The sequence below is a fragment of the Paenibacillus doosanensis genome, assembly GCF_025060755.1.
GTDB classification, from domain to species: domain Bacteria; phylum Bacillota; class Bacilli; order Paenibacillales; family NBRC-103111; genus Paenibacillus_S; species Paenibacillus_S doosanensis.
In genome coordinates, this window is sequence record NZ_JANYUY010000035.1 from 1 (window position 1) to 57,671 (window position 57,671).

The window sequence follows — 57,671 nt, forward strand, 5'->3', positions numbered from 1 at the left end:
CGGTGTGGTAGACTTCACCTAAAAGGTGCTCCTCTCTTTGGGTGATGTTGTCCTGGACAAACACCATTCTACCAAAGATTTGGAGCCCTTTTTATGTTTTTAATGCGCAGTACTTTCGAAATTCAGGGTAAACTAAATGTTTTGGTTTTAATCGACCAGAAAGTTTTTCTCCCCAAACACCGATTGTGTAAGCAACTAATGCTAAGTTAATAAAAATTACTGCTAATGCCAACATTGTATAATTCCTCCCAATTATTTTTTATATTCATTGGTAACTTAGCGATAAGATTATTGTTACATAAAGAATCACCTCTTTATTTATCTTCATTTATTAATTCTTGATTAGTCATGAATGATTAATATGTCCTTGATTATAGATCATCAATTCAGATTAGTCAATTATGATTATAAGGTAATATTAGGCTTGTTTCTTTACAAAAAAACCGGGTATTGCGCAAAACCTCGCAAACCCGGTAAAGTAAGGCTAAATTTCGTTTTTTAATTTTTCAATGACAAGAAGTAACCAGTTCCTTTCGGCTTGTTTACAGACGAGATGGTGTTCTATTGATAAGTCTATCCCTTGGGAAAATGAATGTTTAGGAGCCTTTTGCAATTCCTCGATTTGTTCGGTTAAGCCATTTAAGCGAAACATAAGGCAATCAATCGTCTCCTCTTTGGGCAGATGATCTAAAAACATAAGTCCAATATCGCCCTTAAAGGGGGTGTTATCTTGTTCAGACAAGTTCTCACGAAGAAGCCTCTCAAATTCCTGGTCTCCACGCGGTGTAATGGAATAAACTTTTCGTGGAGGACGATTGCCTTCTTGTTCCTCGTGCACACTAATAAATCCGGCTGCCTTTAGCCTGTCTAATATGGCATAAGCCGTTGCTTTTTTCATAGTGGTAATACGACTCAAGTTTTTATCAATAAATTCATTAATTTGATAACCATGCAGGCTTTGCGACTTTAATATTCCAAGTAATAGCAGCGCTCTTTCGTCCATATGTTACTACTCCTTAACATGTTCATTTTTACGATAGTTTAACCAATCCGTACCAGATTAGTCAATATAGATTATTCATATATTAAACGATGAACAACAAATAAATGGAATGTTACAAAAGTCTAGAGTCCTTCTCGGACTAGCAAGAGTAGAACGAGGCCATAAACAATTTCCCATTTTCACTGGTACTACCCCTATATCATATTTTGGTATACTATTCTAGAGGTGAACATATGTCTCGAGCAGTAGACAGCAATAAATAATGCGGTGTTCGAATATCATGTTGTGTTCTGCCCCAAGTTTCGGCTACACGAATTTGAAGCCAATCAGCATAAGGAACTCGTTGAACCAAGAAGCCCCTGGCTTTAGTCAAATCATTAGGAGAGAACCGTCCATGGAACAGGATCAAATTCATAAAAAAATCGGCCGCAACCTGCAAAGCATCCGTAAAGCGAGATCGCTCAGTTTGGATCAGGTCGCCGAGCTGACGGGAGTCAGCAAAGCGATGATCGGCCAAATCGAGCGCGGCGATTCCAATCCGACCATTTCAATACTGTGGAAAATCGTAAACGGACTCCACATTTCGTTCACTTCCCTGATCGAGGAAGAGGAGACCAAGGTCACTCATATCCGTTTCGAAGAGCTGGAGCCGTTCTCGGAGGACGACGGACGATACCGCGCCTTCCCGCTCATCCCGTTCGACCAGCACAAGCAGTTCGAAATATACACCGTTGAGCTGGATGCGGGATGCGGACACGAATCCGAGCCGCATAACGAAGGCGTCGAGGAATATATTCTGATGTCCCAAGGGGAGCTTCGGCTCGATATCCAGCAGGATACGTACCGGCTCCAGGCGGGGGACGCGCTCCACTTTACGGCCGATAAGCCGCATACGTATACGAATCTCTCGGACGGCAAGACGGTGTATCACACGATCATTTTTTATCCGAAGTCTTAAAAGCCTGGTGAAAAAAGAGCGGAGGGGCCATTTGAATCTGGAAAAGCGTAAGCGTTCGCCTTTGAAACCACATCGCGATCAAGAAAAAAGCCGCAGGCCGGCTCCCGTGTTTCGAGCCTGCCCGCAGCTTCTTTCCCTCTTAAGCGGAGGAGGATGCAGTTATATACAATAAAGGAGAGTGAAGCACTCCCATGGATGAAACCAGCACAAGCAAGCGAGTGTCAGCCCCTCTGCTGCTCGATACGGCCAAGGCGCTCTCCAGCGAGCTGCGTCTGCGGATATTGCAAGCGCTTAGCGAAAAGCCGATGAGCGTCTCCGAGCTGACGAAAGTGCTTGGCGTCGCCCAGCCGACGATATCGATCAACGTGCAGATGCTGGAGGAGGTCGGGCTGATCGAAACCGCTCAAAAGCTGGGAAGAGGCAAAATCTGCTTGCGAACCTGCGATTCGTTGGTCCTCGATTTGCCTGTAGTGCCGAGCGAATCGCTGAAGGTGAAGGAAGTTCATATGCCGGTGGGCATGTACACCTCGTTTCGGGTGAAAGCTCCGTGCGGTCTGGTCAATAACGAAGGCGTCATCGGCAATGTGGACGAGCCTACCTCGTTCTATATGCCCGAACGCGCCGAAGCGCTCCTGATCTGGTTCAGCGAGGCCGGCTATGTCGAATATTCGTTTCCGAACGCGGCCTCCAACGATCCTCTGATCCGCGAATTGAAGGTAAGCGCGGAGGTATGCTCGGAGACGTACGGCTACAATGAAGACTGGCCCTCCGACATTACCGTATCGATCAACGGGATGGAGCTAGGCACCTTCACCAGTCCCGGCGATTTCGGCGGTACGAAGGGCCGTCTGACGCCGGTCTGGTGGAAGGGCGGCACTCAATACGGGCTGCTTGCAGAATGGAGCGTCAATGAGACCGCAGCTTATGTCAACGGCGTTCCCAGCGCTCCGTTAACGGTAAACGATCTTCAATTACATCCGGACCGGCCGATTGTCGTCAGATTTGAAGTCAAGGCGGAGGCCCGTCACCGCGGCGGACTGAACTTGTTCGGCAAGCGCTTCGGCAACGTGCCGCAGGACATTAAGCTCGTGTTTTCGCGGTAATGCGAATCCGCTCCGGCCGCAGCGCAAGCTCCCCTGCTTGCCTGCTTGCCCGCTTCCCCGAGCTTAAGCGAGCAGCTTCTTCATCAGCGCATTGGCGGCTTCCTTGCGCAGCTCCGCCAGCACGGCCGCATATTCGGGACGATCGGCCACATTGTCGAATTCGTTCGGGTCCGTTATGAGATCGAACAATTCGTAATGCTCCCGTCCGTGCTTCACGACGTGAATGTATTTGCATCTCCCGTCGCTGACCGCCAGGAAGCCTTCCCCCTCGCTCATAATATAGCGGTACCCGCCGAGCGCTTCGGATTCTTTGAAACCGCGGCCGTCCGTCGGGATCGGCGGAGCGCCGGCCGCCTTCAGGCAGGTTGCCATAATGTCGGTGAGCATGACCATGGAACGGCTCGCAAGATGGCTGCGTTCGCCGGGGTACTGCACCAGCAGCGGCACGTTCAGTACATCCTCGTATCCGCAATCGCCCTTCCCCCATAAGCCGTGATTGCCCAGCATCTCGCCGTGGTCGGCCGTGAAAATAATTAGAACATCATCCCCCCATCTTCGTCGCGCCGCTTCCATGACGCGTCCGACCTGATCGTCGATGAGGGCGACGTTGGCATAATAGCTTTTGCGCAGCTGCCGCCAATAGTCCGCGGAGTAGTTTTTTTGCGCATGCCCCGGCGCCGGGCCCGAGCCGTCGCAAATGCCGCGGCCGTCCCCATGGAAGCTTAGATGATGAATCCGGGACGGGTCGTCGAATTCCCCGGCCTTGCCGACCATCGCTTTATCCTTGCTCATATCGACTCTATCGAAGTAGGAGGCCGGAGGATCGAACGGATAGTGAGGGCCGCTGAACGATACCCAGCAAAACAGCGGTTCTTCCTCCGCATATCCGCCAATATATTCCGCCGCTTTGCGGCCGACCCAGCTGTCGGGATGCCACTCTGCGGGACCCGGGAAAGGAAATACTTTCGCTTTGCTCCGGTCCCACGTATCCCTCCGGTACGCTTCCAAGTAACCCGCCGCATCCAATTCTTTGGCGTAATCGTCATAAAACCATACGGACACCTGCTTATCGTCCTGCAGATCCAGATGATCGATGCCCAGGGACACGTAATAATCCCGGAACTGCTCGTAGGGAAGCGTCAGCTCCGCCCTCGTTTCGTTATAAGGCACCGGTGAAAAATGGCATTTGCCGTGAACGGACGTTGCGTAGCCGCTTCTTTTCAGCTCTTGAAACAGATTCGGGATGCCTGCGCTCAGCTCGCATTTGCGGAAGTTGCTGTAGGCGCCGCTATTATGCGGCAATTGTCCGGTCAATATGGCGCAGCGCGACGGCAAGCACCAAGGGCTCGCCGCATAGGCCCGCTGGAACTGGATAGATTCCCCGGCCAGCGCGTCCAGATGCGGAGTCGCCACCGCTTCGCCGCCGTAGCAGCCGAGCGCGTCTTTCCTTAGCTCGTCGGCGGTAATTAACAAAATATGAGGCCGTTTCGAAGACATCGTTTTTCATCTCCATCATTCCGTAGTCATTGCATTGGCATTCCTTTCATCCAGCCTGCCGGCGATCAGCCGCCCGAGGAAAGGATGAGAGTCCGCCAGTTCCCGCCGAAGCAGCTCGCGCATATGCGCGATCTCCCCGGTTCTCGCCCGGTCCCCGGCGATATTCACATTCTCGTAAGGGTCTTCCGTCAGATCGTACAGCTCTTCCTCGTCCATGTACCGGAAGATGTACTTATGCGTATCGGTCCGCACGGAGACGTTCACGCTGTCCTTCCCGATCCTGAACTGCCGGGGGCTGACCCGCTCTCCGCCGACGATAGCTCCTTCGTCTCCCCCCAGCTTGAAGGTTTCCGCCACTACATAGTCGCGGTGGCGATCGGTCTTCCCTTGCAGCACAGGCTCGAACGATCGGCCTTCATGCCGCTGCTTGACGGCGACCCCGGAGAGATCGGCCAAGGTAGGGAGCAGGTCGATGAGAGAGACGAGCGCGGCGCTTTCTGAAGGTGCCGAAGCTTCGGAAGCTCCGGCGTTCGCTATGATCAACGGCACGCGCAGCGCCTCCTCATAATGCAGCGGGAAGCCTTTTTTCACGATGCCGTGCGCGCCCATCATATCGCCGTGATCGGATACGAACACGATGATGGTATTGTCAAACAAGCCGTTACGCTTCAGGTAGCCGACAATCTCCCCGACCTGCTTGTCGATCAAGGCGCACAGTCCCCAATAGTGAGCGATGAATCCGCGCCACTCGCTTTCGTCCAGCCCTTGCATTTCTTTGAAATAAGGCGAGTTCAGCACTTCCTGCGGTTTCCCCTCGATGCCCTTGAGAAAGTTTTCCGGCAGCGTCACGTCTTCCGGTCTAACCAGCTTATCGTACGGGGACGGAACGATCATTGGAAAATGCGGCGCATTATACGAGCATACCGCCAAAAAAGGCTGCTCCTCCGGCCGGCGGTCCATTGCTTGCAGAAACTGCCGGGTTTGCCACGTTTCCAGAAAATGCTCCTCCTTGATTTCCGCCGTGCCGTAAGGCGCGCGTCCGGGCCGGTTCAGCTTCTCCAGATCGGCGTGAGTCAAATTCTCGATATGCGTGTCATGAAGAACGTAGCCTTCGCTGCGGGCATATTCCCGGTATTCCTCGATAAACCTGCCGCGATCCCGTCCCTCGATCACCGCCGGAATGGCGCTGATATCGTCAAAGTGAAACCGGTCCGGCGTCGTCCCGGGCACATGCCATTTCCCGGTATAGATCGTGTGGAAGCCGGCTTCCTTGAAGTTTTTCACCAAGCCCTCGTCCCGCAAGTCTTCGCGAATGCTCCGCCAATTCCCGGTCACCTCGTGCCCGTGAGGCATGAGGCCGGTCCATAAGCTGGCTCTTGCCGGGCAGCATAGCGGATACGCGGTATAACAGCGGTCGAGGGACGTTCCCCGCGCGGCCAGCGCATCGATATTCGGGGTGACCGACGCGGCGTTGCCGTGGCACCCCAGCGTATCCCAGCTTTGCTCGTCGCTCATAATGATGACTATATTTTTGCGGCTTCCCGTCATGAATGGCACCTCCCCCTTATTTTTAAAACGTTCTCGGCGAGAGTTTCCCTGCAATAATGTCCCGCATCTGCTCCAGCGGCACCTTCGGCTTGCGGTCATAAGTGAGCAGTCCGTTAATTTCCTGCTCCACATCCGTCAGCTGCGTGTAGCAAAAGCCCTGCACGACAGGGGAAGCCAGCATCGGCTCGACCACGGCCTTCAGCTTGCCGACGAAATCCTCGTCGCTGTTCGCGCCGGAGTATCCCCAGCCTTCCCATTCGCTTTTTTTGAACGAAATGCCGCCGAACTCGCTCACCAGGATCGGCTGCCCCTCATAGGCCATACCGCCGGCAAACGTCCGCTTGCTGTGATTGCGCACCCCGTTCACAGCCGATTCAGCGGTGCTGTAGCGTTCCTCAAGAACTTGCCGGGACGGCTCGTAATCATGAATGGTGCATAGATCCGTCTTCATATGCTCCCAGCCGTCGTTCGATACAACGAGACGGGTCCGGTCGAGCGACCGCGTCAAATGATACATGGCCAAGGCGTGCTGCTGCTGAGATTCGTTGTCTTTAATATTCCAGACTCCCCAGCTTTCGTTCAGAGGAACCCAGGCGACGATGCAGGGATGGTTATAATCCCGCTCTATCGCCTCCTGCCATTCGCGGGTAAACCGCCTGACGTATGGTTCCGAATATTGATACGCGTTGGCAGCTTCTCCCCATACGAGCAGGCCGAGCCGGTCGCACCAGTAATGATAGCGGGGGTCCTCCATCTTCTGATGCTTGCGCGCGCCGTTAAAGCCCATTTCCTTCGTCAGCTCGACATCGCGCCGAATCGCTTCATCGGACGGCGGCGTCAAATTTCCGTCGGGAAAATACCCCTGATCGAGCACCAGTCTCATATAATAAAATCGGTTGTTCAGCATCAGCTTGCCGTTCTCGACCGAAATTTTGCGCATGCCGAAGTAGCTGGTCACCTCGTCCACCGGCCGCTCGTTCTTAAGCAGCGTGAACTTAATATCGTACAGATTCGGAGTTTCCGGGGTCCACAGATGGCAGCGCCGGAAGCCTTGGTAATGCGGCAGCACGAGCGAACGGGTTTCTTCCGCTTCCTTAAGCGAATAAACATCTTCGGCGACCGGCTCGCCCTTGAAGCTGATTTCGACTTTAAGCTTGAGGTCGTCCTGCACGTTATGCCCTGCCACGATCGGGCGGATTTGGAGCAGGCCGTTATCGATATCCGGCGTCATCCGCACTTGGGCCAAATGCACGGCATCGACCGCTTCCATCCATACCGTCTGCCATATGCCCGTCGTGCGGGTGTAAAAGATGCCTTTCGACTTCGGCTCCCAGTACTGCTTACCCCGCGGCAGCGACAAGTTGCGGCTGTAATCCTCGGCCAGCACGACGACCGTGTTCGTTCCGTCCGGATGCAGGGAATCGGTAATATCGGCCGAAAACGGCGTATGCCCGCCTTCGTGCACGGCGGCGTGCTCGCCGTTAACCCATACGTTCGCCCGGTAGTCTACGGCGCCAAAATGAAGCAGCACCCTCCGGCCGGTCCATTCCGCCGGAACCTGGAACGTTCGCCGATACCAGACGGTATCGTGAAAGCCGGGCTCGCCGATGCCGCTCAGCTTGCTTTCAAACGAAAACGGCACCTGTATCGTTCGTGAGAAAGCGGCGGCGCCCAGATGCCATTTCTGCTTCCGTCCGATCCTTTCGTCGTCGAATTCAAATTCCCATTGCCCGTTTAAGTGGGCCCAGTCGCTGCGAATAAACTGCGGCCTGGGATGCTCGGTTCTCATCGGTTGTGACAATTTAACTCTCTCCCTTGGATATGAATGTCTTATGCGCTTCCTTATACTTGTTGTCGATGAGCTCGGCGGCTTCGCTGAGCCTGCGCTCGTTGTCCTCTCCGCTCAGCTGCAGCGTATGCGGGGCTATGCGCCGGGCAACGGGTCCGCCTCCCCCGGTCGATTCCGTCAAATATTGAAGGTCGCTCAGATTGGAACGCCAGGCGAGCAGCGCTTCCAGCAATTCGTCCTTGATTTCCCGGTATGCGGGGTGGCCGAACAGATCGCTGCGTTCAGAAGGATCATTCAGCCGATCGTACAATCGTCCTTCCCGCTCATCGAAGTAATATTCCAATTTCCAATATTTGGTTGATATTGCCGCCGAGCGGTACAGTGTGCCGACCCCGCAGCGGCGCGGCGACGGCTTCCCGTCGCTTAACGGCCGGAACAAATCATGGCCCTGAACGTACCGGCTGGAAGCGCCGGCCGCCCCCAATACGGTCGCCGTAATGTCCGTCCATACGGCAAAGTCTCTCGTTTCCCCCGTCGGCAGCGTGCCCGGCATGCTCATGATGAAGGGGACGCGCCAGCTCGCGTCATAATAATTATGCTTGTCGCTGAACCCGTGATCGTACAGCTGCTCCCCGTGATCGGAGGTGAAGATAATGAGCGTCGACCGGCGAAGCCCGCTGGCGTCGAGATAATCGAGCAGTCTGCCGATTTGCGCGTCCGTATATGCAGCCAAGCCGTAATATAACCGGCGCTCTTCGTCGATATGCTTCTGCGTTTCCGGGGACTGCAGCGCAGCCTCCATCTCCCGTTCCCGGCCCAGAAATCCCAGAAGACGTTTCGTCTGGGCCGGCAGCGCCTCAATATCTCCGGGCCGGTAGTCGATAGGCGGCAGCGGCTTGTCGCGGTACAGATGCGCCCATGCTCCCGGAGGGTCCAGCGGCGAATGGGGGCTTAGCAGCGAGCAGAAGGCGAAGAACGGCCCCCCGCCCTCTTGCCTGACTTTTTCCAGCTCTTCGATCGTCCGGTCGACCAAAAACGCCTCCATATGCAGCTCCTCGGGTCTGGATTGGGGGCCGTCGCTTTTTCTGGGGATGCCGTGCGGTTCCAAGAACCGGGCATAGCTGTCCGAGCCGGAGCCGGAGTTTTTCTCGCCTTCGACCGTATGGACGATATCGAAGGAGCTTGGCAGCGTCCCGAAATGGGTTTTGCCGATCATCAGGTTCGTATAGCCTTCCTGCTTCAGCGCATCCGGCAGCGTTTGGAACGTTTCCCGGCGCTTGATTCCGTTCTCGATGCATCCGTGCACCGGCGTATGCAGCCCCGTGATCAAGCTGCTGCGCGCCGGCGAGCATACCGGAGACGCCGTATAAGCTTCTTCGAACAGCACGCCCTCTTGCGCCAACCTGTCCAAGTGCGGCGACACGGCGTAAGGACTGCCCATGCAGCCCAGCGTATCGCAGCGCTGCGTATCCGTCATAATGAGTAAAATATTAGGCTTCTCAGCCGTTTGCCGGTTCATCGTGCATCCCCCCCTGGCCTACAAATGACAAATTGCCGTACGCTTCGGTTTAATCCCATGTAATTTCTTGCGTGCGCAGCAAATACTCCGTTTTGGTTACTTCCATATACTCCGTCCAAGGAATGACGCCCGTACGCCGGGCCCACTGCTCATGCCGGTCCGCAAGCTCCCGAACCTTCTCGGGGTATTGATCGGACAGATCGTTTAACTCGATCCGGTCTTCTTCGATATTGTACAGCTCCCACTTTTCCTCGTGCGGCCCCCGATCGCCGCGGAAGCCCCAGGCCGCCGTAAATTGCCAATCCATTTTGCAGCGGGACAGCAGCTTCCATTTCCCTTGGCGCACGGCCCTATTCCCTTCATGCTCCCAGAACATATACTCGTGGCCTTCCCGTTCGTTCCCTTCGAGAATCGGCAGCAGGCTTTTTCCTTCGATCGGAATGATCTCGTTGCCGTTATAGGTTTCGGGATATGAAATTCCCGCCGCATCCAGACATGTGGCCATAATATCCATCAAATGCCCGAATTGATGCGTAATCGCGCCCTGCTGCCTGATTTTTTCCGGCCATCTGGCGATAAACGGCGTCGAAATGCCCCCTTCGTTGACCATATGCTTGTATAGGCGGAAAGGCGTCGTGCTGACGTTGGCCCACGGGAGATGATAAGCGATGAACGAATCGGCCGTGCCGGGCGTCTTGTCGCTTTGAAGACCGATCCCTTCCGCGCAGGCGCCGTTGTCCGACAAAAACATCACCAGCGTATTGTCCTCAATATGCAGCTCCTTGAGCTTCTCCAGCACTTTGCCGACCCCTTGATCCATCCGGTCGATCATGGCGGCGTACACGGCCATTTTCAGATCCCAAGCCTCTTTATTCTCCACCGTATCCCAAGCGGGGGCTCCGCTGTCGCGTTCGGTCAGCGGGCTGCTTTTCTCATCCAGCATGCCCATGCCGATCAGGCGATCGTATCGTTCCTTGCGGAGCTGATCCCAGCCTTTCATGTAAGCGCCCTTGTACTTGGCAATATCCTCTTCGGGAGCCTGCAACGGCCAATGCGGAGCCGTATACGCCAGATATAGGAAGAACGGCTTCTCCTGTTGCCCGTATTCGTCAATATAGTCGACGGCGCTGTCGCTAAACCAGTCCGTCGTGTAAAAATCGTCATCCGGAGGCTGAAACGGAAGATTGCGCTTAATCAAGGTTTTTATAGGCTCCGGCTTGAAGTAATTGCTGGCGCCGTCAAGCAGCCCCGTATAGCTGTCAAACCCTCGATTATAAGGTCTTTGCTGCTCTTGCTTGCCGAGATGCCACTTGCCGACCATGAGGGAGTTGTATTGATCCCCCAAAGCTTCCGCTATCGTGACGCATTGCCTGTGAATCGTTCCCGTATACGCCGGATTGCCGATATCTTCTTCCATAAATCCGAGTCCCGCCTGATGCGGGAAAAGTCCGGTCATGATGGACGCTCGCGTAGGGCAGCAGCGGGGCGTATTGTAAAATTGCGAAAAGCGCACGCCTTCCCCGGCCAGTCGATCGAGATTCGGCGTATGGATCTCCGAGCCGTAGCATCCTATATCGGAGAATCCCATATCATCGACCAGAATCAAAATGATGTTCGGCTGCTTAGTCATTGGATCGCCTCCATTGTTGGCTTATTTTTTGTTCAAATACCGGTCGTAAGCGGCTTGGGAGATGTTCACCGCTTCGTCGATTCCCAGCTTTTTGAGCTGATTGACGTAATTGTCGAAGTTGCCGAGTGGTTCCGCGCCGAGGATGAATTTCAATACCATCTCGTCGCTGTACGTGTTCACCTCGGTCATTATTTTGGATCGCTTGTCGTTCTCCTCCGCGGTCAGGCGAATCGGCGGCAGCTGCAGCGCGCTGTCGACGTCGGGATCGTCGGCCCATTTTTGCCGGATCGCCGCCGAGTCCGGACTTTTGGCCAAATTCGGATTGGCCGCAACATCGGTGAACATCAGTTTGGGTGCAAAATGAACACGAAGAATATAATTGGCGTTTTCCGTGCCGAACTTCGGATTGTTCAGAATATAATCCGTATACTTCGGCTTGCCGTCTACCATCGTATAGGTTTTGCCTTCAATCCCATAGTTGTACAGCATGGCTCCTTCTTGCGTAAAAGCGTAATTAAGCCAGCGAACGGCTTCTACTTTATGCTTGGAGGAGGTTGTGATCACGGTCTCTTGCCCTTGGTTCGGCACAGGCCAGTCGCTCGGCTGATAATGAATCCGATCTCCCAGCTTTAGCCTTGGATAAGGCGCCGGAACGTAGTTCTGCTTCAGCTGCTTGCCGCGGTTATAGGTGCCTACGACCGCATCGACGAATGTGGCGGCTTTGCCGCTGTCGAACAGAGCCTGTGCCTGAGCTGCTTTTAACCCGGCAAAATCTTTGTTGATGTAGCCTTCCTTGTACCATTTGTTCATCAGCGTAAGGTATTCTTTGAACTGCGGCTGAGTTTGCGCGAAGGCGACGGTTTTGCCGTCTTTCAGGTAGAAGCCGGGAACGATGCCTAGCGGGCCCATAAACTGCTCTTCCAACCCGTTAGGGACGGGAATATAAGGAGCGATGCCCTTGCTGTCCTTGATCGCCTTAAAAAACTTCTCGTACTCGTCAATCGTTTTCGGCACGTCCATCGAGACCGATTTCAGCATGTCCTCGCGGAACATAATCCGGCGAAACGGCGCATCCTGCTCCGGCTTGATCATATAGATGGCGGGAAATTTGCCGTCGTCGGTCGTCACCTCGCGCTTCGTTTCGGCGTCGGACGTAGCGAGCTTATAGTAATCGGGCGCGTACTTCTCAAGATAGGGAGTCAGGTCCTCGAACACGCCGTCCCGTACCCCTTTCTCCTCTCCGCCGACATAACGCCCCGCTCCGGTGATGATGTCGGGCAGCTCGCCGGAAGCGATCATCAGGTTAAATGCCTCCTTCTCCTGCCCTTGAGCCGGATGAATGAACTCGATATGGATGCCGGTGCGCTTTTCCAACTCCTGGTACACTTCGTTTTGCCCGTAATCGGTAATAAACTGCGATGCGTTCGAGCTCATCGGCGTCCATACTTTTAAGGTGATCGGCGTCTTGACGATAGGCAGCCCGCTTTCATTCATGTTGGCCGAAGCGGCGGGCTCTCCCGCAGCGCTTCCCGGCGAATTGTCCCCGTTGCAGCCGGCGAGGGCGGACGCAAGCATTAGGAATGCCGTCCCCCATGCCAATGATTTGCGATGGAACCGAAGTCTCATAGCTTTTCCCCACTTTTCCTATATTTTAATAAATCGTTTTGAACGCTATCCTTTTAAGGAGCCGAGCATGACGCCCTTCATAAAATATTTTTGGCAGAAAGGATAAATAAACAGGATCGGCACCGTTGCCACAATAATGGTGCAGTACTTAATAACCAGATAGACCAGCGCTTGATCGTCATCCGAAACCGAGGCGCCTTCCAGCAGATTTCCCCCGGCCGAGTTGGCGATCAATATTTCTCTCAGCAGCAGCTGCAGCGGGAATAAGCCCCGGTCGCGGAGATAGATCATGGCGTTAAACCAGGAGTTCCAGTGGCCGACGGCATAGAACAGCACCATGACTGCAAGCGTTGCCTTCGTTACCGGGAGAATGATGCGGAATAAAATGACAAAGTCATTGGCTCCGTCGATTTTGGCCGATTCCTCCAGGCTGTCGGGAATGGCGTTAAAGGCCGTTCTCATCACGATCAAGTTCCACGTTGCGATAATTCCGGGGATGATCAGGGCCAGCCGGCTATCGTACATCCCCAGATTTTTGACAAGAAGGAAGTGCGGGATCAGCCCTCCGCCGAAATACATCGTGAACACGATCATGATCATCATCGGCTTTTTCAGCATCAAGTTTTTGCGCGACAGCACGTAAGCACCGATAGCCGTTAACAGTACATTCAGGCAGGTGCCTACAACGACATAGATGATCGTGTTCATGTAACCGATAATAATATTAGGATTGTTGAATACGATTTCATATCCGACTACGGAGAAGCCGAGCGGCTTCAGCAATATGCCGGTATGCTTCGCCAGCTCAGCCGGCTCGCTGAAGGAAGCGAACAAGACGTACAGCAGCGGATACAGGCTGACCAATCCGAACAAAACGAGCAAAATGTGGTTGAACGAATCAAAAATCGTTTCCCCGATCGTTTTTTTGAAAATCACTTTTTTCCCTCCTTTACCATAAGCTTTCTTTGACAAATCGGCGGCTCACATAGTTGGCGGCAAGCAAAATGATGAAGTTAATCGATGAATTGAACAACCCCACTGCCGCGCCGAAGCTGTAATTCGCCTCCTGCAGCCCGCGCCTGTAAACATAAGAAGCGATAACGTCGGCGGTCTCATAGGTTAACGGATTGTACAGCAGGATGATCTTCTCGAAGCCTTCGCTCATAATATGACCGAGCCGCATAATCAATAAGATGGTGATGGTCGGAACGAGCGCCGGCAGCGTAATATGCATCGCCTTGCGCAGCCGGCTCGCTCCGTCCATCTCCGCAGCCTCATAAAGACTCGGATCGACGGAGGATAAAGCCGCCAAGTAGATGATGCTGCCCCAGCCCACCTCCTGCCAAATCCCGCTGGAGATGAAGATCGTGCGAAACCATTCCTTCTGCATGAGCAGATTGGTGCGTTCGCCGCCCAGAGCATGGACGAGATCGTTGATCACCCCGCTGCTCGCCGTAAAATCAACGAGCATCCCGCAGACGACCACGAGCGAAATAAAATGCGGCATGTAGCTCACGGTTTGAACGGTCCGTTTAAAGATGTGGCTGCGGATCTCGTTCAGCAGCAGCGCCAGCAGGATCGGCGCGGGAAAGCCGAATAAAATTTGATAAACATTGAGTAAAAAGGTGTTCTTGATGACGCGAAACGCATAAGGGCTCGTAAGAAACTCATTGATATGTTTAAGCCCGACCCAATGGCTGCCCAGGATGCCCTTGAAAGCATTGAAATCCTGGAAAGCGATTACAAGTCCCGCCATAGGCACGTAATGAAACAGAATATAGAACACGATGATCGGACAAGCCATAATATACACGTACTTGTTCATGATCAGGTCCTTGCGGAGCCTGCTTGCGAACGTCTTGCTTGGCGTTCTGGCCGTCGTTGTTGCCAAGTCCATTTTGCTTCCCCTTTCCGTTTCGTTGTGGCGTTAGGCCCGCCAACCACCTTGATTGTATGCGGGCTAACGGCGTTTGTTCAATTTGCCATTCATTTTGGCGTTATGCTATTCTTGCGAGAAACGATGGACGGTCTGTTATTTCTTATTTTCATACCGGTCGTAAGCGGCTTGGGAGATGCTCACCGCTTCGTCTAATCCCAGCTTTTTGAGCTGACTGACATAATTGTCGAAGTTGCTGAGCGGCTCCGCGCCGAGGATAAATTTCAATACCATCTCATCGCTGTACGTGTCCACCTCGGTCATTATTTTGGAACGCTTGTCGTTCTCCTCCGAGGTCAGACGGATCGGCGGCAGCTGCAGCGCGCTATCGGCGTTGGGATCGTCGGCCCATTTTTGCCGGATCGCCGCCGAGTCCGGACTTTTGGCCAAATTCGGGTTGGCTATATCCGAGAAGGCCAGTTTCGGTGCGAAGTGCACGCGCAGAATATAGTTCGCATTCTCCGTTCCGTATTTCGGGTGATTCAAAATATAATCCGTATATTTCGGTTTTCCGTCCACCATCGTATAGGTCTTGCCTTCAATCCCGTAGTTGTACAGCATGGCTCCTTCTTGCGTATAAGCGTAATTGAGCCAGCGGATCGCCTCCGTTTTATATTTGGAGGAAGTTGCGATTACGGTCTCTTGACCGTTGCCGGCCAGTGGCCAAGTCTTCGGCTGGTAATGAATCTGTTCCCCTGCCTTTAGCCTGGGGTAAGGGGCCGAAACGTAATTTTGCTTCAGCTGTTTTCCGCGGTTGTAGCTGCCCACGACCGCCTCGACGAGCGTGGCCGCTTTACCGCTGTCGAACAGCGCTTGCGTCTGGGTCGCCTTTAACCCGGCAAAATCCTTGTTAATGTAGCCTTCCTTGTACCATTTGTTCATCAGCGCGAGGTATTCCTTGAACTGGGGCTGAGCCTGCCCGAAAGCTACCGTCTTGGCGTCCTTCAAATAAAAGCCCGGAATGATGCCATAGGGTCCCATAAATTGCTCCTCCAGCCCGTTAGTCACCGGAATATAAGGAGCAATCCCTTTGCTGTCCTTGATCGCCTTAAAAAACTTCTCGTACTCGTCAATCGTTTTCGGCACGTCCATGGAGACCGATTGCAGCATATCCTCGCGGAACATGATCCGGCGAAACGGCGCATCCTGATCCGGCTTGATCATGTAGAAGGCGGGAAACTTGCCGTCGTCGGTCGTCACCTCGCGCTTCGTTTCGGCGTCGGACGTGACGAGCTTGTAGTAGTCTGGCGCGTATTTCTGAAGGTATGGAGTCAGATCCTCGAACACGCCGTCCCGCACCCCCTTCTCTTCCCCGCCGACATACCGTCCCGCCCCGGTAATGATGTCGGGCAGCTCGCCGGAAGCGATCATCAGGTTGAACGCCTCCTTCTCCTGCCCTTGGGCCGGATGAATAAACTGGATATGGATGCCGGTGCGTTTTTCCAATTCCTGGTACACTTCATTTTGTCCGTAATCGGTAATAAATTGCGACGCGTTCGGACTCATCGGAGTCCATACTTTTAGTGTGATCGGCGTTTTGACGATAGGCAGGCCGCTTTCGTTCATGTTGGCCGAAGCGGCGGGCTCTCCCGCAGCGCTTCCCGGCGAACTGTCCTCATTGCAGCCGGCGAGGGCGGACGCAAGCAGCAGGAATGCCGTCCCCCACGCCAATGATTTACGATAGAACCGTACTCTCATAGCCATCACTCCCCTTAAGTTTTCAAAGCATGGCGATTGTTAACCCTTCCCGGTAATTTGCCGGTATTGTCCCGGCGTAACCCCTTCCATCGCTTTAAACTTACGCACAAAACTTGGTGTATTGAGATAACCGACATCGGTTACGATCTCCTGGATGAGTTTGTCTGTGTATTGCAATTGAAGCTTTACTTCGTTCATGCGAAGATTGGACAAGTAATCCACGAAATTAACGCCGGTTTCATCCTTTATAAACCGACTCACAAACGAGGTTGAAAGGCCGAATTGCCCCGCTATATGTTCCAGAGACAGACTGCTGTCTTTAAAATGCTCGTTGATGTAAAAAATGATCTTATTTTTCAATTCGACGTTCTCTTTTTCTTTTTGAAGATTTACCTGCGAACAAAACAATATGGTGATCGATTCCATACATTTCTGAAATTCCTGGAGCGAGTTGAATTTGATCAGCTCTTTAATGTCCACGGAAAAATTCCGGAAATTCATTTGGTTCATGGCTTTCAGAATATGATTCACAATGTCGAAGCACAGGCACTTGACCATATAGTACGAGATAGTCCCCGCTTCCAATTGTTCAATCAGCGCTCTAAGCGTTTCCAGGGCTACCGCCTGATCCCCCTGCTTCAAGCTTTGAATGTACAGCGCCTGTTCCTTCATCGGATACCAGTTGATCTGCTCCTGCGCATTTTCAATATCGTCAAAAAAATGAACGGCTTTCTTATTATTGATCTGGTTGTCGAACAACACGGCGGACGCTTCCAGATAAGAGGCGTTTAACTGTTCGATGCTCCGATATATTTTCCCTATGCCGACAATCATTTGGAGACCGAGGTTTTCCTTGGCATGCTGGACCAGATTGCCCGCTATATCCTGTTGTTTGCTTTTTACATCCGCCGGATATTCCTGCAGGACGATAATGACGGCAACGTAATTTCCGTTGACGACTTCAACGCCGTATCCTCTGCCTCCATTAAAATACACATTCTCCAAGAGAGCTATAATGTGACCCAGTTCAGGGCCTTCGGTATCATCCGGGTGCGTGGAAAGAACCATACAATAATAGGCGCTTCCGTCCAATATCAGGTTGGAGCATTTAATTAAATAATCCCGTTCGCCGGGATCGATCTTCTTTCCCCCGAGCAAGGTTAACAAACACTGGTCCTTCACTAACGGTCTTTGCGCATTCATTTGCATAAGCATATCCTTATTCTTCTGTAAAGCGCTTTCAAAAGTGAGTCGTATAATTTCAAATTCGTTTTTTCCTTCGATATCCTGATCCGACTCTTCGTATCCCGATTTTGTAAACTGGGACAGCAGCACTTTGATCGGCTTGTAATTTTTCAGCGAGAACAAGAGCGCTCCGACGAATCCCGCAACCAGGAGAATAAAAATAATACCGACGATCAGGGTGCTGTTGGTATTCACGCTTTTATAGAAGAAAGAATCCGGCATCGCTATAATATAGCTCCAATCCGTTTCTTCCGAGACCATGCGGGTCACAATCAAATTCATGCCGCCGGACGTCACGTTGAAAATACCGGTTCCTTTAAAGGTTCTAAGCTGCTCTTCCAAACTGGTCATATCGAGGCTGCCCATTTGATGATTTAATGAAACGAGAGACCGGTAATACGGGTCGTAAATAAAGACAGCGCCTTCAAAATTGCCGAGAATGTTCTGGAATTTGGAGAAAAATTCGGTTTCTTTGACGGTGAATAATACGGATGCTTGAGGGATCGTTTCTAATAACGGAACCGGATACAGAAATGCCAGCATATTGCTATCGTCAGGCATGTCGGACCCTTTGGTTTCAACTCGAAACGACTTAGGGGCGCTAACCGAGTTGAGCTCCTTGAAGACGCTGGCTCCCGCCCAGTTGTAGTTCTTTTTGACGTTATTTTCAAACGACTGGTAATCGTATTGGCCCGATGTCAAATAAACTTTCGTATCGCCCCGGTAATAAAACATGATTTCGTCTATGAAGGGATAGTGGTCTTTATACGCCATAAGCTGAGGGGCGATCATGCTGTGCTGGTCCCCTTTTTCGTCCGGCGCAGCAGTATACGGGTCCGCATACATATCCGCTTGGCTTGAAATATGATAAATAATTTCTCTTAGCGATTTAAGCTCCAAGTCAATTTGGTTCCTGACCTGGGTCAGCTTCGCCAAATTCGCCTCCGAAACTTCCCTCTGATAGCTCACCACATTGAAGTAATAGACGATTCCGCCCAAAATAAACAGCGGTACGGCCAAAATAACGATATACGAAATAAACAGCTTGCGAAACATACTTTTTTGACGAGCCAAGAGCCCTGCCCCCTTACCGGCATGCGGGATGATGTCGCAACCTTCCCGGCGTACCATGCCAGCCGTATAATTAGATAAGTTCCATTCCTGCCCGATTTGGTGCATCTTTATCTAATCCTTGATTTATGCTCCGTAACCTGATTGTATAGGCTGCGCGCCCTTTGTTTCAATTTGCCATTCTTCACCGGCTATGCGAGATTTGCAAAACGGCTTCCCCGGCCGCTGCAAAGCCCGTCAGAGCCGCCTCGGTTTATTATATTATATTTTTATAATGTTTATTGTAATAATAATATGTTTGATGCGGCAAGTAAATAAGCCGAAATGCCGACTGGAGAAGCGGTTAAGACAAAAAAATACAGACCGATGGGTACCATCAGCCTGTATCGTAATTTTACTCGGTTTTATTTTACTTCGGAGTCGTTATTCATTAGCTGAGCTGCGGCGCGGGCCCGGGAAGCGGTCTTGCGGGCGATCTCGGCGCTGAGTCCGGTGTGAGCCGCCGGGTCGAGCAGCTTGCGCAGCTCTTCCTTGCTTAGATGTTCGTTGACCCTCGGGTCGGCGGTCAGCACATCGGAGAAGGTCGTCGATGCTCCGCTTTGCGCCACCTGATAGGCGGCGTCATGAACTACCTCATGCGCGGTTTGCCGGCCGATCGTCTGCGCCAGCGTCATCATCACCGCTTCGGCGTTAATGAGACCTCCGGTCAGCTCCAGATTCGCTCTCATCCGTTCCGGATAAATTTCGAGACCGGTCATCACCTTGCGGATCGCCCTCAGTATATCGCCGGTCAAGATGGAGCTCTGTTCCACCGCATGCTGCATCATGGCCGACCGGGTGCCGTCCACTTCATGCGATTGGATCATCGCTTCCAGCGCCGTAGGAACCAAGGCTCTGATCCGGGCCGATTTGATGACGACCTCCATGCATTTTTTGGCATTTCTCTTTTGCGGCATCGTCGAGCTTCCGACATCCCCCTTGGGCAAGCTCTCGCTGACTTCGCCAAACTCCGCGGACATCAACCGCGACACTTCTTCCGCCATCGAGGCCAACGTGGCCGCCATCATGCCCAGCAGAAGCACATACTCGGCGAAATGGTCCACGATATTTCTCGCCGGCACCTTCATCGGAGTCAGCTCCAGCCGCCGGGCCACGCCTTCTTGAACCGCCGGTCCCCGTTCGCCCATGCTGGCAAACGTACCCGCCGCACCGCCTGTCATGGATGTAAACAGACGCGGCTTGAGCTGCTCCAGACGTTCCGCATGCCGTATCATCACATCGGTCCAGGTCGCCACCTTAAAGCCGAGAGTGATCGGTACCGCCTGCTGCCAATGCGTTCGCCCGGCCATAACCGTATCGGCGGTTCGTTCGCCCAAACCGGCCAACGCTTCGATGACGCCGCGCAGCTCTTCCGTCAACAGGCGAACGGCGTCGCGAATGCCAAGCACATCGCCCGTCTGCTCAATATTTTGCGTCGTGGCGCCCCAATGAACGTATTCGCCTTCAGGCTCTCCGACGGCGCGGGACAGCTCGGTAACGAGCGGCATCATAAAGTGGCCGGTGACCGCCTGTCCGGCTTCAAGACGCTGCAAATCGATGAGCTCCACCTTCGCGGCTTCGGCGATTTTATCGCCGGCAGCCAGCGGGATGATCCCCAGCTCCGCCTGTGTCAACGCGAGCGCCGCTTCGACGTCCAGGTAACGCTGCAGGCGCGACCGCAGGGAAAACAGTTCGTGCATGTCCAGTTCCACATGATTGCCCATGATGCGATTCCTCCAGCCTTGTTCTTCGTTATGCCTATGTTTACTTTATTCCTTTATTGTGCTTGTACCAATCGGTCGCTTCTTGAATGACTTGATCTCCGCCGCGTTTTTTCCAGTCTTCTACGAACTTGTCGAAGCTATCCAGAGAATCGCGTCCGGTAATGATTTTGGCGGCCGTTTCCATCCACAGGCCGGTGTATTGAAGCTCAGGCTTAACCGTCAATGTCGGAGGAATCGGCATGTCCAAGCCGTCGTTAACCCTTCCTTCGCTTGTAGCGATTTTCAACGCTTCGCCGACAAGCTGCCCGTTTTCGCGATTTTTCATAAATTCCTGATCATGAATATTGCTTGGCCCGATTAACCGCAGCCATTGAAGATGCATCTGCTCTCTGTCGGCATCGGCTTTCGTGCTTAAGCGCTTGTAGGTGATCTTGCCGTTTTCCATCGTAAAATCGTCGCCTTCAAGTCCGTAATTCAAAAACTTTTGGGCGTCGTCGGACAAAAACCATTCCAGGAATTTCAGCACATATTCCGGATGTTTATTGGTTTTCGGAATGACCCATGTCGAGAGCGGATCGACGACTGAACCGATCAGGTTGCCGCCTTTTCCGTCCGGTCCCGTAGGCGCGGGAATGTTGATAAACTCGATCGGCGGAGTGAGGATTTTGTAGCTTGTCGCCGTCTTATCCGGATATTCAGCCGCATGAATCCACATGCCGACCCGCTGCGTGCTTTCGATTTTGGCTCCCCAATCTGCAGCCGTGTTGACGAATATTTCATTATCGATCAGCTTTTCCTGATACATTTGCTGATGAAGCTTCAGCGCGTCCTTCATTTCCGGACGAATGAAATTAGGAACGAGCTGGTTATTGACATATTTCCACCCTTCCGGGCTAACGTCGTAAGCCCCGAAGAACACATAGCCAAAGTCGAAATTTTTCCGGCCGATAAACGGAATTTCATCCTGCTTGCCGTTGCCGTTAGGGTCCTTGTCTCTAAAGGCGCGCAGCACGTTCAAATATTCGTCGACGGTCTTCGGAGCCTGCAAGCCGAGCTTGTCGAGCCAATCTTTGCGGATGTAGACGATACGGTTGTTCGGCGTCGGCGCTTCGCGGGGGATGGCGTAAATTTTGCCGTCCTTGCTTACAAGCGACGAATCCCACAGCTCCTTGCTAATCTTCGTTTTCAAGCCGGGCGCATATTTATCGATTAAATCGTTCAATTCATAGAACGCGCCGTTATTTAACGCTCCGGCTACTTCGGGGGAAGTGATGCCGTTTACGGCCTGGATCGCATCGGGAAGCTCGCCCGAGGCGAACATCAGGTTCAGCTTTTTGGAATAATCCCCCTGGGAGATCGTTTCGATGCGCACATCGGTTTTCGAGAGCTCTCTCAGCTTTTTCACATATTTATCATCATTAATGTTAGGCGAAGATTGAATATACGGCATATTGCGGTCGCTCATAACAAGCTTGACGGTCGGCGGAGTCCCATCGTTCGCTTTCGCAGCCGAATGATCATCCTTACCGGCGCATCCTGCGAGCAGGCCTCCGGTTAAAGATAAACCAGTTAACGTAATTATCACTTTCTTTTTCATTGCGATCCCCCTCAATATACATGCAAACCATATGGATACTAGCCTTTCACCGAACCGATCATGGCGCCCTTGACAAAATGTTTTTGAATGAACGGGTAAATCAGCATGACAGGAACGGTTGCCACGATAATCGACGCCATCTTGATGCCTTCCGTCGACGAGAAGGTCGTAAGGATATCTCCGGCGTTATCCTGCTCAAATAATTGCCTTAATTTCACTTGCAGCGGGAACAAGCTCGCATCGCGCAAGTACATCATCGCCGCGTAATAACCGTTCCAGTTGCTGACCGCATAGAACAAGCCTATCGTCGTCATCACCGGCATGGACAAGGGAAGCACGATGCTCCAGAAGGTGCGGTATTCATGACATCCGTCCATGCGCGCCGCTTCTATTAATCCGTCGGGAATATTTTGAAAAAACGAGATCATAATCAAAAGATTAAAGCCGCTAATAAGCGACGGAATCATGACGGCCCATAACGTGTTCAGCATGCCCAGCGATTTGACCAGCAAATAGGAAGGAATGATCGGCGCCGTAAAAATCATGGTAAATAAAACGATCAGCACGATCGCCGACCTTCCTTTTAAATCCCGGCGGGCTAACCCGTAAGCCATCAGCGACGTAAAGATCAGGTTTAGCGAAGTGCCTACTACGGTAATGTACACGGTGATGCCGAACGATTTCCAAAATCCGAAATTTTGGATTACGGCACTGTAATTCTCCAGAGTAAAATTGACCGGCACGACCGTAACCAATCCTTGCAAAATGGCATTCCCGCCGCTAAAGGACCCGGCCAAAATATTCAAAAAAGGGATCAGCACCGTCAATGAAGCAAGCACAAGAATCGAATAATTCAATACTTCAAACGATCGCTGAGACAGACTGGCTTTTCTCACAACCTCCATCCTCCTAATAGATCGAATCTCCCGTTGTCTTTTTACTGATGGCATTGGCTCCCAGAATCAGAATCAGTCCGACTACCGACTTGAACAATCCGATCGCCGTAGTATAGCTATATTGACCTCCCAGTAAGCCCACCTCGTAAATATAAGTGTCCAGGATGTCGCCGGTTTCCCTCACGAGCGGGTTCAATAAAACGTAGATTTGCTCGAATCCGAGATCCAGCATATGCCCGATCTTCAGCAGCAGCAAAACCATAATGGTCGGCATAATGGCGGGAATCGTGACGCTAAACACTTGCCGCAGCTTTCCCGCTCCGTCGACCTCCGCCGCCTCGTACAACTCGGGATTCACCCCGGTCAGCGCCGCCAAGTACACGATGGTTCCCCAGCCCGCTTCCTTCCAAACGCCGGAGATGACCACAATGCTGCGGAAATATTCCGGCTGCTGCATAAAAAATACGCTGTCCGATCCGAATGAATTCAATACGTGGTTGACCAGCCCCCGATCGGGCGACAGCAGAGTCATGACCATGCCTCCCAGGATGACCCACGATAAAAAATGCGGCACATACAAGATCGTCTGCATAAATCGCTTCATGGCAACCTTGCGCACTTCGTTCAGCAGCAGCGCCAGAATTAACGGCGCAGGAAAGCCGAAGATTAACTGGTACATGCTGATGAGCAGCGTATTGCGGAGCACGCGGTAAAACTCAGGGTAGCTAAACAGCCGTACAAAATGCTCGAGTCCAACAAACTTACTTCCGAGTATGCCCCCGAAAGGGGTATAGTTCTGAAAGGCGATAATACTTCCAGCCAAAGGGATATATTTAAAAATGACAAAAAATAGTAAGCCCGGCACAATCATGGAGTAAATTTGCCAATTTTTTATAACGTACGATCTTTTCAGCGCCTGCTGCTTTGCCGGTCGGGCGGACACGGCAGCGTTCGCATCGTAACCTTTACTCATCGTTCATCCTCCTTCCTCTTATTTAACGTTATTGTAAACGTCGGCAAGAGGAAGGTACATGTGTTTTGCGAGGCTCCGGTTGTCAATTTTTCGCCGATGGGTCGTCCGGATGGATAGGTTGCAGGCTTAAGCTTGCCCGGTAATCTTTCGGCGAATATCCGTAATATTTTTTAAACGTTTTCGTGAAATGGGCATAATCGGCATAGCCGCATTGGAAGGCGACCTCAAACATTTTGCGCGACGAATCCGCCAGCAGCGCCTTGGCCCGCTCCATCCGAAGCTTGGTTACATATTGGGTGAAATTAATGCCTACCGACTGTTTGATGCATTCGCTCGTATAGGATACGGATAAGTTCAACTGATCGGCGACCAGCTGAAGCGATAAATTTTCGTTATAGATGTTCTCTTGAATATACGTTAACGCCTTCTTCATGGTCAGCGCCATTCCATGGCTTCGTACGTTCGCCATCTGCAGCATCCATTCGCTCAGCCGGCGGCGGACCCGAACTTTCCATTCGTCAATCGATTCTTCTTCCGGCAGCGTGATGCCGGCTTGAATGGCTCCTCCCAGATCGGGGGAAACCGCTAGCAGCTCATTGCGGGAAAACGCTAACAAATCGGCGTAAAACGTTTGGTGAACTTCCCGAAAGTCGCCGTAACATCGGGCAATATATTCGTGAACCTCGTCAAGAAGCGCAAGAATGGCCGCGCCGTCCATATCCCGCAGCAGCCGGGACAGCCGCTCTCCCTGCTGCCTGCAATACCAGAGCGACTCCTGACGCCGTTCGCGCAGCATCGTCCGGCGCTCATGCTTGGCGTGGATCTGCTCCAGCATGTCGACTAACCGGTCCGGTACAATGGGCTTTAACAAATAATCGGTCACTCCGTACCGGATCGCTCTTTGCGCATATTCGAATTCGCCGTAGCCGGTCAATATGATGACATCCGTTTCATTCCCCGCTTCGCGCAGAGCGGCGATCAGATTCAAACCGTCCATCACCGGCATGCGGATATCGGTAATGAGCAAATCCGCCGGGTTGGCCTTCATAAACTCCAGCGTGTCCCGGCCGTTCGTAAACGCGCCGATGACTTCCGCCAATCCCGTTCTTTCCATAATGACCTTCAAGCTTTTCTTAATCATCGTTTCATCGTCGGCGATAATCGCTCTCAGCATCCCGTATTCTCTCCTTCGCGTTTGGGCAAACGAACTTCAATCCATGTACCTTCTTGATCCGACTTGACAATGTGCAGCCCGTAAGGAGCGCCGAAGCGCAAGCGTAAGCGCTGATGGACGTTCCACAAGCCGACATGTCCGGATGAATTCGCCCGATCCGGCTCTTGACCGGGCCAATCGGATTCGCTCTCTTTCGCGGAAGCGAACATCCGGTTTAGCCCGTCCATCACATCGGGCTCCATCCCGCCCCCCTTGTCCATAATCAGCAGCCGGTAGCCTTCCGGGGCGGGCTCCCCTGAGATGCCGATAAACTCGGGATAGCGTTCATGCTTATCGTAACCGTGGCGAAACGCATTTTCGACCAGAGGCTGGATCGTCAGGCGTAGCGTTTGAATATGCCGCAAGTCGGCCCGGTTGAATTGAAACTCGACGGTCAGCTCTTCAAACCGCTCTTTCTGAATGTCCAGATAAGTTTGGATATGCGCCATTTCCTCATCCAAGGAAACTTCCTCGCTTCCGCTTGTAATACTGTAGCGAAACAACGCGGCAAGAGAAGTCGCCATTCGGCTGATCGGCATCATATTTTCCAAAATGGCGTATGAATTAATGACTTCCAGCGTGTTATACAGAAAGTGGGGATTGATTTGCGCCTGCATCGATTTGAGCATCGTCTCCCGCTGCTTGATGACAAGCTCCTTCTCCCGGAGCTCGGAAGCGTGGACTTCATTGATCAATCGCTGCAGCTGCTCGACCATCTGGTTGAAGCTTTCGTATAATTCGTACAGCTCATCCTGCTTTCCCTGGGCGACATGCGCCCGGACGAACATCTCGCCGCTGCCCGCCCGCTTCATCAATCTGCGCATATTCGAAAGCGCGTTGGTAAGCCGGAGCGAGAATCCCCCCACGACCAGCAGCGCAATCAAAGAGACGGCCATAAAGACGATGATCGTAACGTTGCGCAGCGAGAACAAATCTCCGGTTAATTCGGCCAGCGGCACCTCCGATATTAACGTCCATTCGGTCAATGGCGACCGTTCGAACACGACGAGCTTTTTCACTCCGGAATCTTCTACAATAAGGGAGCCTTGCTCCTGATTTTTAATGTGCTCGTAATACCAATCGGGTACGGGGCCGCCGATAAGGCTTTGGTCGGGGTGAAGCACAATCGTATCCTCTGCATTCGCAATCCAGGTTAATCCCGTTTGACTGGAGCCGACGCTGCTGATTAAGGCCGATATATCCTTGATGCGAAGATCGATAAGCAGCAATCCTTTGGTGTTCTTTACCGTAAATGCTCTGCTAATGGTGAGAATCGGGCTTTGATTTTCCCAATGGACGCTGTTGTAGCTTACGGTTCGCACGTCCTTCGGTTCGAGCTTGACGATGTCGCGGTTTTTCCAGTAATCCATCGTCGACGACAGATTGGACACCGACATGCCGCTATCGGAATAAATGGAAAATCCGTAAATTTCCTTTTTACCATATATTACCTGATCGATCACTTGATTCTGAATCTGTGCGGTAATGATATACCTTTGGTATTCGTCGTCCGGGGAAAGCTTCATAAAAGCTTCAATCAGCGGATGCGTAATATAAGGAAGCGTGCTGCGCTCCAAATCGTTGAAATAATAATTCAGATATCGATCCGTCTGCTGAATCGATTTCTGAGCGGACGCAACGGCATTGTCTTCAATGACCTGGGTGGAGCGATGATACCACATGGAGCCGAACAAAATAAAGGGGAGCAGGAAGAAGAAAGTAAACAGAAGAATAAATTTGGCACGTATAGAGCTAAATTTGAGCATAAGCAGATTCATGCGCGCTCCACCTCAATAAAAGATTGTCGAATGTCGATAAGCATTACACATTTTATCACACTCCGATTTTTACAGGTAGCTTGTTTTTGTGGTAAAAAAAAGCGTACTTAGCCGCGGGGCTGCGTACGCTTCATTGCTCGTTATTTTTTGTACTGCGCTTTATACCCTTCATTATAAATCTGAATGTATCGCGCCAGATTCATGCTGTCAAGCGTCTTCACATAAGTATCCCATTCCTTGTCGACGGATACGTCGCCGATAATAAACCGCGTCGTGATCTCCTTGACATAATCTTTGATCGTCTTCTCCAGATCGCTAAGCTCCGAGGACTGCAGATCGTCGAAGAAAATGGGCGGAACGGTCTGTTCTTGCTTCGATTTATACGGCTCGTAGTTTTTCTGGGTTTCCTCGTATAGAACGCGCGGAATTTCATTCGGGCCCGCGGCCAGCCCCTCGAACATTTCGCGGGAGAAATGATACGGCGTCGTCTGCATCCAGCTGTTGTTCTGCTGCGTGCCGAAAGCGATCAACCGTATCCAGGCGGCCGGCTTGCCGTTCAGCCCGGTCTCGTTATTGGCCGTCTTCTTCCAGCCTACGCCTTCAGGACCGATGTTGGCCGCTATGCCGATCTCCTGGTTGAAGAGCGCGTCCGCCCAGCGAAAGGCAAGCTCCGGATTTTTCGCCGCCTTCGTAATGAGCAGCCCTCCGCCGTTGAAGCCGTAATACCGATATGGCGATTGCCGCAAGCCGTCGGGTCCTTGCAGCGGGGGCACCGTCTTGTAATGGAGCCATCGCGTGCCCGCTATATTGGAGAACGCTTGAGGGGTGGAGGACGAGATGACGCCGACCCGTTCGTCCCCGTTCTCGACCAGCGCTTTCATTTGATCGTTATTCATGGTGAACGATTCCGGAGCGATGAGCCCTTGGGCATACAGCTTGTTCAAATATTGCAGCCCCTGCTTATAGGCCGGTTTATTAAAGTTGACGTCAATCTCGCCCTTGTCGCCAAAGATCAGCTGATTGGCGTTGTAATCGTTAAGAATAAAGGAATTCAGCAGGAAGCTGTCGACGCCGGTCAGCTTATCCTGCACGCCGCCGATCATCGGAATTTCATCCGCTTTGCCGTTGCCGTTAGGGTCTTGCTCCTTAAACGCCTTCAGCACCTTCTCAAAATCGTCCGTCGTCTTCGGCATCTCCAGATTCAGCTTCTTCAGCCACTCCGTATTGATCCACATTTTTTGCGGCAGCATCGTATGCGGATTGCGGTCAATCGTGCTCAGCGAGTAAATCTGTCCGTCCGGCGCGGTCGTTGCCTGTTTGATTTCGGGATATTTCTCGAATATTTGCTTCGTTTCCACGCCGAACTGATCGATCAGCTTGTTGAGCGGGAGGAAGATGCCCTGCTGTCCGTAAACCATCTGCTGGGCGGGAGAGACGCCGAACCCGACGATGACGTCCGGAAGATCGTTTGCGGCCAGCACGAGATTCAGCTTCTCCTGCCTCTCTTGAGGCGTAGCGAATTGCCACTCCACTTTGATATTGGTTTTCTCCTCGAACCATTTGGTAAATTCGTTGGTTGTATAGTCCTGTACGTAGGGACTTTTTACCGCCAGCACTTTCAGCGTCGTCTTCTCCTTGGCGATCGGAAACGTTCCTGCCGCCGCGCTCGGCTCGGCAGGCGCTTCGGCGGCTTGGCGCGTATCGGCGCCGACTTCTTCCCCGGAGCCCCCGCTGCAGCCGGCCGCCAGCAACAGCATGGATATGGAAATAAATGCAAACTTTTTCATAGTGACCCTCCCTGCATTTTCTTTACCCTTTTAAAGCGCCGATCATGACGCCTCTGACAAAATAGCGTTGGACAAACGGATATACCAGCATCAGCGGAGCCGTAGCTACGACAATTAACGAATATTTCAGCAGATCGGACAACCCGGCGAGCTCCGCCATCTGTTTGGAGTCGCCCATCATGTCCGCGGTGACTTGGCTGCGAATCAAGATTTCGCGCAGAACGAGCTGCAGCGGATACAGCTTGGGATTTTTCAAATACATCAATGCGTTGAAATATTGATTCCAATGCTCGACGCCGTAGTATAGAGCGATCACCGCGACGATCGGTCCCGAAAGCGGCAGCACGACCTTCCATAAAAAGAGCAAATCGTTGCAGCCATCCATTTGCGCCGCTTCCAGCAGCTCGTCGGGAATCGTCGCGTTGAAATACGTTCTCGTAATGACCATGTTCCAAATGCTTACGGCCGTCGGCAGCAGCAGCGCCCAAGGGGTGTCGAGCAAATTCAGATCCTTCACCAGCAAGTAGGTCGGGATTAACCCGCCGTTGAAAAACATCGTGAAAGCAAACAGTCCCATAAACCAGCCTCTGCCCTTAAGATCCCGCCGGGACAGCGGGTAAGCGGCCATGATCGTCAGCACCACGTTAATGAACGTTCCGGCAACCGTATACCCGATCGAAACGGCGATCGACCTGAGCACCGCCGGATCGCGAAATACGGCTTGATATCCTTCCAGACTGAAGCCTATCGGCAGGAGGAGCACCTTTCCGGAAGCGACGGCTTCCTTGGCGCTGAAGGAGGAGCTGACGACGAAGACGACAGGATATAAGACGATCAGCAGAATCAGAATCATGACGGCATAATTGGCCGCGTTAAACAGGCGGTCGCCGCCCGAATCTCTGATGTTCCCCTGTTCCATATGCATCGCCTCCTACCACAGGCTCGATTGGCCGAATTTTTTGGATAGCTGGTTGACCGACATGACGAGGATGAAAGCGATCACATTTTTGAACAGCCCGATCGCCGAAGCGTATGAAAAGTTAGGCACCATCGATTTCAAGCCGGTATTGTACACGTACGTATCGATAATTTCCGAGCTTCGCGTATTCAGCGGGTTTTGCATAAGCAGCACTTTTTCGAAGCCCAGATCGAATATGCGCCCGACGTTGAGAATTAGCAAAATGACGGCGATCGGCATAATGCCCGGCAAATCGATATGCCAAATGCGGCGCAGCTTGGAAGCTCCGTCCATCAGCGCGGCTTCGTGCAGCGCAGGGTCGATCCCGGCCAGCGCCGCAAGAAAGATGATGCAGGAGAAGCCGGTATGCTGCCAGACGTCCGACCATACGTACACCGATTTGAACCAGGCGGCATCCCCCATTACATTCGGCATCTGGAATCCGAGCCATTCGCCGAAGGCGGCCATCGGACCGGTTCTGGGCGACAGAAACTGCATGATCAGCCCTACCATAACGACTACGGAAATGAAATGGGGCGCGTACGTAATCAGCTGCATCAGCTTGCGGAATTTTACATTCGCAATATAATGAAGCCCGAGCGCGAACAGAATAGGGAACGGGAATGTGACCGTCAAATGATAGACGCTGAGCAGCAGCGTGTTTTTCATAATGCGCCAGAAATCGTACGAGTTAAAAAAACGGATAAAATGGTTAAACCCTATCCACGGGCTATCCCAGATGCCTTTGGTGATCGAATAGTTTTTGAAGGCGATCTGCGCTCCGTACATCGGGGCGTAACGAAACAATATCAAGTAAAAAAGCGGAAGAATCAGCAAAAGATACAGCTGCCAGCCTCTAAGCACTTGTCGTGAAATTCGGGCTTTGTTAGTCGGGATCACTCGTCGGAATCACTCCTTACTCGGGAAATCCGCTGCTGCGGCATGTTGACGTCCGGCCGGGACAGCTTTACTATACAAAGCGGGCCGTTCACCCGTAAATAGGAACGTTTTGCAGCATCTGCAGCAATTGATATGAAGCGATGTGCAGCTGCGAAGCATACGTCAATTTTTGTCCGCTTCCCATTTTTCGCTGTTCCGGAAGGCCATGGCGCTGATCCCGACGGATCGTTTGAAGGCGCGCCCGAACGTGCTGGAGGAGCTGTAGCCGACGCTGACCGCGATTTCTCTTACAGGCAGCCCGGTTTGCAGCAGCAATCGTTTGGAATGCTCGATCCGGAGGTTTTCGGTAAATTCAATAAAGTTGATCCCTATCCTTTCCTTGAACAGCCTCGACAGATGCGCCTCTGTTACGTCATAGCGATCCGCCAGCAGGGCAAGCGACAGCTGCGGGTCCGAATAACCGGATTTCACCTGCTCCAAGATGTCGAGGAACCATTGCTGCTGGTGGTCGGCGCGCTGCCGGGCGGCGGCCTCGCACATCGATTCCAGCTTGACCTTGAGCTGCAAGAAATGCGCTTCGATGCTCTCCGCATTATCGGCGGGTTCGTTTAACTCCTCCGCAGCTTGCTGCCCTGCGGGGGATTCGCCGATTTCCGGAAATATTTTGAAGCTGCTGGCCAGCAGATCGAAATAAAACACCTTGAGCATATATACGGGGAGGCTCCGCTGCACGAAATTATGCTGATACAGCTCCTCCAGCAGCGATTGCAGCTGCTCCGTGCGGCCTGTTCTGACGAGGTTGATCAAGCGCGTTTCCATGCTCTCCGGGTAATAGCAGCTTCCCGTATTCGGCGGCAGCTCCCGGAACCAGACGATGCGGCCATCCGTGCTGCGCGCTAACGCCTGCTGAGCCTCCGAGAACGACCGGGCTATGTCCATTCGGCTCGCATATGCGTTTCCGGCCGAGATCACGGCCATAATGCCGCATTCCTGGCGAAGCCTGAGCTGCAGCTGCTCCAGCAGCCGATTAGCCTGCTGGTGTATAAGCCCGGCATCTTCCATGTCGAATTGCATCAGCAGCGCGAGCTTGTCATCATCCACGTCATGAGTAAACAGGTTGTCCGCATCCGATTCATGAGCCAGCTCCCGGGCCAACCGCTTATTGCGGTTCAGCGCCTCAATATCGGCGGTGCGGTAAACGGCCGCCCGCTTCGGGAACGTCACCAGGGCGACCAGGCAGCTTGACCCGACCCACGCGATTCGCGCATGTTCTCTGACCGCTTCCATATCCGCCTCCGACTGAAACTGGCCGCGCAGCAGCCTTTCGAAAAAAGCGGTTCTTAAGAAAGGAAGCTGCCGCTCCATGCTGTCCTGAAGCTCCCTTTGGCTGGCGAGCAGCAGGGCAACGCTCTGATGGATCATGCCGAAGGCTCCCTGGCGCTTCGGGGCCGTCAAGCCGACACTGCCCGAAGCCAGCGTCTGGAGGATCGAGCGGACCGGCTTGCTGCTTCTGTAAGCCATATAGACTCCGATCAGGCAGCTCAGCAGCATAAATAGTAAAAATACGGTCGTCGTCATTTCTTTCATATACGTTATTTTCTTCAGGGCGATTTTGGCGGGCTGAGCCGCAACATACGACCAGCCGTTATAGGATGATGTGGCGTAGGTGACAACCATGTCGTCTTGCCCGACCGTACGGTTCATCACGCCGCTGCCGGCCGGCAGCGGGAGGCGCTGCTCGGGCAGCTGGGCGCCCGGCCCGACGACGCTTGTCAGCAGTTTCCCCTTCTCGTCGGCAATATAGGCCCATCCGCGGTCCGTTCGGAAGCCGTTGAACAGCTTGGTAATTTCGCTATTATGAATCAGCACGAGAACCGTCCCGTTCGGACGGTTGGCATAACCGAATGACCGCATATAGGTCAGCAGCGTTTCTCCGTCCTGCCGTATTACCGGCTCGGCGGGCGTCATATCCCGGTAATGGTACGATTGAACCAGCGATTGCAAATAATGTTGCGGTCTTTCCGGATACCGCACATACTCGGCGAAATCCTCCAGCCTTGCGGTGTAATCGTTGTTCAAGACAAGACCGTTGTTTTTGAACAATATGTAATAGCCGGCAATCAGCTCGTTGGGGCTGTAATAATCCTGAAGCTTGTTTCGCGCTTCAATGGTGCGGTACAAATTCGATGAACTGAAAGGCTCGGCGATTTGCTGCAGTCTCACCACCTTGGGGTCTTCGGTGACGCGCCGAATGAACGTATCGATCGCTTCCCAGCGCTTATCGAGCACATTCATCCCCTGCTCCAGCAGCAAACGGTTGGAGGTCTCCACCTCTTCCCCCAATAGATCCGCCGTGCGGATATACAGCCACACCACGACCATCAGCGACATCGTTAGGACGATAAGCAGCGGGAGTATAAAGCGGATCATCAACAAAGATTCCATCTTCAGGCGCCGTTCTTTGTTCAATATCGTCTCCCCCTTTAATCGAATGGAGCATTGCGGCGCTCCTAAGCGGCATCGCCGGGTTTCTGAACAAAATGCACTCCTTCGTCCGTCGCAAGGAGTGCATTTCGCATTGTGCCCGTTTCCTGCTTACCAAGGAGCGAGTCTTTCCGGGAGCGGATCTGCGGTTTGAGCGATCCGGCGGCACAACCGTTCCATCATCCGTAATTTCTCGCTGGCATGGGCGGAGGAGTGCCATACATTCGTCGTTTCGCCGGGATCGGCGATAAGATCGTACAGCTCCCCGTCGTCCTGCGAATCGTAGAGCACGAGCTTATGCGTATGATCGCGCACCATCAAGCTGTAGCCGCCGGAGAAATTCCCTCTCTTCGTTTCATACGTTTCGCAGTAGATGTCGTCCCGGTGTTCTTCCGTCTCGCCCTTCAGCAGTCCCATGAGAGACGCGCCCTGCATTCCCGGGTAAACCGTCTCCCCGGCCGCTTCCAGGAAGGTGGGCGCCAGATCGACCAGCTCGACAAGGCTGCGGACGCGAACGCCCTGGCGGAAATGCCCGGGCCATGACACGATCAGCGGAACATGCACGGACGGCTCGTAAAAATGCGGACCCTTCAAATAGACGCCGTGGTCGCCGAGCAATTCGCCGTGGTCGGACATAAACACGACGATCGTATTGTCGAGCTGTCCGGTTCGTGCCAGGGCGTCCGTCATTTTGCCGACCTGTTCGTCGATCAGATCGATCATCGCCCAGTAGGCCGCCGTCACATAGCGGCGATCCTGCTCGCTCATCCGGTCAAACGGATACAGGTTCCGATTGCCGTACGCTCCTTGATGGTCCCTGCGCTGATAGCTTGTTTTCGTATCCAGCTCGCCCTCCGTATAGTTCGGCTCCGGGATTCGGTCAAGCATGCCAAGATACTTGTTCAAATGGCTCTCGGGTGGATCGAACGGATGATGCGGCGCAAATATATTGACCGAGAACAGCCAGGGCCGCTCTCTTCCTTCATGCGCTTCAATAAACTGAATTGCCTTCTCGGCGCACCAAGCGGCTTGATGATCCTCGGCATCGGGGCCGCAAACGACATGCTCGCATGCTTCGACCGCCCTTGCCGCGTACGATTTCCCTTTGGCTTTCAGCCAATGGCTGTACTCGTTGCTGGCCCATTGATCCGCAGGATGATGCGACCAGTGGAACATATCGTATCCGTCGTCGATGCGCCGCTCGGTTCCATGGCATACGCTCGGGTGGCATGCGCTCAAATGGAGCTTCCCGGCCAGGCCGCAGCTGTACCCTGCGTCATGCAGCAGCTTCGTGACAAGCCGCTCCCGTTCCGGGATATTTTGGCCGTTCTTGCGCAGCCCCGTCGTTTTGGGATACCTTCCCGTCAAAAAACTGCCCCGGCTGGGCGCGCATACCGTTGAGTTACAATAGGCCCGCTCGAACAGCACCCCGTTCGCCGCCAACCGGTCGATGTTAGGCGTATCCACGTACGAATTGCCGTAGCAGCCTAATGTGTCGAATCGCTGTTGATCCGTACAAATCCACAAAATATTCGGTTTCGTCATGCTTTTCAGCTCCTGACTGTGTGAAATTGGTTTGACCGCCGCTGCCGCTGTGGTAAACGCTTTCATTTCTGCTGTATTCGGCTCTACCTTCAGCTCCTTCAAGCCTTGAGAGGGCGGAATTTCCCCGCCGATTTCCTTCAGCCAGCTTTTTATCGACTCATGCTGCTTTTTCAGCTGGTCCGGCTGCCGATCGGCGACATTGAACGATTCCGTCTCGTCTTTCTCCAAATTATACAGCTCGGCGGAGCGATCGTCCAAATATTCAATCAGCTTCCAGTCGCCCGCGCGATGGGCCACCGAAGACCTGCCGCCCAGAAAATGCTCCTTGTTCAGCGGATAGTGCCAGTAAAACTGCCGTTCCGCTTGTCCGGACGGCGGCGTCTCTCCCTTCAGCCAAGAAACGATGGATACCCCATCCAATAGATGACTCTCGGGAGGCTTGTAACCGATAATTTCCGCAAACGTCGGATAAAAATCCAAATTAATGGTCGGCTCATGGCAGACCAGCCCGCCGCGCACGATTTCGGGCCAGGAAACGACCAGCGGTACCCGCAGACCGCCCTCGTAGGTCATCGATTTGCCTCCGCGCAAATGGCCGTTCACCGTAATATTAGCCTCGCCGCCGTTATCGCTTGTAAAGACGATGAGGGTGTTCCGGTCCAGACCGAGCTCTTCCAAGGTTCGCCGGATCATCCCGACGCCGTCGTCGATAGTTCTGAGCATAGCGGCCAGCACCGGATTGTCCCGTTTCGTCCGGTTTAACGGCTCGCCCAGCTGCTCGCGCGCGCTTTCCTTCCGGACAAAATAGTCGACATCCTCCGGTTTGCCGGCCAAATCCGTATGTACGGCATAATGACTAAGATATAAGAAGAACGGCGCGTTATGATTCCGCTTAATAAACTGAACGGCCTCGTAATTCATCCGGTCCACCAAATATTCATTGTCGCCGAGCACCGGCTCGATCGAAGGATCGACCCGATTGTACGGATGGAAATAGCTGCCCCCGGCAATGCCGACTTGCTCCGAGAGAATAACTTCTTCGAAGCCGTATTGATCCGGGCCGTGCTTAACCCCCTGCTCGTCGTAACCGGACAGATGCCATTTCCCTATAATCCCGGTATGATAGGACGCCTGCCGGAACATTTGGGCCATCGTCACCATATGCGGGTCTAGCCGAAACTCCGTATCGTCCGGAAGCTCGTGATCGGCAAAGGAAGCAAGCTCCGGATTCAGAGGAAGATACCACTCGCTGTCCGGCCTCAGATAGTCCGTAATTCCGTTGCGCGGCGGCACTTGCCCCGTGAGCAGCCCGGCGCGGGACGGACTGCAGACAGGGGCGCTGGCATAAGCGGCCGGAAAGCGTACGCCTTGCTTCGCCAGCACATCGATATGAGGCGTTTCATTGTACGTGTTGCCGTAGCAGCCAAGCTCGCCCCAGCCCAAATCGTCAACCAATATGAAAATGACATTCGGTTTGCCGTTACTCTTGTTTTCGAGCTCCATCCCTGTACGAACTCCCTTTCTGTTTTAAAAAGTTGGGGTGCCACGCTTTCAAATCCTCACCCATTCTAAAGCATAAAGCAGCCCGCGCTCTTACGTAAATAAGCGATTGTTGATATCGGTGTGCATTAGATGATATCGCGGATTTGCTTCGTTTGCACAGTGTGCATTTTTTGCGCCGGCGCCCGTCCCGCCCCAAATAGGAAAAGGAGAGCATCTTCACAGATGCTCTCCCCGGTTCCGGCTTGTCCTTTAGCGAATCCCGCTAACGCCGGCGCTTAGCAAGGTTCTCTTCAGTTCCTCCTTCAGTTCTTCCGATACCGCCTTTCCCGATCGAACCAATTCGTAAGAAGCTCGGCAAGCGTTCCAAGCCTTAGGTTGATTCGGAATTTTCATGGAGCCGATAAATTGGATAAACTCGCGCACCCCGGCATCGTTTAAATTGCCGCCCAGCCTCTTGACGGCACCCTGAATCTTTGCAGGCTTAACAAATTGATGATAAATCCTGAAGCAATTCAAAACGATAATGACTACCAGCAACAGAATCCACCAAATGGGCAAATGATGCATAGAAACGATCCCTCCAACGGTTTAATAGGATAGTTGGTAACGAAACGCTACATTTCGTCCATATACTCTTTTTTGAAGATCAGCGTTTCCTCGCCGGTTTCCCTATGCGTCGTTTGATCTTCGGTTTGAGTGACTTCAATGTCGTATACAACCTTGCAATACAGTACAGGAGCGACATCGGGATAAGACTCCAGCTTCTCCATCGGCATTCCTACCCCTTCCATTAATCTGCCGTCGAAGTATTCATCCGGCGGCGACCAGTACGGCGTTTGATCGTCAAAGCGGTTATCTTTGGATATATACACTTTCACATCTTTCCAGGCAACTTTTTCGCCGAGAACCAGAGGGTACAGTATATAATGGGAGTGGGTGTGCGTGCCGTCGGCTTTCGGCCGCAAGGTTGCTCTGTATTCCCATCTCTTTCCCGTGACGTATACAAACTTGGTGCCGGAAGGATGCTTTTCCTGATGAATAACCGCGCCGTCGGCGGCTGTTTTCGGATACCTGACATCGGGCTGCCACTTGGGTAAAGACGCGGACGCGGCTGCCCTTGCTTGCTGCGCTTCCGCTTCTTCTATGCTTAATTTCGTCCTGACGTCCTCAAGCGTCATGATCGGCGATGCCGAATTAATATGGGATACGGTTAGTTCCATATGGATATTTCGGGCATTGCCGTTTACTGCGGAATTGGAATCTACAACCATTCCGCTCAAATATCCCGTATCCTTGCTGAGAACGATTTGAAAGTTGGCTTCAGCGCTCATTTGATTTTGTTTTCCGGTCGCGCCGACGAACGAGCTGCTTACCGACGGGGTTTTTCCGGTAATGGTCACATGCTGTTGATCCTCGTTTACCGCAAGGTCCTGCAATCCGTCCAATTGGATCGTTTGCCGCAAATCGAACGCCGGCTTATCCAAATGAACATTGGTTTGAACCGGGTCGAACCGGGTTTCGCTCTTCTTGCTCCATTGATCGTAGGGAAACGTATTATACGTTTCTGCCATACCGTTGCTGAATCGCATCAGCGATTGTTTGCCCTTACCCGCATCCATATAAATGGACATCTCTTGTTTATCGATATGTTGAATCATGATTTGCTCTGTCGTCGGCCCCGATGAGCCTTTCGCACGCACAGTCGCCTCGAAGCTGGTCACACGGCTCATCTTGTCCGCGGCTTGCTTCAGCAGCGTTTCGGCACGATCTTTCTCGCTCATCCCGCTTACCGCCAATGCCGGCGTATCGGCCGCTTGCTCGCCGGTACAGGCGCTGAGCAGGCTGACCGGGCCGATCGTCATTAGCAGCAGCAAGGCGGTTGTCTTCAGCCTAAGCACCAAGTATCCCCTCGCCCTAATCATTTATTTTGACAAAATCTGTACATTTATGCGCAAGTTCAGTATGCTAAAAGTACCATTACACAAGCATTACAATGTAGTACAAAAGTCGCTGGCACGAGGGGATCGCATTTGACGCAAATGTTTAACATCGACAGAAACGGCACACCAATTTATTACGACTATCGGCGTTCGGAGGCGGACACCGAGGAAGTCGTCATCTTATTGCACGGAAACGGCGTGGATTCGCAGTCCTGGTTTCAAATTACGGATGGCTTAGCGGAGAACTATCATCTCCTGCTGCCGGATTTCCCGGGGTATGGCCGAAGTCCGTCCCAAACGAAGCTTCCTTCGTGGGAGGAGCTGTGCGAGGATTTAATAGCGCTGACCAGATATCTGGGACTGGAGCGGTATCATCTTATCGGACATGATTTGGGAGGCAATCTTGCGGTCATTTTTGCCAACCGGTTTCCCCATCTTGTCCGCACGGTTTGTTTGATTTCAACCCCTTGTTTTTTTCCGGTTGAGGAAACCCGTACCTATATCCAATTCAGGAAGAACCTTGTGCAAAAATTCGGCAAAGAGAAGCTGATCTCGCATGTGCTGCCTAACATTACGCTGCACAATCATACCGCTCAAGCATGGGGAGTCGTCTACAGCGGGCTCAGGGCATGCTCGTTGGACATGCATTTTCACTGCTGCCATTTGGTTGTGGACACCGATTGGATTTCCGAGCTCAAACGATTAAGCATGCCGGCGCTCGTGATGTCCGGAGAGAACGATTCGTTATTTACGCCGTACAGCTCATTGGTTGCCAGCGGGTTTATTCCCCGTTCGGAATATGTCAACATTCTTGATGCGTCCAACATGGTTTTTATCGACCAGCCGCAGGAAACGTTAAGGCATATAAGGCGCTTTTTAACGAAGTCCGACGGTTTCGCGGCCGAATCGAGCGATGAATTGAAACAGATGCATAAAAAAATGAAGGAACGGTTCGCGCAATCTCCTTTTCCGCACCCTGCTCCCGTTCTTACGATGAAGCTTCTGGGTCAATTTTCCATTCGCCTCAACGAGCTGCCGATGGAATATGGTTGGAACCAACGATTCGCTAAAACGCTGATTTTGTATTTGACCTTCTACAGAAAAGTATCGCGCGACCAGCTGCTTGACGATCTGTGGCCGGACAAAAACCTGCTTAGCGCTCAAAACCAGCTGCGGGTCAGTCTAAATTACTTGAAAACATTGTTCTCGCAGCACGGCTGTTCCTCTATCATTACATCGGATCGTGAATATATCGCCCTGGAGGCCGACGTGCATTGCGATATTTATGAGCTGTACCGGGTACTAATGAACGACCGCATCGAAGAAAACCGGGACCGTCTGGAAGACGCCCTGTTTCGTTATGCCGAAGTGATTCGCAGCCATCATTATTTAATCGGCTATTCCGACGATTGGTCGGTGCGGTTAAAGGAGCAGATTGCCGCCCGTATGCAGCTGTCGGCTGAGCGTTTAAGCCGCTATTACGAGCAGCTGGGGGATCGGAGCATGTCCGCCGCCTTTCAACAAATGATCTGAAAGGAGCTTCAGGGCCTTGGCTGTGTCGATCAGTCTCTCAAGGCCCGTCCCTTTCGCGTCCGAACATCTGGAGCGCCTCAAATATGAGGGATCTTCACGGTCACCGTAGTTCCATAACCGATCCGGCTTTCGATCTCCACCCCGTAACCTTCTCCAAACAGCAGCTTGATGCGGTTATTAATATTGGACAGACCGATACTTTTCCCGGCCGCGCCGGTTTCCGCTTTCTCCGAATAGTCCGAATTCAGCTTCGCTTTAATACGTTCAAGCTCATCGATATGTATCCCTTTGCCGGAATCGAATACTTGAAAACATACGTCTCCGCTGGCATCTATATGGCCGCTGACACGAAGATGTCCTCCCGCGTCCATTCTCTCCAGTCCGTGATAGACCGAGTTTTCAACGATGGGCTGCAGTATCATTTTGGGTGTTTTCATGTTCAGCAGCTGTTCATCGACATGCATTTCCATCGAAAACTTGTTTTCATATCGAATGGAAATAATGTTCATATAGGCCTTAATGCATTGAATTTCTTCGCTAATCAGAACAAGATCGTCTTTTTTGACGCTATATCGGAATATTTTGGACATACAAGAAGTGATTTGCGCTATTTCCTTACTGCCGTATTCCAGTCCGATACTGCTTATGCAATTTAACGTATTATAAAGGAAGTGAGGATTGATTTGGCTCTGTAGGGCGGAAAATTCAGCCTGCTTTTTGCTGAGCTCCGACTCATACAATCTTGCCTGCGTATTGAATATATTTCTGGTCATTTCTTCCATTTTGTCGATCATGTTGTTAATGGCAAACGCCAAAACGCCGACTTCATTGGTTGAGCGCACCTTGATCCTGAAGCCCATGTCTCTTTCACCGATTTTTCTCATATCGGCTACCAGGCCCATCACAGGCCGCGTCAGATTGTTCAAGAAAAAATATCCCATGGTCATCATGCTGAGAATAATGCCGATTCCCGCTATAATACTCATATTCCGGATGGCGTTCATGTCCGTTGTTAATTCATGAACCGGAATCACGCTGACTATGCTCCATCCGTCCGCCTGCTCCAGGCCTTTTTCCTGAACGATGACGTCCTCCCCGTTGATGCTGGTTTTGACCCCGTTGGTTAAAGTGTCCCTGTCTACAGAAAGAATATCTTCGAATAAGATGCCGCGGGAATTTGCATTATTGGAGGCAATGACCTCATTTCGGCTGTTTAGTATATATAATGTGGAGTGAGGCGTCAGCTCGGTATTTTCAACAAGCTGCTGAATTTTCTCCGTATTCACCATAACGGATATATAGCCTGTTCGTTGCGAGAAATAAACGCCGCCAATCGACTCGATAATCGGTTCTATATAAAAGAAATATTCGCTTCCTGTTTTTTCGTCTTTTAATATATGTGTGAACGTTCCTTTTTCCGCGGACACGCGATCATTTTTATATGTATTGATAAATTGGTCATATTGATTTTTAAAGAAAATATCGCCGTTGGCCGTAGTTAAACTGTAAACTCGCCGATTTTGGTTGTCATTAATCACAATGCCGTTCACATAAGAATTGAAGGATCTCATATATTCCAATAAGTCGATAACGTAATTGCCTATATCAAAGTCCCGCTTGAAGTCATCGTCCGCAATGGTAAATTCCTGTATTTTTTTATTGTTAACAGCGATGTTCGTGCTGATTTTGATATCGTTAAACACGGAATCTATCTTTTGGCGGGTTTGTTCGATGATTTTATTCCCGTAATTGGCCGCTCTTTGCTGGGTTAAATTATAAAAGCTATAATAGAAGTAAAACTCCATGGCGGTAAATATAATGACCGAAAATAAAAATATGAGCAATATTTGATGCTTGAGCTTCAGTCTGCTGATCTGCAACTTCCCCACTCCGATCCGGCAAATCCATACCCGACCGTTAACTTTTTCTGAATCTGGTAGGAGTTACCTCGCATTGTTTCTTGAATACCTTATTGAAATAATAGTAATCCATATATCCCACTTTGGTCGCAATGTCTTCAATGGACCATTCCGTATGCTTCAACAGCTCGCAAGCTTTTTTTATTCTCAATTCGGTTACATATTCGGAAAAGGTTTTGCCCAAATTTTTCTTAAATAGCTGGCAGCAATAGACCTGATTGATAAAAAATTGGGCCGATAAATCTCTAAGGTACAGTCTTTGTTGGAAATTATTGTCAATATATTTGATCATCTGGGCAAAATGAGAGTGGATATCTCCTTCGTTCGCAGGCTGGTCGTTCAGCTGCTTTATATATAGAAAAATATCGTATAAAAAACTGCATAAGGACTCAAAGTTTTCAAAGCGCTCCTTCAGCTCAGAGTAATTCAGAAAATCAAGTTCCATATCTCGCAGCTCTTCGTAACAGGTGCCAAGCAATACGCTGACCACTTGATTCCATAAATAAACAACCTCTCCCATACCCAAGTTATGTTGTTTGAAGAACGGCTTAAGCCGATGAACGATGTCGTCCATGTCTTCAAAGCTTTTCTCTTGGATCATCAAGGAGATTTTATCTATTAACGGTTTGACCGTATTTATTTTGGGTTCATATGCAAATAGACCTTCTTCTTCATGTATAAATATTTTTGACGCTGCGATATCCGCTTCCTTGATCAGCTTCGAAATAGGTTGATAGCTGTTAGAAATACTACTGAGACCTACCGCTTTACGATCCGAACCCGTGACAACCGCAGAATCCAAGATTTTCTCCAAATCGGATTGTTGTTCACTTTTGCAAATATACAATGTCTTTTTGGACCCGAATTCAACTTCCAACGTATGACTGCTATCGAATAGCTTGAGACGGCTGTCACTCTTTTTCTCGCTATGGGAATAAACGATCATGACGCGGTAGTAACATTCGGCGGCGCTGCCGAAAAGCGGAGTCAGGCGCTCTAATTCGCTTTTATCCGTTGAGGTGAGGGCCTCCAGGATAAGGTTATTTTTAACGCTTCTCTTTTTAGAAAAATGCAATGCCAGCTTCTCAATTAACGGATCTGCCAGCTCCATATCGATTGGCTTCAGAAAATAATCCAATGCGCCGAACCTTAAAGCCTCCTGTGCGTACGCAAACTCGGCGAAACCGCTTACAACAACGAATTCAACGTCCAATTCCTGCTCTTTGGTCATCCTCATCAGGTCGAGACCTGAAATTTCGGGCATTCTTATATCTGTAAAAACCAGGTCGGGACGCTTCTCGCATATAAACTCCAATGCCTTATGGGCGCTTGTAAATTGTCCTGTTATCTCGAAGCCGTATTGATTCCAGTTAAATACATTCCGTATTCCTTTGATCGCCCACGGTTCGTCGTCTACAATAATAACACTATACATAAGTACCCCCCTGAAAACCTTATTCTAGATTTTAAACCTTTGCCGGAGAGATAACAAGGCAGCCCCGAGTCCATGATGGCGAGTCCCGCCTTCATCTTTCCTTCCATCCAATTCATATAAGCCGCTGAGATGTCAACGGCCTATATGCATAGGGATGGTTACTTTTTATTCGATTGCATGGCCTTGTAGATTTTCACATTCTCATCCATAACCGCCTTGCCGCCTGCCGCCATATACTCCTCGACCAGCTTATCATACAAGCTGTCGAATTCGGCAGGCTTGCAGACGATCAGCTTATCCGTCATTTGGTTGCCCATATCCGAAAGCGTTTTGCCGTACTTAATATTGGACTCGTTCGGCGTATCGAAGAAGAAGGCCGTATAAGTATCCATAGTATTGATTTTGTAGGATTGTTTGGCAACCTCTTCAAGTCCCGGCGCCGATGCAGCCAAAGCCTTAATGTTTTTCTCAGGGTCGCCGAGCTCCACGCCGTTTACAACCAACGTGTAATCCAGATTCAGATAACTGGTTTGCATGTTGTCCCCGGTTTGATTGATCACCTGCGGAATGCCGTCCGCCATCTTGTGATTCACGCCCTCCTGCCCGTATTGCAGGAAGAATAACACGTCGGGATTGGACATCCAGTTCAGGTACTTAATCGCCAGCTCTGCATTTTTACTGCTCTTGGGGATAAAGACATTGACTCCATTTTCGTTATAGGCGATTTTCTTATACTTGCCTTCATCATTTTTAAATGTGTCGATAGGAACAAAGTTGGCGTCAGGCGCATTTGCCTTTAAGGACTCGCTGATATTTTGCCTTAACGGGTAATCCCAGTTGGCGCTGAAGAATCCGACTTTGCCGTTTGTAACGTCGGCGTCCGCTTGCTTGGCCGTTTTATCCAAGGCAAAATCGGGGCTGATTAATTTTTCGTTATAAAGCTTGTTGAGGAACTTTAGCGCATCCTTGTTGCCGGGTCTCAGCCAGCCCGGGGCTGTCACGAATTCTTCCTCCGACTGTTTGCCCCAGAAAGATTCGGATACATTACCAAAGCTGTAATTCATCCCGGTTGCGGCCACGCCCCAAGGGATCACCCCATCCACGCCGCCGGGATTTTTATCCCTGAACGCCACTAAAGCATTGTACAGTTCATCCCTGTTGGTAGGAACCGGCATTCCCAATTTATCGAGCCAATCTTTTCTAATAAACATCCCGATCCAGGCCAGTGAAGTCCTCTTGGCGGGAATCGCCATCTGTTTCCCGTTAAACACGCCGTAGGAAAGAACGGTCTTCCCTAAATAATTCGTTAATTCCTTGCCATCCTTAGCCAGTATATCATCCAATTGCATAATGCCGTTGATTTTGGCGTATCTCGACACGGTAGCGCTGTCATAGGTAAACGAGATATCGGGAGCCTCGCCTGCCGCCATCAATACATTCAGCTTATCGATTTCTTGCGACCTCGGTACCGGAACGAATTTAACGATAGCATTGTTCGGCTTGCCGAAATGCTCGTTGATATACCTTGTCCAAGTATTGTTGTTCAAGTCCGGCTGTCCCTGGATTCCCCTGTCAAATACTTCGACCGTTAGTGTAACCGGCGGGCCGGAAGCCGCTGTATCTGTTGGTGACGCTGACTGGCTTGCCTTGGGGTCATCGCCTCCGCATCCGGCCAATGCGCTTGTTAATAGCGTCAAGACTGGCAATAAAACCAGCGCTTTTTTAGTTTTCATGTTTAAACCCTTCCTTTATCGTCGTAGTTATTGGATGAGAAAGACGTCCCTTACATCATGATCCAGCCCGCCTGAGCGGAATATCCCCCCTTTCCATACGAAACGCCGCTGCGGTCATCCCTTAATCGCCCCTGTCATGACACCATCCACAAAATATTTTTGAAGCTTAGGGTACGCTACTAAGATCGGGATCGTTGCAAACATGACGCTCGCCGCTTTCAGCGATTCAGGAACAATATAGGCACCGAAGCTGCCCTCGCCTTGCTGGGTATCCAGCTGTTGATTCGCCGTTATGATTTGGTACAGCTTTAATTGCATCGGATACAGGTTCTTATCGGTAATATAAAAAAGCGCATCCTGAAACCCATTCCATCGATCCACCGCGTAAAACAGGCTTAACGTCGCTATAGAAGGCAAAGATAGCGGAAGGACAATTCGTACAAGAATCCCCAGCTCATTGCAGCCGTCGATGGCCGCCGATTCTTCCAGGCTTTCCGGAAGGGAGGAGAAAAAGGTTTTTAAGATGATCATATTGAACACGCTCATAGCGCCGGGCAAAATCAAGCTCCATACGGTGTTTGTGAGTTCCAGGTTTTTCACCAGAATATAGCTGGGGATCAATCCTCCGCTAAAATACATAGTAAAGACCATCATTGTCAAAATGGAGTTTCTGCCCTTTAACCGCTTCTTTGTAAGCGGATACGCCGCACATGCCGTTAAAAACATACAGATGGCGGTATACAAAATAGTCAGCACAATGGTATACCCCAGCGTATAGATCATCTCCATATCGCTTAAAATCGTTTTATAGGTTTCCAATGTAAAGCCTACCGGCCACAGAGAAACCTTCTGCGAAATAATTGCATTATTGGAGCTGAGAGACAGCGCAATCATATATAAAAATGGAACAAGACAAGTAATGGCGACTCCGGTTACGATGAAAATAATGAATGCGTCAACGAAATTCACTTTTTGCTTTTTGCTCAAACGTAGCACGTCCCCTCACCAAATTCCCTGTTCGCCGATTTTTTTGGCAATACAATTCGCTGCCACCAAAAACACCAGCCCTACCACAGATTGAAACAACCCGACCGCTGTTGCCTGCGAGAAGTCCCCGGACCCGATTCCCACCCTGTATACAAAGGTGCTTATCACATCGGAGTATTCGCTTACAAGAGAGTTTCCCATAACAAACGGCCGGTCAAACCCGATCGAGAGCATCCTTCCGATTTGCAGGATGAGCAAAATAATGATTGTAGGCTTAATTCCAGGCAAAGTAATATGCCATATTTTACGAAGTCTGCTGCATCCGTCCATATCCGAAGCTTCATATAATTCCTTGTTAATTCCGGTAATTGCCGCCAAATAGATGATTGTGCCCCATCCCGCGCTTTGCCAGACCCCGATCAGCACGTACATGATCAGCCAGTTCGTTTTTTGAGACAGAAACTCGATATGGCCAAAGCCAAGACCGGTTAAGACGCTATTGGCGATACCCGCCGAAGAAAACATCAGGTAGACCATGCCTCCGATAATGATCCAGGACAAAAAATGCGGCAAATATAAAATCGTTTGCGTTATTTTTTTAAACCTTGCATACCGGAGCTCATTCAACAAAACGGCCAGTAGGATGGGAGCCGGGAAACCCGCTACCAAATCGAGAAAGTTCAATGCAAGCGTATTGATCAGAGCGCGGTAAAAGCTTTTTTGCTGAAAAATGAATTGGAAAACGTCAAGCCCGACCCACTCGCTCCCGCTAATCCCCTCAAAAATGTTATAGTCCTGAAAAGCCATCAATATCCCGTAAATGGGAGCATATTTGAATATGATCATATACGCCATGGGCAGCAGCAAGAGAAAATATAATAAAGAATCTTTTTTGATGGTTTGTGCGAAACCGTGTTTTCGTTTTTTTTCGATGATGCCGGCAGGTTCTCTATGGCCGCTTAAAACCGCTTTCACATTTATCATCCCTCTTTTTAATGAAGTTTTAACATGGTGCTGCTCCCGCTGATCCGGCCGAATTCCAATGGGAAGCTGCCTCGGATGTCATGTAAATAATTATACTCTCAGCCATGTTGAATAAAATGTAATTATTTAAAAGAATTTTGTAATAGTTTTATTTATTGAAAAAATCCCCCGCGAGTCAAACTCAGCGAGGGATTGCAATATACCGTTCCGATCCTATGAATTGCTAAATAAAACTTGATGAACCACTTGCGCAGCCTCGGCTCTTGTTGTCGTTCCTTCAGGGACGAAGACGCCTTCCGCTCGTCCGTTCAGTAAATGCAGGCCCGCTGCTGACATAACGGACGGCTTGGCCCATTCGCTAATCTGCCCTTGATCGGAGAACGCAATATTATTGGAGGATACCGCCTCGGCTCCGAATTTAACATGCCAAGCCCGCATCAGCATCGTGGCCATTTGTTCCCGTGTAATAGCCGAATCCGGACTAAACTCATGATCGCCGACGCCTTCGACGATTCCCGCTTTGGCAGCGGCGCTGACTTCGTTCGCATACCAAGCCGTACTCGGAATATCGGCATATGCGCTCACACCGTTCAAAGGAAGCTCCAGCATGCGCGCAAGCAGCGCGGCAAACTCGGCTCGCGTTATTTCTTTGTCTGGATAGAAGCCCTGGGAGCCTGAAGCGCTGACTATCGGTTCGGCCACCATAGACTGAAATAGTTGTCTCGCCGCGAGGTCGCCGATCGCTTGAGCGGCCCAATGCTCCTTCACATCAAAATAATTGACGTTGTATTCCAGAATAACGAAGTCTCCGCTGCCCGACATGGTAAACACGGCTTCGGAATAATCGGAAGAACGGTTAGGCGAGTGAAATTTCAATTGCCCGTCCTCATTGACACGGTACAAGCCCAGACGCTTGCCGTTAGCCTTTGGCGGTAACGGAAAATGAACTTCGGCCGCCTGATTGCTCGTTCCGATACCCGCAGTGAAAGGATTCGAGCTCCAATCGATATGAATCATCTTGGCCGCAGGCGTAATTTGTACGGCTTGACGGTTTTGCAGCTCCGTCAGCACCTCCAGCAGCTCGTCATCCCAGATTCGGTAAGATAACGAAAGCGAGGCTTGGCTCAACTGCTCTTCCGTCATCGTCGAAGCCGCTGCTTGGAGCGATTCGGCCGGAATCGTAACCGATCCCCAGTCCAGCTGGAATGAAACTGTGGACACGTTCATCGATTTAACCGCAGAGTAAGGGAGATCCACTTGCGTCTTCCCTTCCTCTACTTGAATGACAGCGGACCCTTGGCCGTTCGCTGCAGTCAATTGCCCGGCATTCACTTTCTGAACAAATTCCTGATCGGCCTCTCCCGGCACGGTTGGAGGCACATAGCCGCCACCGCCGCCACCGCCGCCACCGCTTGAATGCGATGGTTTACCGCCTCCGGTACTACCGCCATTATTGCCGCCGTTATTTCCGTTGCCGCCTTCATTGCCGTTAGTATTATCTGCAATGACGACAAGCTCCGAGCTGGCTTCCAGTCCGTTATAGGTTACCGTGATGGTAGCGCGCCCCGGGCTGAGCGCAGACACCAAGCCATCGTTGTCGATCGCAGCTACCTGCTCATAGCTGCTGTAAAATTTTAGTCCGTCCTGGATAGCGACTAATTGGTTATTAGGGCTGTATAGTCCGAACACGGTGGCCTGACCTTTCTCCCCGACGGTTAATGGATGCAGCCCGTCCATGATGAGCGACTGAAGCTTAGGAGTATTGTCCACTTCTTCCTGCTTGGCTTGAATGAGCAGCGTGTAGCTGCTGTGGAGAGCCTGATAGGTTGCGGCGATAACCGTTTCTCCTGCTTTAAGTGCCTTCACTTTGCCGGTGGCTGCATCGAGCGACGCTACTTCCGGATTGGAATTGGTGAGCTGGAGCCCCTTGGCTGTTATTCTTCCTCCGTCGAAAAGCACAGCCGCACTGCCATCGCTGTAAGTCGCGCTCACCACTGTCTGCAGTTCGTCATCTACCGTAGAAGGCTTTAATCCCTCCAACTGAATGGACTGCAGAATTGGAATCGTTACTGGAGCAGCTTGAACCAATAACTTGTAGGAAGTCGTCAGAGAACCGAGCGACGCGGTAATAATCGTTTCGCCTTCCGCATGGGCAGTTACAGTGCCATTGGCGTCGATCGAGGCCACTTCCGGCTTGCTGCTGGTTAACAGGAATCCGTTCACGGTTTCCTTGCTGCCGTCCGTATAAGTCGCTTCTACTGCCGTATTGCGGCGCTCTCCTACCTTCATTGGCGCCAATCCCTGCAAGCGGATCGATTCTATAATAGGCTTCGCGATAGTGAACGTACGCTCCTCGGACTTGGTCTGATTGCCGTACGAATCCTTGGCCACGGCATACCAGGTGTAAGGCCGATTATAGTCGCGCTGACTCCATGTGGATTCAGCCAATCCCGTATCGGAGGCAGCCGGTGTCGTCTGGATCACATTCAGCGAGCTTCCTTTTACACCGATATAGCCTGTCGCCAGTTCGATAGGCTCGTTGTTGAAATTTAACGGGATCGTATAAAATTCGTGCTTCTCCTGGAAAAAACCGTAGTTATCATTAGTAATAGGAGAATAAGGGACCATATAGATCATCTGCTTTTTCAGATCAAAATACATCATACGAATGTACCCGGCTCCGCCCAATGCAGCATCTTGATAGTCGTGCAGCAGCTCGTATACGACTTTACCGCCAATTCGCTTTACATTGTAATAGGCCGATTGGTTGTGACCGCACAATACCATAAAAATATTGCTGTTAGGCTGTACGATCTGCTCCATAATTTTTTTGCCGCCGTAATCATCGGTGCCGTACGTTCCGGAATACAGTAAATATTCGTGCACGGCCAGAATGGCTTTGCGCTCCTTATATTGCTGCAAGACTTGGTTGGCCCAGTTGACCGAAGCTTGGTTGAAGCCTCCCCAGCCAATATACATAATGATGAAATCGACGCCGCCGGCCGAAATGAGATCGTAATGATTCTGATTCCAGCTGTTATATTCGTTATAATAAGGCTTTCCTTGAAACAGCTTTCCGGCAAATCGGAACGCCCCAAAATATTTCCCGTACAAGGCGTTGTTCATATCGTGATTTCCTTGAATGACACCGTAAGGGATGCCGGCATCCTCCAAAATTTTCATGCTGTGATCCGCGTTTTGCCATTGATATTCCTGACTCGCCGTGTTCACGATATCCCCGGTATGAATCACATACTGGATTTTTTGCGCATCCTTATTGTCGGCGATCCACTGCGTACTGGCATCGTATGCGCCCGGGAATGATTCGGCTTCAAGCTGCGTATCCGTCATCCATACGAACGAGAAGTCATACTGATCGGGACTCGGTTTTTGCCCGGGAAGCATAGTATCTCTCTGCGTTGCAGCGACGTACAGCTTGGCTACTTTGGTCGTGCTGTTCACCATCGTGCTCTTATTCAACGTACTGGTCAGCTTGAAGTCGCTATTGTCGCTATTTCCGTTACGAGATGCGATGAGCTCCCATTTGCTGGTTGAATAGTTCCAGGCGTACAGCATAACTTTCTCTTTGGAATGCCCTTCCCAGGACACCTCCAGTTCGTTGATGCCGGATAAATCGTTATTGATCGTCAGGTCAAACCGTTGATACGGATAATTGGACAATGACTTGCTGCTGTAATAGCTCCCGTCCGAGGCTTTGATCCGATCCAATGCGTCGGCAGGCAGAGCCGTTTCCGAAGTGATGGTCGCGCTGCCCGGCGGGTCCATCGAATCCGTTCGCTCATAGGCCGCATCCGTGGACATTTTACTGCCGAAGTCTTTTACAAACTGCACATTTTTCTCATAAAAGCTGACATCCATCGGCTCTCCTGTCGGCGACTTCGCCTTGACCCGAAGCGTTACATCGCCGGATTGCTGCGCTTGCTCTCCGCTTGCGCTTTCCGGAACGACGGATGGATTCAGCTTGCTGCCGTCAATCGTAAAGGTTACCGTTTTGCTCTCGATAACTGAAGGGCTGGCGTTGGAAGCCGCCTCGACGTACAGCGTATGAGCACCGCTTTTGAGCTCTTTCAAGATGGATTGAAAAGTCTTATCGTCCGCAGCGGTATTCAGCGTCACCATATCATTGGCGTCAAGCTTATAACGAATAACGGCACTTTCGCTTGCAAGTCCGCTTAAGCTTAAGTCCGGAGCAAAGTACGTTTCTCCTTGCTTCGGCTGAAGCAGCGTCAGCTGCAGCGCATTTTTCTTTTCCGGTTGGCCGAACAGGATAAAGCGGCCGTTTTTCTTCATGCTTTTATACTCGGCCTTCACCCACGCTTCACTGCGCGCTACCTTGGAAACCCGAACCTCGTCGACGCCGCCGCGATAACCGCCGCCGGCCGCACCGGCGTCCGAGGATTTACTGATCGTTAGTGGCGCGGTTGACGTACCGCTCGTCGTGATCAACGAACCTGTGCGGGCTGCGGAATCGACCAGCACTCCGTCGCGATAAAGCTTGAGGTTATTTCCCGCTGCGTTCTTGTCATACGTCAGTGTGAAATATGTCCAGTCTGCGGTGACGGCTCCCCCGTTAAGCGCCGCTGCGCCGCTTCCGTTCTGCACAGGGTCGGCATCGTTCGTGAACAAATTCGCACTCCATTTTCCGCCGGACAGCTTCATAAAGTAAGCCTGATTCAAGCTATCCGCGCTTCTTTGTCTGGCAATAAGGGTATACGAAAGCTTGGACAATTCGTAATCGTTCGCGCGTGCCCATAAGGAAACGGTAAGCTGCTGCTCCCCGTCTCCGACATTCCCGTTTTTCGCTCTTACATAACCGCGGTGGCTCTCATAATAACGGCCTACCATGTTATATCTCGGATCGTCCTTGGCGTACAGCGTGTACGAAGGTCCGCTGGAGCTTGCTCCTGCCGCCTGGCGCAGGCCGGTATTGTTATTGGCTGTCGAGTCCCGATACTGCTCGACGGCCGCAGGCTGGTAGAAATAATCCTGGATTCGTTCTCCGAAATGGTAAACGAGCAAAAAGTTCGGGTCCCACACCGCCTGTTGCCGGGAATCGCTTAACGTGCTGCCTCCGTAATACAACCAAATGCGATCCGTGCTCGAATGGCCGTGGATCAGCGGGACGTTGACCCAAACGATGCTTTCATCGTTGGGGTCCCACTTTTCCACCTCATAGCTCAATTCCTTCGTTTGATCGTCATTGTAAAATTTCAGATCGGTCTCCGATGTGACTGTGTAGTCAATCGTTGATTTGTTCAATGTGACGGGAACGGGGAAGTCGGTCAAATCCTCCTCCCCGTCGGAGTTGTCCATCGTCAGCATGACCCGGTAGTTCCGGTCCGAATCCTTCCATGGAGCAGGCTCCGGAGCCGTGCCCGCTGCATCCGCATAAGCAGCCAAAGGGGCAAATGACCATGATAACTGACATAAGAGCATGAAGGCCACGATAACCGCACACCACTTTTTTATACGCAGCATAATTCGCAAAAAAGTCTCCTCCTACATAAAGATAGTTATTGTCTTCCGCCTATGAATTCAGCAATCTCAACAGTACTTGTACCGCTTCGGCACGCGTAGCGGAATCGCTTGGGTAGAACATTCCGTCTTCTCTGCCTTCCATCAATCCGAGCTGTGCAGCACGATTCACGGAAGCTTGAGACCAAGGTGCGAATCGCTCGGCGTCGGCAAATTTGAAATCCCGATCAAGCTCTTGTTTGCCGCCTGCGCACTCGTAAGCGCGAACCAGCAGTACTGCCATCTCCTCTCGGCTGATCGTCGCTTCCGGATCAAAATGATTGCCGTCTTTGCCTTCGACTAACCCCGATGCCGCCGCTCCGCCAATATAAGGCGAATACCAGGCAGCTGTCGGCACATCATGGAATGAGTTCATCGATTCCAGCGGGAGGTTCAATGATTTCACCAGCAAGGCGACAAATTCGGCTCTGGTTATAGCCTGGTCCGGGTAAAAATAATGGTTGTCAGAGCCCTCCGCCTTATGCATGGCGCTCATAATCTGAATCGAACGAAATGCCCAGTGAGCGGAAGGAACGTCGTTATAGATTTGGCGATATTCCAACACAGCGTATTTACCGCCTTCGCGCAGCTCAGCCTGGATGCCTGCATCGGTCCATTGTCCTCCGATGTACTTCATACTGCCGTCAGCGAACAATTGGTAGACGCCAAGCAGCCGTCGATCCGCATTGGCAGGGGCCGGGAACGTGATCTGCACCGTCTCCGTCCAATTAGCTATCGGTCTGACCTGTCCATCAGCCGATTCGACGGCGATCTTAACGTCGTACACCGGCGAAATCGGGTTCAGTTTGGCATTGGAGAAAGCTTCGGCACGGCCGATCAGAGCATCTCCTAACGGACCGGAAACGATCGGCAGCGATATTGCAATGCGCGCTTGATTCTTATCATCTATACCATCGACCGGCGCCGTTTGCAGCAGTTCGCCCGGCACGTGCAGTACCAGACCCTTTTGCTCCAGACGGAGCAGTTGGTTACCGAGAAGCTCTCCGGCGTTAACCGGCAGCGTCACTTTGGATACATCCGTTCCGAGGGATATGGAAGCACCCGATAACGCCTGTCTTACATCCGCTTCACTCAGTTCCATGATACCGTTACTAACGTTCGTACCCGAAGTGCTTGAACCGCTGCCGCCACCACCGCTTCCATGGCTGCCTGAGCCGCTGCCGCCGGAAGAACCGGAAGAGTCATCGCCCCCGCTGTCGCCGGGATCGGCGCCTTGTTCCGCTTGGACAATAATTGTCAGTTGTGCCTTCAAGTTCTCATACGTAGCCGTTAATACCGTATTGCCCTGCATCAAACCGGTCAGCTTGCCCGGCCCGTCCAGACGCAGCAAGGAGGAGTCTGCTACCGTCCATTGCGCCGATTCCGTTACGGACAGCGCAGTATCGTCGTTATATACGGCTTCTAAAGCGTATACCGCCTGTTCCCCTACGTTGACGCTCCGGGTACCTGTCAAGCGAAGCGATTGCAGCTGCTTAACCGGTTCCGTCGGAAGCTCCGGGTCCTTCTGAGTTTTCACAACCGTAGAGAACTGCGCGTTAAAGCCTTGATAGGATGCTTTGAAAGTAACAACGCCCGTCTTCGCCCCATAGATAGCTCCCGTTACGGAATCGATTGTCGCGATGTCGGCATTGTCGCTGGAGTAGAGGACGTCCCGATTCAGCACGATGGACGACTGGTCATTGTATACCGCTCGGACGACCGTATTCGCGGTTTCGCCGACTAACAAGACGGACGGCCCTTTAAATAACAACGATTCCATCTGAGGCTGATCCGGATCGACTGCCGGCTTGTCCGGCACGACTCGGATCAACCAGTCGGCCTGCAGACCGTTCCATGCCGCATGCAGCACAGCTTCACCCGGCGCTACAGCATGCACAACGCCTTGATTGTCGACGGCTGCCGTCTCGGGCTGATCCGAACTGTATGCTACGCCGGAGGTTAGAATTTCATTCGCGCCCGCTTTGTAAAAAACTTTTGTCAGCAAAGCGCCCGTCGTCCCTGCTTTCATCTCAACAGGCCCATCAAGCGCGATATACTGCGCTGCAGGCTCTTTGACCGTAATGGTAACGTCCGCAGTATACATGCCGTATTGAGCCGTTAGCTTTGCCGTTCCTTTACTCAGCGGTGTAATTAGACCTGAGCCTGAGATCGAAGCTACCGCAGGATTCAAGCTTGTATAGATAACGCCTTGCTCCAGTTCGCTTTCTGCGCCTCCGGCCGTTTTCTTCTTAACGACGGCTTGTCCGGCTTGACCTACGGTCCATTCGGCCGGAATGTCCCACCGCAATGCTGCGACATCTTCAGGATGGTTGCCTGTCAAATAAGCGTTGTACAAGGTCAGCACGTCGGCTGCGGCAAACACTTTGCTGTACAGCTGCACAAATCCGATTTTTCCTTTCAAATAACCGGATGCTCTTCCCGCATAGTCAATGGAAGCCCCGATTCCCAGATCCGCCTTGGCCGAACCGCCGATCGCGCCGGCTCTGGACTGGCTGCCCGCTTCCGCTCCGTTAAGATACAGCTTGGCCGTCAACCCGTCGTAGGTCGCTACGGCATGGTAGATTTTGTTAGCCTCCAGTGCCGGGGTGCTTTCGACGATGACATACGATCCTGCCCCGCCGAGCATATCCCATACATAAAACCAGGCTTCCAGCTTCCTCGTAATCGGATTATATTGCAGAGCATAATCGGACTGGTTGTTCTTGGCCACGATCGTCTGCGCGCTGTACAAGTCTTCCAAGGAAAAAGAAGTGACAATGGACATATATTCCGGACTCAGCGCCGATTGATGCGGAACCTGGACATAGGAGCTGCTGCCGTCCAGCGACAAAACGTTCTTGCCGAAGGTCGGATCATAGTTTACTTTGGCCGAACCGATCGAAAGTCCGTCATGATGCCCCGGGCTGCTGTCCTCCGCAGCGGATTGTTCAAAGCGATAGTCCAGCAAATCCGCCTGTTCATCCGCGCCGGCCATAATATTTCCGGGCACGAGGTAGGTTGTGGCAAGAATCGGCGCCGCCCAGCGTTCCGTCGTTACACCCGCTTCGATATTAACCGTATATGTACTGCCGGGACGCAGCGCCTTCAGACTGAATTGCCGGTCGTTCGCCGGAACGGTCGCTATGACTTGACCGTCAATGGAAATCCGGTATTTATCGACTCCCAGAACATCAACCGCCTCCGGCCACGAAAGCAGTACTCCGCCATCCGCCTTCCTTTGAACGTCGATTTGCGTTCCATTCGGCCACAACGTGTCAACCGGTCGTTTCAGCTTGGTTGTTACTTCCAAGTAAGAGGCATAGGAGCCTGCCGTATTTTCCTTACTGTACACGTTCACCGTATAATCGCTGCCTGCTTCCTTCAGCGCCACGCTGACCAGCTTATTCGCGGACAGACGGGCTTTGGCATACGATGTGATGTCATATTCACGCCATTGCAGCTTATTATTGAATGAGATAGTCTGAATACTGTCGCCCATAGCGGGCATGTTGTTATAGGTGACGGTGCCTTCCTTCCAGCTATCGTCGGAAATTCCAAAGGCCGTTACGTCCTGAAGCGTGGCATCCGAAGCTCGCGAATCCGCGATAGCTCCGTACAGCTTAAGCTTCACCGATTCAATATCGTCCGCATCTTCCCTCTTGATGCCGCTCAAATTGTATTTCAGGAAACCGTAGCGCAGATAATTGTCGACGGACGTGCTGTTCTTAATGTTAATTATGGATTGGCTGCCGTAATTGCCGGTTCCCGGATTGCCTTGCACAAAAGTGTCGTCCGCTGCGTAAGCGAAGATCTTGCCGCTGTCATCCGGTACGGACGGTGCCGTTACTGTGATTTTACATGTTGCGGTAACTCCGCCTTCGGTCACGGTTACATTCGCTGTACCTGCCGCTAACCCGGTAATGACCGCTTTATTTCCGTCCGGCTCTATCCGCCCGATGCTTGGATTGTCAATAGTCCAATGCAGTGATGCATTCGGCGTATCGGCGGAAGCTTCAAGTGTAACCGTTTCTCCGACGGTCAGGTTCGCTTGCTCGAAGTTTAATCCGATGCCCGGCACTCTGTAGCTGATCGAGGGTCCGTTAGACGTCAGATTGCCCAGACGATCCATCGCCTCTACCCGAAAAACAGCCGATTCTCCTGTCGCGAAACCGTAGGCGGTATACGTATTCGTCGAACCGTCTACGGAAGCCAGTAAATTATTGTTTTTGTATATCATGTATTGGGTTACGCCCGCGCTATCCCCTGCAGCATTGACCGTTGCCGAAGGCCACGTCAGTTGATATCCGTTAGGGTCGACAGGGGCTCCGGTCAGTGAGCTGTTCGCTGGCCAGCTTGGAGCATCGTTGTGATTCAGGGTCGACTTGATGTTGTACAATAACTGAACTTCATCATTATTGAGTGCTTTGGCGAAGATGCGGAAATCATCAAGCTGCCCTTTGAATGGAATGTTTTGCTTGCCGTCTACCCCAATGTTCAGGTTTAAGATCGTTGCCGGATCGATCGTGCCCGCACCGGCGATGCTGATCGTTTTTTTCAGGACATTGTCCATGTAAAAGGCGGCATTCCCGGTGCGATTATGCGAAACGACGATATGATGCCATTGGTTATCGTCCACGATCAGCTGAATGGGGCTGCTGTTATTCAAGCTGGACTTGTGCAAATCCATCCGCGCCAAGTTGGCGCCCTTGTAATTCCACGTCAAATAGTGGTTATATACCCCTATTTCCCAGCCTTGATTGCCGCCGCCCGACCAATCCTTGTTGGAGATGATGGTAGCATCGGCTGTCCCGATAACCGAGCTGTCGGCTTTCATCCAGAAGGAGACCGTGAAATCTTGGGCGGCACCGAACCTGAATTTACTGCTGCTATTATTGTAATCGGGAATGTTCACATATCCGCCCTGCGTCGTATCGATGGCTTGATCTCCGATCGTACCGGCCGTATACGTCAATGCGTTTTTCACCGTGCCGTTATTCCGGTTGCCTGAAGCGTCAAGCGCATTGCTCTCGAACGGCAAATATAAGATTTGCTTATCGAACAAATCCGTATCGGTTGAAACGGCGTAGGCCGAAGGCATCCGGTCGTCACCATAGATAAACAACAGGAACACCGCGGCGAAACAAAAAATGGATGCAAACAGCGTCATTTTGATACGGGGCATGAAGGGAAGGCCTCCTTATAGGATGTAATATTTAAATACAGAGCTTCGCAGCTGTATTTCGGAAGAAGCTACGTCCTCCTCTGCCAAGCATCCGTCCTGCTCAGCAAACGCTGGGACCCATATTCATAGCCTAGTCTGACGATGATATTCGCAAGCATAATAAGGCTGGCCATAGCTGCCGCAGCCGCCACGTCACCCGCATCGTCCATATTGACGATGGAAACCGAAGCCAGCTTAAAATCGGGCGAATACAGAAAGACGACAGCCGAAATGGTTACCATGGAATTGACAAAATAATACACGCCGATTTCCAATAGAGCCGGAAGCGATATCGGTACCGCAACACGGAAAAACAGGCGGTAAACCGGCACGCCCATCGATTCCGAAACGATTTCATACTCTT

At 51.6% G+C, this 57,671-nt stretch carries 36 protein-coding genes (1 of these 36 running past the window's edge); 3 read left to right on the forward strand and 33 right to left on the reverse strand.

Features of this window, described 5'->3' with window-relative positions:
* Positions 1 to 91: 91 nt before the first annotated feature.
* Together N0M98_RS21970 and N0M98_RS21975 are read right to left on the reverse strand one after the other, a co-directional pair.
* A complete protein-coding gene (locus N0M98_RS21970) occupies positions 92 to 235 on the reverse strand; it encodes a hypothetical protein (RefSeq protein WP_259619152.1) in 144 nt (47 codons plus the stop codon).
* Between the two features lie 249 nt (positions 236 to 484).
* Positions 485 to 1,003: a PadR family transcriptional regulator gene (locus N0M98_RS21975; RefSeq protein ID WP_259619153.1), complete on the reverse strand. Its 519-nt coding sequence runs from the start codon at positions 1,001 to 1,003 to the stop codon at positions 485 to 487.
* 394 nt (positions 1,004 to 1,397) lie between these two features.
* Between N0M98_RS21975 and N0M98_RS21980 the strand changes: the two genes are divergently transcribed.
* Both N0M98_RS21980 and N0M98_RS21985 read left to right on the forward strand, forming a co-directional pair.
* Positions 1,398 to 1,961: a helix-turn-helix domain-containing protein gene (locus N0M98_RS21980; protein WP_249864571.1), complete on the forward strand. Its 564-nt coding sequence runs from the start codon at positions 1,398 to 1,400 to the stop codon at positions 1,959 to 1,961.
* 191 nt (positions 1,962 to 2,152) lie between these two features.
* Complete coding sequence (locus tag N0M98_RS21985) at positions 2,153 to 3,064, forward strand: ArsR/SmtB family transcription factor (protein WP_259619154.1); 912 nt, start codon at positions 2,153 to 2,155, stop codon at positions 3,062 to 3,064.
* A gap of 63 nt (positions 3,065 to 3,127) precedes the next feature.
* On the opposite strand, the gene N0M98_RS21990 is transcribed toward N0M98_RS21985, so the two are convergent.
* The 23 genes from N0M98_RS21990 to N0M98_RS22100 form a co-directional block, all read right to left on the reverse strand.
* On the reverse strand, positions 3,128 to 4,561 hold the full coding sequence (locus N0M98_RS21990; protein WP_259619155.1) for a sulfatase-like hydrolase/transferase: 1,434 nt from the start codon (positions 4,559 to 4,561) through the stop codon (positions 3,128 to 3,130).
* A gap of 15 nt (positions 4,562 to 4,576) precedes the next feature.
* On the reverse strand, positions 4,577 to 6,109 hold the full coding sequence (locus tag N0M98_RS21995) for a sulfatase-like hydrolase/transferase (protein WP_259619156.1): 1,533 nt from the start codon (positions 6,107 to 6,109) through the stop codon (positions 4,577 to 4,579).
* A 22-nt stretch (positions 6,110 to 6,131) separates the two neighbouring features.
* Positions 6,132 to 7,898: a glycoside hydrolase family 2 protein gene (locus N0M98_RS22000; RefSeq protein ID WP_259619198.1), complete on the reverse strand. Its 1,767-nt coding sequence runs from the start codon at positions 7,896 to 7,898 to the stop codon at positions 6,132 to 6,134.
* Between the two features lie 13 nt (positions 7,899 to 7,911).
* Positions 7,912 to 9,417 (reverse strand): sulfatase family protein, encoded by a 1,506-nt coding sequence (locus N0M98_RS22005; RefSeq protein ID WP_259619157.1) that lies wholly within the window; start codon positions 9,415 to 9,417, stop codon positions 7,912 to 7,914.
* A gap of 49 nt (positions 9,418 to 9,466) precedes the next feature.
* Complete coding sequence (locus N0M98_RS22010; RefSeq protein WP_259619158.1) at positions 9,467 to 11,047, reverse strand: arylsulfatase; 1,581 nt, start codon at positions 11,045 to 11,047, stop codon at positions 9,467 to 9,469.
* A 21-nt stretch (positions 11,048 to 11,068) separates the two neighbouring features.
* The gene (locus N0M98_RS22015; protein WP_259619159.1) at positions 11,069 to 12,673 is read right to left on the reverse strand and encodes an extracellular solute-binding protein; all 1,605 of its coding nucleotides are present in this window, start codon (positions 12,671 to 12,673) and stop codon (positions 11,069 to 11,071) included.
* Positions 12,674 to 12,718: 45 nt separating this feature from the next.
* Positions 12,719 to 13,609 carry a carbohydrate ABC transporter permease gene (locus tag N0M98_RS22020; RefSeq protein WP_249864579.1) on the reverse strand — a complete coding sequence of 297 codons (891 nt, stop codon included), beginning with the start codon at positions 13,607 to 13,609 and terminating at the stop codon, positions 12,719 to 12,721.
* Between the two features lie 13 nt (positions 13,610 to 13,622).
* Positions 13,623 to 14,570, reverse strand: coding sequence for an ABC transporter permease (locus N0M98_RS22025; RefSeq protein ID WP_259619160.1), 948 nt, complete (start codon positions 14,568 to 14,570; stop codon positions 13,623 to 13,625).
* A gap of 135 nt (positions 14,571 to 14,705) precedes the next feature.
* A complete protein-coding gene (locus tag N0M98_RS22030) occupies positions 14,706 to 16,307 on the reverse strand; it encodes an extracellular solute-binding protein (protein WP_259619161.1) in 1,602 nt (533 codons plus the stop codon).
* 39 nt (positions 16,308 to 16,346) lie between these two features.
* Positions 16,347 to 18,626 carry a helix-turn-helix domain-containing protein gene (locus tag N0M98_RS22035; RefSeq protein WP_259619162.1) on the reverse strand — a complete coding sequence of 760 codons (2,280 nt, stop codon included), beginning with the start codon at positions 18,624 to 18,626 and terminating at the stop codon, positions 16,347 to 16,349.
* 401 nt (positions 18,627 to 19,027) lie between these two features.
* Positions 19,028 to 20,386, reverse strand: coding sequence for a class-II fumarase/aspartase family protein (locus tag N0M98_RS22040; RefSeq protein ID WP_259619163.1), 1,359 nt, complete (start codon positions 20,384 to 20,386; stop codon positions 19,028 to 19,030).
* Between the two features lie 40 nt (positions 20,387 to 20,426).
* Positions 20,427 to 21,983 carry an extracellular solute-binding protein gene (locus N0M98_RS22045; protein ID WP_259619164.1) on the reverse strand — a complete coding sequence of 519 codons (1,557 nt, stop codon included), beginning with the start codon at positions 21,981 to 21,983 and terminating at the stop codon, positions 20,427 to 20,429.
* Positions 21,984 to 22,021: 38 nt separating this feature from the next.
* Positions 22,022 to 22,888 (reverse strand): carbohydrate ABC transporter permease, encoded by an 867-nt coding sequence (locus N0M98_RS22050; protein ID WP_249864585.1) that lies wholly within the window; start codon positions 22,886 to 22,888, stop codon positions 22,022 to 22,024.
* Positions 22,889 to 22,892: 4 nt separating this feature from the next.
* Positions 22,893 to 23,852 carry an ABC transporter permease gene (locus tag N0M98_RS22055; protein ID WP_259619165.1) on the reverse strand — a complete coding sequence of 320 codons (960 nt, stop codon included), beginning with the start codon at positions 23,850 to 23,852 and terminating at the stop codon, positions 22,893 to 22,895.
* Positions 23,853 to 23,934: 82 nt separating this feature from the next.
* On the reverse strand, positions 23,935 to 25,026 hold the full coding sequence (locus N0M98_RS22060) for a response regulator (protein WP_259619166.1): 1,092 nt from the start codon (positions 25,024 to 25,026) through the stop codon (positions 23,935 to 23,937).
* The gene (locus N0M98_RS22065; protein WP_259619167.1) at positions 25,020 to 26,843 is read right to left on the reverse strand and encodes a sensor histidine kinase; all 1,824 of its coding nucleotides are present in this window, start codon (positions 26,841 to 26,843) and stop codon (positions 25,020 to 25,022) included. The genes N0M98_RS22060 and N0M98_RS22065 overlap by 7 nt, the downstream gene beginning before the upstream one ends.
* A 140-nt stretch (positions 26,844 to 26,983) precedes the next feature.
* Entirely contained in the window at positions 26,984 to 28,630 is a 1,647-nt protein-coding gene (locus tag N0M98_RS22070) for an extracellular solute-binding protein (protein WP_259619168.1), read from the reverse strand.
* Positions 28,631 to 28,652: 22 nt separating this feature from the next.
* Positions 28,653 to 29,549 (reverse strand): carbohydrate ABC transporter permease, encoded by an 897-nt coding sequence (locus N0M98_RS22075; RefSeq protein WP_259619169.1) that lies wholly within the window; start codon positions 29,547 to 29,549, stop codon positions 28,653 to 28,655.
* 12 nt (positions 29,550 to 29,561) lie between these two features.
* Positions 29,562 to 30,377 (reverse strand): ABC transporter permease, encoded by an 816-nt coding sequence (locus N0M98_RS22080; RefSeq protein WP_249866221.1) that lies wholly within the window; start codon positions 30,375 to 30,377, stop codon positions 29,562 to 29,564.
* Positions 30,378 to 30,650: 273 nt separating this feature from the next.
* Complete coding sequence (locus tag N0M98_RS22085; RefSeq protein ID WP_259619170.1) at positions 30,651 to 32,957, reverse strand: AraC family transcriptional regulator; 2,307 nt, start codon at positions 32,955 to 32,957, stop codon at positions 30,651 to 30,653.
* Between the two features lie 126 nt (positions 32,958 to 33,083).
* Positions 33,084 to 36,020, reverse strand: a complete 2,937-nt coding sequence (locus N0M98_RS22090; RefSeq protein WP_259619171.1) for a sulfatase-like hydrolase/transferase — start codon at positions 36,018 to 36,020, stop codon at positions 33,084 to 33,086.
* A gap of 249 nt (positions 36,021 to 36,269) precedes the next feature.
* Positions 36,270 to 36,587 carry a hypothetical protein gene (locus N0M98_RS22095; RefSeq protein ID WP_249864596.1) on the reverse strand — a complete coding sequence of 106 codons (318 nt, stop codon included), beginning with the start codon at positions 36,585 to 36,587 and terminating at the stop codon, positions 36,270 to 36,272.
* Positions 36,588 to 36,634: 47 nt separating this feature from the next.
* Positions 36,635 to 37,918, reverse strand: coding sequence for a hypothetical protein (locus N0M98_RS22100; protein ID WP_259619172.1), 1,284 nt, complete (start codon positions 37,916 to 37,918; stop codon positions 36,635 to 36,637).
* A gap of 141 nt (positions 37,919 to 38,059) precedes the next feature.
* On the opposite strand from N0M98_RS22100, the gene N0M98_RS22105 reads away from it, so the two are divergent.
* Positions 38,060 to 39,493 carry an alpha/beta hydrolase gene (locus N0M98_RS22105; RefSeq protein ID WP_259619199.1) on the forward strand — a complete coding sequence of 478 codons (1,434 nt, stop codon included), beginning with the start codon at positions 38,060 to 38,062 and terminating at the stop codon, positions 39,491 to 39,493.
* Between the two features lie 77 nt (positions 39,494 to 39,570).
* Here N0M98_RS22105 and N0M98_RS22110 read toward each other — a convergent pair whose 3' ends face one another.
* The 8 genes from N0M98_RS22110 to N0M98_RS22145 form a co-directional block, all read right to left on the reverse strand.
* The gene (locus N0M98_RS22110) at positions 39,571 to 41,373 is read right to left on the reverse strand and encodes a sensor histidine kinase (protein ID WP_375295533.1); all 1,803 of its coding nucleotides are present in this window, start codon (positions 41,371 to 41,373) and stop codon (positions 39,571 to 39,573) included.
* Between the two features lie 37 nt (positions 41,374 to 41,410).
* Positions 41,411 to 42,847 carry a response regulator transcription factor gene (locus N0M98_RS22115; protein WP_259619174.1) on the reverse strand — a complete coding sequence of 479 codons (1,437 nt, stop codon included), beginning with the start codon at positions 42,845 to 42,847 and terminating at the stop codon, positions 41,411 to 41,413.
* Between the two features lie 158 nt (positions 42,848 to 43,005).
* Positions 43,006 to 44,580: an extracellular solute-binding protein gene (locus N0M98_RS22120; protein ID WP_259619175.1), complete on the reverse strand. Its 1,575-nt coding sequence runs from the start codon at positions 44,578 to 44,580 to the stop codon at positions 43,006 to 43,008.
* A gap of 114 nt (positions 44,581 to 44,694) precedes the next feature.
* Positions 44,695 to 45,567 (reverse strand): carbohydrate ABC transporter permease, encoded by an 873-nt coding sequence (locus N0M98_RS22125; protein WP_375295534.1) that lies wholly within the window; start codon positions 45,565 to 45,567, stop codon positions 44,695 to 44,697.
* A 15-nt stretch (positions 45,568 to 45,582) separates the two neighbouring features.
* On the reverse strand, positions 45,583 to 46,542 hold the full coding sequence (locus N0M98_RS22130; RefSeq protein ID WP_375295535.1) for an ABC transporter permease: 960 nt from the start codon (positions 46,540 to 46,542) through the stop codon (positions 45,583 to 45,585).
* Positions 46,543 to 46,764: 222 nt separating this feature from the next.
* Positions 46,765 to 52,050, reverse strand: a complete 5,286-nt coding sequence (locus N0M98_RS22135) for a DUF2341 domain-containing protein (protein ID WP_259619200.1) — start codon at positions 52,048 to 52,050, stop codon at positions 46,765 to 46,767.
* Between the two features lie 49 nt (positions 52,051 to 52,099).
* Positions 52,100 to 57,268: a LamG-like jellyroll fold domain-containing protein gene (locus N0M98_RS22140; protein ID WP_259619177.1), complete on the reverse strand. Its 5,169-nt coding sequence runs from the start codon at positions 57,266 to 57,268 to the stop codon at positions 52,100 to 52,102.
* A gap of 68 nt (positions 57,269 to 57,336) precedes the next feature.
* Positions 57,337 to 57,671: the final stretch of a putative 2-aminoethylphosphonate ABC transporter permease subunit gene (locus N0M98_RS22145; RefSeq protein WP_259619178.1), read on the reverse strand. The gene runs 1,372 nt beyond the window's last position; 335 of the gene's 1,707 nt are visible here — the last part of the coding sequence; the start codon falls outside the window, past its right edge; it ends in the stop codon at positions 57,337 to 57,339.

Coding starts and splice junctions, on each gene's coding strand:
- N0M98_RS22015 (WP_259619159.1), bottom strand. CDS start 12,673: ATGAGACTTCGGTTCCATCGCAAATCATTGGCATGGGGGACGGCATTC.
- N0M98_RS22115 (WP_259619174.1), bottom strand. CDS start 42,847: ATGTATAGTGTTATTATTGTAGACGACGAACCGTGGGCGATCAAAGGA.
- N0M98_RS22060 (WP_259619166.1), bottom strand. CDS start 25,026: ATGCTGAGAGCGATTATCGCCGACGATGAAACGATGATTAAGAAAAGC.
- N0M98_RS22005 (WP_259619157.1), bottom strand. CDS start 9,417: ATGAACCGGCAAACGGCTGAGAAGCCTAATATTTTACTCATTATGACG.
- N0M98_RS22055 (WP_259619165.1), bottom strand. CDS start 23,852: ATGAGTAAAGGTTACGATGCGAACGCTGCCGTGTCCGCCCGACCGGCA.
- N0M98_RS21970 (WP_259619152.1), bottom strand. CDS start 235: ATGTTGGCATTAGCAGTAATTTTTATTAACTTAGCATTAGTTGCTTAC.
- N0M98_RS22090 (WP_259619171.1), bottom strand. CDS start 36,020: ATGGAGCTCGAAAACAAGAGTAACGGCAAACCGAATGTCATTTTCATA.
- N0M98_RS22140 (WP_259619177.1), bottom strand. CDS start 57,268: ATGCCCCGTATCAAAATGACGCTGTTTGCATCCATTTTTTGTTTCGCC.
- N0M98_RS22025 (WP_259619160.1), bottom strand. CDS start 14,570: ATGGACTTGGCAACAACGACGGCCAGAACGCCAAGCAAGACGTTCGCA.
- N0M98_RS21995 (WP_259619156.1), bottom strand. CDS start 6,109: ATGACGGGAAGCCGCAAAAATATAGTCATCATTATGAGCGACGAGCAA.
- N0M98_RS22120 (WP_259619175.1), bottom strand. CDS start 44,580: ATGAAAACTAAAAAAGCGCTGGTTTTATTGCCAGTCTTGACGCTATTA.
- N0M98_RS22010 (WP_259619158.1), bottom strand. CDS start 11,047: ATGACTAAGCAGCCGAACATCATTTTGATTCTGGTCGATGATATGGGA.
- N0M98_RS22050 (WP_249864585.1), bottom strand. CDS start 22,888: ATGGAGGTTGTGAGAAAAGCCAGTCTGTCTCAGCGATCGTTTGAAGTA.
- N0M98_RS21975 (WP_259619153.1), bottom strand. CDS start 1,003: ATGGACGAAAGAGCGCTGCTATTACTTGGAATATTAAAGTCGCAAAGC.
- N0M98_RS22070 (WP_259619168.1), bottom strand. CDS start 28,630: ATGAAAAAGTTTGCATTTATTTCCATATCCATGCTGTTGCTGGCGGCC.
- N0M98_RS21980 (WP_249864571.1), top strand. CDS start 1,398: ATGGAACAGGATCAAATTCATAAAAAAATCGGCCGCAACCTGCAAAGC.
- N0M98_RS22000 (WP_259619198.1), bottom strand. CDS start 7,898: ATGAGAACCGAGCATCCCAGGCCGCAGTTTATTCGCAGCGACTGGGCC.
- N0M98_RS22030 (WP_259619161.1), bottom strand. CDS start 16,307: ATGAGAGTACGGTTCTATCGTAAATCATTGGCGTGGGGGACGGCATTC.
- N0M98_RS22095 (WP_249864596.1), bottom strand. CDS start 36,587: ATGCATCATTTGCCCATTTGGTGGATTCTGTTGCTGGTAGTCATTATC.
- N0M98_RS22075 (WP_259619169.1), bottom strand. CDS start 29,549: ATGGAACAGGGGAACATCAGAGATTCGGGCGGCGACCGCCTGTTTAAC.
- N0M98_RS22045 (WP_259619164.1), bottom strand. CDS start 21,983: ATGAAAAAGAAAGTGATAATTACGTTAACTGGTTTATCTTTAACCGGA.
- N0M98_RS21990 (WP_259619155.1), bottom strand. CDS start 4,561: ATGTCTTCGAAACGGCCTCATATTTTGTTAATTACCGCCGACGAGCTA.
- N0M98_RS22040 (WP_259619163.1), bottom strand. CDS start 20,386: ATGGGCAATCATGTGGAACTGGACATGCACGAACTGTTTTCCCTGCGG.
- N0M98_RS22135 (WP_259619200.1), bottom strand. CDS start 52,050: ATGCTGCGTATAAAAAAGTGGTGTGCGGTTATCGTGGCCTTCATGCTC.
- N0M98_RS22105 (WP_259619199.1), top strand. CDS start 38,060: ATGTTTAACATCGACAGAAACGGCACACCAATTTATTACGACTATCGG.
- N0M98_RS22065 (WP_259619167.1), bottom strand. CDS start 26,843: ATGAATCTGCTTATGCTCAAATTTAGCTCTATACGTGCCAAATTTATT.
- N0M98_RS21985 (WP_259619154.1), top strand. CDS start 2,153: ATGGATGAAACCAGCACAAGCAAGCGAGTGTCAGCCCCTCTGCTGCTC.
- N0M98_RS22080 (WP_249866221.1), bottom strand. CDS start 30,377: ATGTACGGAGCGCAGATCGCCTTCAAAAACTATTCGATCACCAAAGGC.